At 58.5% G+C, this 52743-nt stretch carries 64 protein-coding genes, 1 tRNA gene and 3 pseudogenes (2 of these 68 only partly in view); 47 read left to right on the top strand and 21 right to left on the bottom strand.

All coding sequences use genetic code 11. The features are described from left to right. The 6 genes and pseudogenes from BLR16_RS29175 to BLR16_RS02745 form a co-directional block, all read left to right on the top strand. A pseudogene (locus BLR16_RS29175) lies at window positions 1-357 on the top strand (MCP four helix bundle domain-containing protein) (its annotated part extends 165 nt beyond the left edge of the window); the annotation flags it as partial. Further along, complete coding sequence (locus BLR16_RS02770; RefSeq protein ID WP_371123443.1) at window positions 331-1509, top strand: methyl-accepting chemotaxis protein; 1179 nt, start codon at window positions 331-333, stop codon at window positions 1507-1509. The pseudogene BLR16_RS29175 and the gene BLR16_RS02770, both read left to right, overlap by 27 nt. A gap of 243 nt (window positions 1510-1752) precedes the next feature. Further along, entirely contained in the window at window positions 1753-2757 is a 1005-nt protein-coding gene (locus BLR16_RS02760; protein ID WP_054080983.1) for a sugar ABC transporter substrate-binding protein, read from the top strand. Between the two features lie 15 nt (window positions 2758-2772). After that, window positions 2773-4344 carry a sugar ABC transporter ATP-binding protein gene (locus tag BLR16_RS02755; RefSeq protein ID WP_092194085.1) on the top strand — a complete coding sequence of 524 codons (1572 nt, stop codon included), beginning with the start codon at window positions 2773-2775 and terminating at the stop codon, window positions 4342-4344. After that, window positions 4331-5335, top strand: coding sequence for an ABC transporter permease (locus BLR16_RS02750; protein ID WP_044307984.1), 1005 nt, complete (start codon window positions 4331-4333; stop codon window positions 5333-5335). Before BLR16_RS02755 ends, BLR16_RS02750 begins: the two co-directional genes overlap by 14 nt. Next, window positions 5332-6318: an ABC transporter permease gene (locus BLR16_RS02745; protein ID WP_046719338.1), complete on the top strand. Its 987-nt coding sequence runs from the start codon at window positions 5332-5334 to the stop codon at window positions 6316-6318. The genes BLR16_RS02750 and BLR16_RS02745 overlap by 4 nt, the downstream gene beginning before the upstream one ends. A 7-nt stretch (window positions 6319-6325) precedes the next feature. Here BLR16_RS02745 and BLR16_RS02740 read toward each other — a convergent pair whose 3' ends face one another. Further along, window positions 6326-7564, bottom strand: a complete 1239-nt coding sequence (locus tag BLR16_RS02740; protein ID WP_074806216.1) for an acyl-CoA dehydrogenase family protein — start codon at window positions 7562-7564, stop codon at window positions 6326-6328. 425 nt (window positions 7565-7989) lie between these two features. Here BLR16_RS02740 and BLR16_RS02730 point away from each other — a divergent pair, with 425 nt between their 5' ends. The 3 genes from BLR16_RS02730 to BLR16_RS02720 are packed head-to-tail and all read left to right on the top strand — an operon-like array spanning window position 7990 to window position 11065. After that, a complete protein-coding gene (locus tag BLR16_RS02730) occupies window positions 7990-9204 on the top strand; it encodes an SfnB family sulfur acquisition oxidoreductase (protein WP_074806222.1) in 1215 nt (404 codons plus the stop codon). A gap of 15 nt (window positions 9205-9219) precedes the next feature. Next, the gene (locus BLR16_RS02725) at window positions 9220-9660 is read left to right on the top strand and encodes an acyl-CoA dehydrogenase (RefSeq protein WP_074806225.1); all 441 of its coding nucleotides are present in this window, start codon (window positions 9220-9222) and stop codon (window positions 9658-9660) included. Window positions 9661-9664: 4 nt separating this feature from the next. Then, window positions 9665-11065 carry an LLM class flavin-dependent oxidoreductase gene (locus tag BLR16_RS02720; RefSeq protein ID WP_074806228.1) on the top strand — a complete coding sequence of 467 codons (1401 nt, stop codon included), beginning with the start codon at window positions 9665-9667 and terminating at the stop codon, window positions 11063-11065. 134 nt (window positions 11066-11199) lie between these two features. Here BLR16_RS02720 and BLR16_RS02715 read toward each other — a convergent pair whose 3' ends face one another. Together BLR16_RS02715 and baeS are read right to left on the bottom strand one after the other, a co-directional pair. Next, window positions 11200-11883, bottom strand: a complete 684-nt coding sequence (locus BLR16_RS02715; protein WP_074806231.1) for a response regulator — start codon at window positions 11881-11883, stop codon at window positions 11200-11202. Further along, window positions 11880-13271: a sensor histidine kinase efflux regulator BaeS gene (gene baeS / locus BLR16_RS02710; RefSeq protein ID WP_074806234.1), complete on the bottom strand. Its 1392-nt coding sequence runs from the start codon at window positions 13269-13271 to the stop codon at window positions 11880-11882. Before baeS ends, BLR16_RS02715 begins: the two co-directional genes overlap by 4 nt. Before the next feature lie 144 nt (window positions 13272-13415). On the opposite strand from baeS, the gene BLR16_RS02705 reads away from it, so the two are divergent. The 5 genes from BLR16_RS02705 (at window position 13416) to BLR16_RS02685 (ending at window position 21304) form a co-directional block, all read left to right on the top strand. Further along, a complete protein-coding gene (locus BLR16_RS02705) occupies window positions 13416-14618 on the top strand; it encodes an efflux RND transporter periplasmic adaptor subunit (protein ID WP_003435486.1) in 1203 nt (400 codons plus the stop codon). Window positions 14619-14620: 2 nt separating this feature from the next. Continuing rightward, entirely contained in the window at window positions 14621-17767 is a 3147-nt protein-coding gene (locus BLR16_RS02700) for an efflux RND transporter permease subunit (protein ID WP_074806237.1), read from the top strand. After that, a complete protein-coding gene (locus BLR16_RS02695; RefSeq protein WP_074806240.1) occupies window positions 17767-19173 on the top strand; it encodes an efflux transporter outer membrane subunit in 1407 nt (468 codons plus the stop codon). Before BLR16_RS02700 ends, BLR16_RS02695 begins: the two co-directional genes overlap by 1 nt. 117 nt (window positions 19174-19290) lie before the next feature. After that, on the top strand, window positions 19291-21030 hold the full coding sequence (locus BLR16_RS02690) for a tannase/feruloyl esterase family alpha/beta hydrolase (protein WP_092194081.1): 1740 nt from the start codon (window positions 19291-19293) through the stop codon (window positions 21028-21030). Window positions 21031-21230: 200 nt separating this feature from the next. Beyond that, window positions 21231-21304: transfer RNA gene (locus tag BLR16_RS02685), tRNA-Cys, on the top strand. A 99-nt stretch (window positions 21305-21403) separates the two neighbouring features. Here BLR16_RS02685 and BLR16_RS02680 read toward each other — a convergent pair. Both BLR16_RS02680 and BLR16_RS02675 read right to left on the bottom strand, forming a co-directional pair. Then, window positions 21404-22453, bottom strand: coding sequence for a phage integrase (locus tag BLR16_RS02680; protein WP_046832837.1), 1050 nt, complete (start codon window positions 22451-22453; stop codon window positions 21404-21406). Window position 22454: 1 nt separating this feature from the next. Then, window positions 22455-22697, bottom strand: a complete 243-nt coding sequence (locus BLR16_RS02675; protein ID WP_046832836.1) for a DUF4224 domain-containing protein — start codon at window positions 22695-22697, stop codon at window positions 22455-22457. A 113-nt stretch (window positions 22698-22810) separates the two neighbouring features. On the opposite strand from BLR16_RS02675, the gene BLR16_RS02670 reads away from it, so the two are divergent. Further along, window positions 22811-23023 (top strand): hypothetical protein, encoded by a 213-nt coding sequence (locus BLR16_RS02670; protein WP_046832835.1) that lies wholly within the window; start codon window positions 22811-22813, stop codon window positions 23021-23023. A gap of 2 nt (window positions 23024-23025) precedes the next feature. Here BLR16_RS02670 and BLR16_RS02665 read toward each other — a convergent pair whose 3' ends face one another. The 4 genes from BLR16_RS02665 to BLR16_RS02650 all read right to left on the bottom strand — a co-directional run bounded on the left by BLR16_RS02665 (window position 23026) and on the right by BLR16_RS02650 (window position 26112). Then, entirely contained in the window at window positions 23026-23715 is a 690-nt protein-coding gene (locus BLR16_RS02665; protein WP_074806522.1) for a hypothetical protein, read from the bottom strand. Beyond that, window positions 23712-24026: a hypothetical protein gene (locus BLR16_RS02660; RefSeq protein WP_058401744.1), complete on the bottom strand. Its 315-nt coding sequence runs from the start codon at window positions 24024-24026 to the stop codon at window positions 23712-23714. Before BLR16_RS02660 ends, BLR16_RS02665 begins: the two co-directional genes overlap by 4 nt. 63 nt (window positions 24027-24089) lie before the next feature. Continuing rightward, window positions 24090-24872: a DUF2786 domain-containing protein gene (locus BLR16_RS02655; protein WP_092194079.1), complete on the bottom strand. Its 783-nt coding sequence runs from the start codon at window positions 24870-24872 to the stop codon at window positions 24090-24092. A 382-nt stretch (window positions 24873-25254) separates the two neighbouring features. Beyond that, window positions 25255-26112: a phosphoadenosine phosphosulfate reductase domain-containing protein gene (locus BLR16_RS02650; RefSeq protein WP_016980848.1), complete on the bottom strand. Its 858-nt coding sequence runs from the start codon at window positions 26110-26112 to the stop codon at window positions 25255-25257. Between the two features lie 284 nt (window positions 26113-26396). Here BLR16_RS02650 and BLR16_RS29170 point away from each other — a divergent pair. The 5 genes and pseudogenes from BLR16_RS29170 to BLR16_RS02630 all read left to right on the top strand — a co-directional run. After that, window positions 26397-27167, top strand: a pseudogene (locus BLR16_RS29170) (MCP four helix bundle domain-containing protein); the annotation flags it as partial. Continuing rightward, a complete protein-coding gene (locus BLR16_RS29165; RefSeq protein ID WP_371123441.1) occupies window positions 27144-28025 on the top strand; it encodes a methyl-accepting chemotaxis protein in 882 nt (293 codons plus the stop codon). The pseudogene BLR16_RS29170 and the gene BLR16_RS29165, both read left to right, overlap by 24 nt. A gap of 219 nt (window positions 28026-28244) precedes the next feature. Next, window positions 28245-28433: a hypothetical protein gene (locus BLR16_RS02640; protein WP_046832831.1), complete on the top strand. Its 189-nt coding sequence runs from the start codon at window positions 28245-28247 to the stop codon at window positions 28431-28433. Window positions 28434-28558: 125 nt separating this feature from the next. Continuing rightward, complete coding sequence (locus tag BLR16_RS02635; protein WP_054077494.1) at window positions 28559-28792, top strand: PLD nuclease N-terminal domain-containing protein; 234 nt, start codon at window positions 28559-28561, stop codon at window positions 28790-28792. Between the two features lie 250 nt (window positions 28793-29042). Beyond that, window positions 29043-29306 (top strand): DUF1652 domain-containing protein, encoded by a 264-nt coding sequence (locus tag BLR16_RS02630; RefSeq protein ID WP_057405239.1) that lies wholly within the window; start codon window positions 29043-29045, stop codon window positions 29304-29306. 51 nt (window positions 29307-29357) lie between these two features. On the opposite strand, the gene BLR16_RS02625 is transcribed toward BLR16_RS02630, so the two are convergent. Then, entirely contained in the window at window positions 29358-29528 is a 171-nt protein-coding gene (locus tag BLR16_RS02625) for a hypothetical protein (protein WP_332873186.1), read from the bottom strand. Between BLR16_RS02625 and BLR16_RS28515 the strand changes: the two genes are divergently transcribed. Beyond that, window positions 29527-29847 (top strand): hypothetical protein, encoded by a 321-nt coding sequence (locus BLR16_RS28515; protein WP_092194077.1) that lies wholly within the window; start codon window positions 29527-29529, stop codon window positions 29845-29847. The two genes, BLR16_RS02625 and BLR16_RS28515, sit on opposite strands and share 2 nt — an antisense overlap. 104 nt (window positions 29848-29951) lie before the next feature. Here the strand turns inward: BLR16_RS28515 and BLR16_RS02615 are convergent, their stop codons facing one another. The 5 genes from BLR16_RS02615 to BLR16_RS02595 all read right to left on the bottom strand — a co-directional run bounded on the left by BLR16_RS02615 (window position 29952) and on the right by BLR16_RS02595 (window position 33015). Next, window positions 29952-30764: a YfdQ family protein gene (locus BLR16_RS02615; protein WP_074806253.1), complete on the bottom strand. Its 813-nt coding sequence runs from the start codon at window positions 30762-30764 to the stop codon at window positions 29952-29954. A 40-nt stretch (window positions 30765-30804) separates the two neighbouring features. Beyond that, on the bottom strand, window positions 30805-31158 hold the full coding sequence (locus tag BLR16_RS02610; RefSeq protein WP_016567829.1) for a hypothetical protein: 354 nt from the start codon (window positions 31156-31158) through the stop codon (window positions 30805-30807). Between the two features lie 88 nt (window positions 31159-31246). Next, a complete protein-coding gene (locus tag BLR16_RS02605) occupies window positions 31247-31837 on the bottom strand; it encodes a hypothetical protein (protein ID WP_074806256.1) in 591 nt (196 codons plus the stop codon). After that, window positions 31837-32175: a hypothetical protein gene (locus BLR16_RS02600; protein WP_074806260.1), complete on the bottom strand. Its 339-nt coding sequence runs from the start codon at window positions 32173-32175 to the stop codon at window positions 31837-31839. The genes BLR16_RS02605 and BLR16_RS02600 overlap by 1 nt, the downstream gene beginning before the upstream one ends. Before the next feature lie 438 nt (window positions 32176-32613). After that, complete coding sequence (locus tag BLR16_RS02595) at window positions 32614-33015, bottom strand: response regulator transcription factor (RefSeq protein ID WP_072365966.1); 402 nt, start codon at window positions 33013-33015, stop codon at window positions 32614-32616. A gap of 346 nt (window positions 33016-33361) precedes the next feature. On the opposite strand from BLR16_RS02595, the gene BLR16_RS02590 reads away from it, so the two are divergent. Together BLR16_RS02590 and BLR16_RS02585 are read left to right on the top strand one after the other, a co-directional pair. Continuing rightward, window positions 33362-33970, top strand: a complete 609-nt coding sequence (locus tag BLR16_RS02590; protein ID WP_074806263.1) for a hypothetical protein — start codon at window positions 33362-33364, stop codon at window positions 33968-33970. A gap of 168 nt (window positions 33971-34138) precedes the next feature. Further along, a pseudogene (locus BLR16_RS02585) lies at window positions 34139-34380 on the top strand (DUF1652 domain-containing protein). A gap of 54 nt (window positions 34381-34434) precedes the next feature. Here the strand turns inward: BLR16_RS02585 and BLR16_RS02580 are convergent. The 3 genes from BLR16_RS02580 to BLR16_RS02570 form a co-directional block, all read right to left on the bottom strand. Then, window positions 34435-34944 (bottom strand): hypothetical protein, encoded by a 510-nt coding sequence (locus tag BLR16_RS02580; RefSeq protein WP_074806267.1) that lies wholly within the window; start codon window positions 34942-34944, stop codon window positions 34435-34437. Window positions 34945-34946: 2 nt separating this feature from the next. After that, a complete protein-coding gene (locus BLR16_RS02575) occupies window positions 34947-36140 on the bottom strand; it encodes an AAA family ATPase (protein WP_074806270.1) in 1194 nt (397 codons plus the stop codon). Window positions 36141-36292: 152 nt separating this feature from the next. Beyond that, complete coding sequence (locus BLR16_RS02570) at window positions 36293-37000, bottom strand: LexA family protein (RefSeq protein ID WP_074806272.1); 708 nt, start codon at window positions 36998-37000, stop codon at window positions 36293-36295. A gap of 83 nt (window positions 37001-37083) precedes the next feature. Between BLR16_RS02570 and BLR16_RS02565 the strand changes: the two genes are divergently transcribed. Continuing rightward, window positions 37084-37323: a helix-turn-helix domain-containing protein gene (locus BLR16_RS02565; protein ID WP_074806275.1), complete on the top strand. Its 240-nt coding sequence runs from the start codon at window positions 37084-37086 to the stop codon at window positions 37321-37323. 213 nt (window positions 37324-37536) lie between these two features. Here the strand turns inward: BLR16_RS02565 and BLR16_RS29160 are convergent, their stop codons facing one another. Then, the gene (locus BLR16_RS29160; protein WP_074806278.1) at window positions 37537-37782 is read right to left on the bottom strand and encodes a hypothetical protein; all 246 of its coding nucleotides are present in this window, start codon (window positions 37780-37782) and stop codon (window positions 37537-37539) included. Between the two features lie 202 nt (window positions 37783-37984). Here BLR16_RS29160 and BLR16_RS02555 point away from each other — a divergent pair, with 202 nt between their 5' ends. The 8 genes from BLR16_RS02555 to BLR16_RS02520 are packed head-to-tail and all read left to right on the top strand — an operon-like array spanning window position 37985 to window position 42359. After that, window positions 37985-38758 (top strand): helix-turn-helix domain-containing protein, encoded by a 774-nt coding sequence (locus BLR16_RS02555; protein WP_074806282.1) that lies wholly within the window; start codon window positions 37985-37987, stop codon window positions 38756-38758. Then, window positions 38755-39426, top strand: a complete 672-nt coding sequence (locus tag BLR16_RS02550; RefSeq protein ID WP_074806286.1) for a replication protein P — start codon at window positions 38755-38757, stop codon at window positions 39424-39426. Before BLR16_RS02555 ends, BLR16_RS02550 begins: the two co-directional genes overlap by 4 nt. Then, the gene (locus BLR16_RS02545) at window positions 39423-39719 is read left to right on the top strand and encodes a DUF1364 domain-containing protein (protein WP_074806288.1); all 297 of its coding nucleotides are present in this window, start codon (window positions 39423-39425) and stop codon (window positions 39717-39719) included. The genes BLR16_RS02550 and BLR16_RS02545 overlap by 4 nt, the downstream gene beginning before the upstream one ends. Continuing rightward, window positions 39716-40147, top strand: coding sequence for a VRR-NUC domain-containing protein (locus BLR16_RS02540; RefSeq protein WP_046719597.1), 432 nt, complete (start codon window positions 39716-39718; stop codon window positions 40145-40147). The genes BLR16_RS02545 and BLR16_RS02540 overlap by 4 nt, the downstream gene beginning before the upstream one ends. Further along, window positions 40144-41424 (top strand): tyrosine-type recombinase/integrase, encoded by a 1281-nt coding sequence (locus BLR16_RS02535; RefSeq protein WP_074806289.1) that lies wholly within the window; start codon window positions 40144-40146, stop codon window positions 41422-41424. Before BLR16_RS02540 ends, BLR16_RS02535 begins: the two co-directional genes overlap by 4 nt. 16 nt (window positions 41425-41440) lie before the next feature. Beyond that, the gene (locus BLR16_RS02530) at window positions 41441-41656 is read left to right on the top strand and encodes a hypothetical protein (protein WP_092194075.1); all 216 of its coding nucleotides are present in this window, start codon (window positions 41441-41443) and stop codon (window positions 41654-41656) included. Beyond that, window positions 41653-41973, top strand: a complete 321-nt coding sequence (locus BLR16_RS02525; protein ID WP_092194073.1) for a hypothetical protein — start codon at window positions 41653-41655, stop codon at window positions 41971-41973. The genes BLR16_RS02530 and BLR16_RS02525 overlap by 4 nt, the downstream gene beginning before the upstream one ends. Before the next feature lie 2 nt (window positions 41974-41975). Continuing rightward, entirely contained in the window at window positions 41976-42359 is a 384-nt protein-coding gene (locus BLR16_RS02520) for an antiterminator Q family protein (RefSeq protein ID WP_074806302.1), read from the top strand. Between the two features lie 44 nt (window positions 42360-42403). Here BLR16_RS02520 and BLR16_RS02515 read toward each other — a convergent pair whose 3' ends face one another. Then, entirely contained in the window at window positions 42404-43156 is a 753-nt protein-coding gene (locus tag BLR16_RS02515) for a hypothetical protein (protein WP_129402408.1), read from the bottom strand. 126 nt (window positions 43157-43282) lie between these two features. On the opposite strand from BLR16_RS02515, the gene BLR16_RS02510 reads away from it, so the two are divergent. From BLR16_RS02510 to BLR16_RS02485, 6 genes are all read left to right on the top strand, one after another. Next, window positions 43283-43654, top strand: a complete 372-nt coding sequence (locus BLR16_RS02510; RefSeq protein WP_032662027.1) for a DUF3450 domain-containing protein — start codon at window positions 43283-43285, stop codon at window positions 43652-43654. Continuing rightward, window positions 43654-44007 carry a hypothetical protein gene (locus tag BLR16_RS02505; RefSeq protein WP_074806308.1) on the top strand — a complete coding sequence of 118 codons (354 nt, stop codon included), beginning with the start codon at window positions 43654-43656 and terminating at the stop codon, window positions 44005-44007. The genes BLR16_RS02510 and BLR16_RS02505 overlap by 1 nt, the downstream gene beginning before the upstream one ends. Before the next feature lie 60 nt (window positions 44008-44067). Further along, a complete protein-coding gene (locus BLR16_RS02500; protein ID WP_074806313.1) occupies window positions 44068-44247 on the top strand; it encodes a hypothetical protein in 180 nt (59 codons plus the stop codon). Next, entirely contained in the window at window positions 44238-44633 is a 396-nt protein-coding gene (locus BLR16_RS02495) for an HNH endonuclease (RefSeq protein ID WP_074806317.1), read from the top strand. Before BLR16_RS02500 ends, BLR16_RS02495 begins: the two co-directional genes overlap by 10 nt. A 167-nt stretch (window positions 44634-44800) precedes the next feature. Beyond that, entirely contained in the window at window positions 44801-45286 is a 486-nt protein-coding gene (locus tag BLR16_RS02490; protein WP_074806320.1) for a phage terminase small subunit P27 family, read from the top strand. Beyond that, window positions 45287-47020 (top strand): terminase large subunit, encoded by a 1734-nt coding sequence (locus tag BLR16_RS02485; RefSeq protein ID WP_074806323.1) that lies wholly within the window; start codon window positions 45287-45289, stop codon window positions 47018-47020. Window positions 47021-47028: 8 nt separating this feature from the next. Here BLR16_RS02485 and BLR16_RS28765 read toward each other — a convergent pair whose 3' ends face one another. Further along, window positions 47029-47340, bottom strand: a complete 312-nt coding sequence (locus BLR16_RS28765; RefSeq protein ID WP_161437852.1) for a hypothetical protein — start codon at window positions 47338-47340, stop codon at window positions 47029-47031. On the opposite strand from BLR16_RS28765, the gene BLR16_RS02475 reads away from it, so the two are divergent. From BLR16_RS02475 to BLR16_RS02435, 9 genes are all read left to right on the top strand, one after another. Continuing rightward, the gene (locus BLR16_RS02475) at window positions 47339-48484 is read left to right on the top strand and encodes a phage portal protein (RefSeq protein WP_080348809.1); all 1146 of its coding nucleotides are present in this window, start codon (window positions 47339-47341) and stop codon (window positions 48482-48484) included. The genes BLR16_RS28765 and BLR16_RS02475 overlap by 2 nt on opposite strands. Before the next feature lie 3 nt (window positions 48485-48487). Beyond that, window positions 48488-49351 carry a head maturation protease, ClpP-related gene (locus BLR16_RS02470; protein ID WP_003370668.1) on the top strand — a complete coding sequence of 288 codons (864 nt, stop codon included), beginning with the start codon at window positions 48488-48490 and terminating at the stop codon, window positions 49349-49351. Next, complete coding sequence (locus tag BLR16_RS02465) at window positions 49348-50541, top strand: phage major capsid protein (protein ID WP_046719587.1); 1194 nt, start codon at window positions 49348-49350, stop codon at window positions 50539-50541. The genes BLR16_RS02470 and BLR16_RS02465 overlap by 4 nt, the downstream gene beginning before the upstream one ends. Before the next feature lie 50 nt (window positions 50542-50591). Further along, window positions 50592-51008: a hypothetical protein gene (locus tag BLR16_RS02460; RefSeq protein WP_074806326.1), complete on the top strand. Its 417-nt coding sequence runs from the start codon at window positions 50592-50594 to the stop codon at window positions 51006-51008. Between the two features lie 3 nt (window positions 51009-51011). After that, the gene (locus tag BLR16_RS02455; protein WP_074806330.1) at window positions 51012-51488 is read left to right on the top strand and encodes a head-tail connector protein; all 477 of its coding nucleotides are present in this window, start codon (window positions 51012-51014) and stop codon (window positions 51486-51488) included. After that, the gene (locus BLR16_RS02450) at window positions 51488-51826 is read left to right on the top strand and encodes a phage head closure protein (protein ID WP_046719584.1); all 339 of its coding nucleotides are present in this window, start codon (window positions 51488-51490) and stop codon (window positions 51824-51826) included. Before BLR16_RS02455 ends, BLR16_RS02450 begins: the two co-directional genes overlap by 1 nt. Further along, complete coding sequence (locus BLR16_RS02445; protein ID WP_074806333.1) at window positions 51819-52304, top strand: HK97-gp10 family putative phage morphogenesis protein; 486 nt, start codon at window positions 51819-51821, stop codon at window positions 52302-52304. The genes BLR16_RS02450 and BLR16_RS02445 overlap by 8 nt, the downstream gene beginning before the upstream one ends. After that, window positions 52304-52672 carry a DUF3168 domain-containing protein gene (locus BLR16_RS02440; protein ID WP_046832800.1) on the top strand — a complete coding sequence of 123 codons (369 nt, stop codon included), beginning with the start codon at window positions 52304-52306 and terminating at the stop codon, window positions 52670-52672. The genes BLR16_RS02445 and BLR16_RS02440 overlap by 1 nt, the downstream gene beginning before the upstream one ends. A gap of 63 nt (window positions 52673-52735) precedes the next feature. Next, a protein-coding gene (locus BLR16_RS02435; RefSeq protein ID WP_058417334.1) for a phage tail tube protein crosses the window boundary here: on the top strand, window positions 52736-52743 show its start. 493 nt of this gene lie beyond the right edge of the window; 8 of the gene's 501 nt are visible here — the first part of the coding sequence; it begins with the start codon at window positions 52736-52738; its stop codon lies beyond the right edge, outside the window.

Raw genomic sequence — 52743 nt, 5'->3', positions numbered from 1 at the left:
CTTGAAATCGAAAACGACGCGCTTCCAGGGATTGCGCTGGGTGACGATATTGCCCTGGCGGTCGAGAAAACCCGCACCACCGTGGCCAAAATGCTTGCCACGCATGATCTTGCGCAGGTGGCTCAGGCTCACAACGAGTTTCTTGAAAGGAAGGCCGGTTTCCAAAAGGCCGTAGAGGCCTACGACCCGCTGATCACCGATGATAACGAGCGCGCGCTCTTCGAGGGGCTGAAGAGCACTTATCAGGGCTACATCGAGCGTGCCGAGAAGGTCTATACGCTGATCAACGAGAATCAGGCAGAGGCCGGAAGGGGGCTCGTCTGGGGCGAGATGAAGGCCATGGCGGAAAGTATCGAAGCCGCCCTTGGCAAGCTGGAAAAGATCAATGATGACTCCGAAGCCGAATCCAGCGCTGCAGCGACGTCGGTGTATGAAAACGCCCTGATCGTCACTCAGGGGGTTATGTTTCTGACGGTGTTGCTGACCGTATTGCTCGCCTGGCGCCTGACCAAAAGTCTGGCAGTGCCGATCAGTCAGGCGCTGCACAGCTCGGAAACCATTGCTGCGGGCGACCTGCGTCCCAGCGCAATCAACCGTGAGGGCACTGATGAAGCGGCCCTGTTGCTGCAATCGATGGAGCGCATGCGCGGCAATCTGAGCCAGACCCTGAGTCAGGTGGGCGATGCCGCTCACCAACTGGCGTCGGCCACGGAAGAAATGAGCGCCCTGATGGTCAACAGCAACGCCGACCTGGTGGTGCAGAACAGCGAAATCGAAATGGCGGCCACCGCGGTCACCGAGATGAGCCAGGCGGTCGATGAAGTCGCGCGTAATGCGGTGGCCACCTCGGAAGAATCCAAAGCCTCTTCGGTGTCGGCCCGCGAAGGTCAGGAAGAGCTCAATCAAACCGTCCAGTCGATCCTTGAGCTGACCCGCAATGTCGGCACCGCGTCGGTCGAGGCGCAGGCGCTGGCAACCCGCACGCTGGATATCACCAAGGTGCTGGATGTCATTCGCGCGGTGTCCGAGCAAACCAACCTGTTGGCCCTTAACGCTGCCATTGAAGCGGCACGCGCGGGTGATGCCGGACGGGGTTTTGCCGTGGTCGCCGACGAGGTACGCGCTCTGGCACACCGCACCAGCGAATCGACTCGCGAGATCGAAACCATGGTCGGGCACATCCAGCAGGGCACCAAAAGTACCCTGGTTGCGCTTGAAGTCAGTACCGATCAGGCGCAGCGCACCAAACAACAGGCCGAGTCGGCCAATGCTGTGCTGGCCAGCATCGCCAGTTCGGTCATGGTCATCGATGAGCGCAACACGGTAATCGCCAGCGCCTCTGAAGAACAAGCGCTGGTCGCGCGGGAAGTGGACCGCAACCTGGTGCGCATCCGTGACTTGTCGGCACAATCGGCGGTGCGCACCGGCCAGACCGGCAGCGCCAGCCAGTCGCTGGCCGAGCTGGCGAGTGATCTGACGATCACGCTGGGGCAGTTCAAGCTCAGATAACACGCTCCTGTAGCAGGCACGCTCCCGCATCGATTCGCTGTTGTACGGGCAACAGCGAACCGACAATGTGTTCGGCGTTTGCGCCGGTAAAACCGGCTACTGCGCACCCACACCATCCAGCGCAATGGCGCGAAAGCGCCTGCCGCCGGGCCTCGCGCCATAGCCAGTCGCAGCGCACGGCTTTGGGCATGACCTGTGCACTGCCGATCAGGATTGTTTTCCTGAGCCAGCGGAGCCACCCGAATGCCTGATGCCGTCCCGACCTTCAAGACAAACCGCCTGCATGCAATAGGGCGCACACTGTTGATGACCCTGTTGGCCACCAGTCTCGTCGCAACTGCGTATGCCGAGGACAGCGACGTGCCTTCGCTGGCGGGCAAACGCATTGCGATCAGCATGACCGGCACCAGTCACTACTTCGATATCAAGGCCTTCCAGGCGCAGGTGGCTGAGGTCAAGCGCCTGGGCGGCACGCCCATCACGCTCGATGCCGGTCGCAACGACAAGAACTTGGTCAATCAATTGCAGACCGTGGTCACGCAAAAGCCGGATGCAGTGATCCAGACTCTCGGCACCCTCAGTGTTATCGACCCTTGGCTCAAGCGCATCAGCAAGGCGGGGATTCCGCTGTTCACCATTGATGCGCCATCGCAATACAGCCTCAACAACACCACGTCCGACAACGTGGCCACGGGCAAGGCACTGGCCGGGCAACTGATCAAGGACGCAGGTGGCCAGGGTAATGTGCTGGTGTTCAATGGCTTTTATGGCGTGCCGGTCTGCGCCATTCGTTATGACCAGCTCAAGTTGGTACTCAAGGATCATCCGCAGCTGAAAATCATCGAGCCCGAGTTGCGCGATGTCATTCCCAACACGGTTCAGGACGCCTACTCGCAAGTCTCGGCGTTGCTCAACAAGTACCCCAAAGGCACTGTCTCGGCGATCTGGGCCGCTTGGGACATCCCGCAACTGGGCGCCAGCAAGGCACTGATCGATGCCGGCAGAACCGAAATCAAGACCTACGGCGTCGACGGCACACCGGAAGTGCTCGAGCTGATGCGCCGTGACGATTCGCCGGTGGGCGCCGTAGTTGCCCAGCAGCCTGCACTGATCGGCAAGACTGCGGTGCAGAACGTCGCCCGCTACCTGGCCGGACAGCACGATCTGCCGAAGGAGACCCAGGTGCCAACCCTGCTGACGACGGCCGCCAACCTGCCTGACGTGCAAAAGCTCAGAGGCGATAACTGACGCGGGAGATCGATCATGGGATCAGCGATTGCAGACGTTGAAGTGGCGCCACCGGCCTTGCACTTGGCGGGTATCAGCAAGTGCTTTGGCGCCACCCAGGCGCTGGACGGCGTAAACCTTAAGGTCGAGGCCGGAACGATTCACGGGCTTGTGGGAGAAAACGGGGCGGGCAAGTCGACCCTGATCAAGATCCTCGCTGGTATTCATCGTGCCGATGCCGGCAGTTTGAGTATTCACGGCCAGCCGTTCGACAGTTTCACGCCGCGTCAGGTCGAAGCCGCAGGCGTGCATTTCATTCATCAGGAGCGACTGCTGCCGGGCAGCTTCAGCGTCGGCGAGGCACTGTTTTTCGGGCAGGAAATCAAGCGTGGCCCCTTCGTTGATCGCCGCGCCCAGGAGCGCGAAGCGGCAAGGCTTCTGGACGATTACTTTGCCATACGCCTGCCTGAGGGGGCTTTGGTACGTGACCTGGACAGCGCTCAGCGGCAGATACTGCAGATCACTCGTGCGTTGCTGGCCAGGCCGAAGGTGCTGGTGTTCGATGAGCCGAGTGTGTCACTGGTGAAGCAGGAGGTGGACCGCTTGCTGGGCATTGTCCGCCGCCTGCGCGATGAAGGGCTGACCATTGTCTACATTTCCCACTATTTGCAGGAGATCGAATCGCTGTGTGATCAGGTCACCGTGCTGCGTAACGGACGCGATGTGGCGGTGGTCGATCCGGCACTCACCAGCACCGCGCAGATCGCCCGGCTGATGGTCAATCGGGAGGTCGGCGAGCAATATTTTCGTGCCCGGACATTACCCGGCACGCCCGTGCTTCAACTGCGCGGGCTGGGGGCAGGGCGCTTCTACGACGGCGTTGACCTGAGCGTGCGGCGTGGCGAAGTGCTGGGCCTGACCGGGCTGGTCGGCTCGGGTGCCAAGGAGCTGCTCAAAAGCCTGTTCGGGCTGCTCAAGCCGGATCGCGGCGAACTGTTGTTGAACGGTCAGCCGTTGCAGCTGAAATCACCACGTGACGCGGTACGCAATGGCATCGCGCTGGTCCCCGAGGAGCGCCGCACGCATGGCGTGGCACCGGCGCTTTCGGTGCTGGAGAACATCACGCTGGCCAGCCTGGGGCGCTTCAGCCGCTGGGGATTGCTCGACGCTGCGGCGCAAGCCGGGGAAAGCCAACACCTGATCGATGAACTGGCAATCAAGACCTCAGGCCATGATGCGCCGGTGCACGCGCTCAGCGGTGGCAACCAGCAAAAGGTTGCGCTGGGCAAATGGCTGAGCCGCCATTCGACGTTATACCTGCTGGACGAGCCCAGCGTGGGTGTCGACATCGGCGCTAAGGTGGAGATCTACCGGTTGATTGCCCGGCTTGCGGAGGACGGTGCAGCGGTGCTGGTGCTGTCGTCGGACTTGCCGGAGCTGATTGGCATCACTCAGCGCATTGTAGTCCTGCACAGAGGACGCATTGCAGGCGAATTCGACTCATTGAGCATCGACAGCGACCAGTTGCTGGCCTGCGCCACGGGCGCCAGTGAAAGCGACCATGACAGCCAATCATGCCCTCCGGAGGCCCATTATGTCCGCGCTTGATCTATCAATCGCACAGGCTGGCGATCCAGCGCAACGCTGGCTCGTGCAACTGGCGCAGCGTGGGTCGTTGCTGGTGTTTCTGGCGATTCTGCTCGGCTTTGCCGTCAGTGCGCCTGACTTCCTCAGCCTCGGCAACATCAGCAACGTGTTCGCCCAGTCAGCAACGCTCGGCATACTCGCGCTGGGCCTGACCTGCGTGGTTATCGGTGGTGGTTCCAATGTGGTCAGCGGCGGCCTGGACCTGTCGCTGGCGGCCAATCTCGGTCTGTGTGCGGCCGTCTACAGCAGCCTGAACAATGCCGGGCTCGATGCCTGGCAAGCGATTGGCCTGACGCTCGGCTGCGGCCTGCTGGTCGGCGCGTTCAACGGTCTGGCGGTGGTGTTTTTACGCTTGCCGCCGTTACTGGCAACGCTGGCGAGCATGAACCTGATTGCCGGCCTGGAACTGGTGCTGACCCAGAACACTGTGCTCGCGACCGACTCGGCATTGCTGGACAGCCTGGCGTCCGGCGTCTGGCTGGGTGTTCCTGCGCTGGCCTGGGTGCTGCTGGGCGTCGCGGCGGTGTTGTGGCTGGTGATTCAGCACAGCGCGTTCGGCTTGCGTCTGTACGCCATCGGTGAATACCCGCAAGCAGCCGAGGCTGCCGGGTTGAATCTGCGGCGCTATGTGTTTGCCAGTTACCTGATTGCCGGAGGCTGCGCCGCGCTGGCTGCATTCTGCTCCGCAGCTTTTTTCAGTGGCAGCACGACCGGTTCCGGTGACATGTTGCTGTCAGTGGTGGCCATTGCCTTTCTCGGTGTGGTGTTCTCGCGGCGTCTGACCGCCAACATTCCCGGCACGCTGTTGGCGACGCTGCTGCTGGGCTTTTTGATCAACGGCTTTCAATTGCTGAACATTTCCAGCTTCTGGGTCAACGGCGTGCAAGGCGTGTTGATTCTGTTGGTGGTGGCATTTTCCGGAGCATTCGGCCGCCGGGAGGGTGAACAATGAATACGCTGACCCTGACGAACTCTTCGACGCTGATCAAGGTTCTGCCGCGCCTGTTGCCAGCGGTCCTGCCGCTGTTGGTGCTGATCATCCTGCTGTTTTTCGCGATCAATGCGCCGGGCTTTCTGAGTTGGGGCAACCTGTCGAGTCTGGTACTGAACAACTTCGTGTTGCTGGCCATCGTGGCAATCGGCATGACCTGGGCTGTTGCGGCTGGCGGTATCGATCTGTCGGTGGGAACGGCGCTGGACTTTGCCAGCCTCGGTTTTGTGGTCACGCTGAATGGCGGTCATGGTCTGGGGGCGGCCATTGCGGTCGCTATGCTGGCAGGTGGCATGGCCGGGGCGTTCAACGCGATGCTGATCGCCGGGCTGCGTATTTCGCCGTTTCTGGCGACGCTGGGTACGCTGTTTATCGGCACCAGCGTGCAGCAGTTGTTATCCGACGGTGGCCAGCCGATCTATATCGCTCAGGGCGTGTTACCGGGGATCAGCGCTGTGCTGATCCTCGGCGTGCCATTGCCGCTGCTGGTGGTCGGGTTGCTGGCAGGACTTTACGGGCTGGTCCTGGCGCGCGGGCGTCTGGGACGGGAAATCCTTGCGCTGGGCACGCAGCCGCAACTGGCGTATTACTCGGGCCTGCCCACGCGACGCATTGCCGTGCAGGTGTTTTTCGCCAGCGCGCTGGCCTGCGCAGTGGCGGGTATCCTGCTCAGCTCGACGGTCAACGCCTACGTGCCGATGTCAGGCAACGCCTACCTGATCAATGCCATCGGCGCCGTGTTCATCGGTACGACGCTCAGCCGTCAAGGGCGTCCGAATATTCCGGGCACACTTTTGGGCGTGCTGTTCATCAACGTGATCGCCAATGGCCTGTTGCTGATCGGCTGGAACTTCTATTGGCAGCAGGTTGCGACCGGGGCGCTGATCTTTCTGGTGCTGGCGTTCAGTTTTACCAGTCGCCACCTGCTGCGTAACGCGGCGTAATTACCCCTCAAGCGTTACCTTTACCGCTGCCGATCTGCCAGACAAACGGCGGCTCGGTGCCGTTGATGCACCAGTCACCGACAATGCGCGCCTTGTAGATCAGCGGATTGTGCGATGCCGCTGTGCGCGCATTACGCCAGTGGCGATCCAGCGCCTTGTTGACGCTGACACCTGAAGCGCCCAGTGCGTTGAACAGATCGCTGGCAGCGCGCAGTACCAGTTCCGAGACGATCACCTGTGCCTTGGCGGTCTCGATTTCGGCGGCGATATTGGCGTCTTTTTCCCGCTGTGGGTCATCTCCGAAGCGTGCCAGGTACGCACGCTGCAACGGCTCGGCGGAGCGCAGCGTTGCGGCCTCGGCGGCGTAAACCTGAGCGGCGACCTGACCGACCACTTGCTGCACTTGTGAGTCCTGGCTGACGCTCCCGGCGTTGCCATGGCTGAAGACGCGTTTGCGATCGCGCACTTCCTGAGCGATGTCGCGTTCGACAGCTCGACCAATCCCGGCCAGCACCGCCAGCAGCACCAATTGATAAAACGCCGTCTGGTATTTGAAGCGTTGCTCGAACGGTATGACGTGTGTGGCCGGCAGCGGTACGTTGTTGTAGACCGAGGTGCCGCTGCCGGTGGTGCGCTGGCCGAACCCGTCCCAGTCGTCACTGTGACGCACGCCGGCATGCCTGGCGTCGACGACCGCGATCACATCTGCGCCGGTATCGGAGCGCTGGGCGTAGACGTCTATCCAGTCGGCAAAGATGCTGCCGGTGCTGTAAAACTTGGTGCCGTTGAGCACGAAACCGTCGCCTTGCGGGCTGACTTTGGTAATCACGTCGCCGATTTTCACCGCACCGACTTCGGTCCAGCCGTTACCCACCAGATCCCCGGCCACAAAGCGCGCAAACCACTGGTCACGGTCCGCGCCGGGTGGTGCATTCAGGCGGTCTTCGACGAAAGCGAAGTGCGCGCGCAGGGCTTGCGGAATGTTCGAGTCGGCTTCGGCCAGCTCGATCAGCAGTTGAAACAGCTGGCTGATCGATGCACCCGCACCGCCATATTCGATAGGCACACGCACAGCGCCGAAACCGGCTTTCTGCAGCCAGGCAATCGGCTCATGGGGCAGGGCGCGAGCTTTTTCGCGTTCGACGCTGCCAGCGCCAATCTCACGGAAGATCGGGCGAAATCGGTTGGCCAGGGTTTCGTAATCGGTCCCCAGCGAGAGCGGGTTTGAGCCGGTTGTTTGAGTCATGCAGTACTCCTGAGCGCGAAGAGATCGGCACATGGGCCGGTGGAAGGTTCGCCAGGCTCTCTGCATGCTTTGTGCCTGAATGTAACTGATTGATTTTAATGATTTATTTATGATTCGCTGTTTTTCTTGTTGATCAGCCAACAGTGGCATGACCGCTGGCTGGCCAATCGCACAGCGTTGTCAGCCATGCCGGCAGCTCGTCGGCCTTGGAATACCTGTGCCTGCGCTGGATGTGCTGTGAGTGCGCCGCTGTTCGGCCAGCAACAGCGATCGAACATTTTGCTCTGCGGGGTGCCGTCATGCATGAGCTGATATATGCAAATTATTGATTTTAAATGAATTATTTTTCGGCATGGGCTGTGCAATGTTCAGGGTCAAGCGTGTTGAGTGTTTTCAACCTGTCGCCAACGAGCAGGAGCCTGTCCATGAGTTTTCCTTCCTCTCTTCCCACTGCCGCACCTCCCGCCGCGCACGTCATTGGTTCGGATGCCGAAGCCATCGAAGTGGCCAGGGCACTGGCCGGTCGCTTCGCTGAGGAAGCTTCAGCGCGTGATCGCGAACGGCGTCTGCCAGTCGCCGAGCTGGATGAGTTTTCCGCCAGTGGACTGTGGGCCATTACCGTACCCAAGGCCTACGGCGGTGCGGGCGTTTCCTATGTCACCGTCGCGGAAGTGATCAAGCTTATTTCTGCCGCCGACCCTTCACTCGGGCAAATCCCGCAGAACCACCTGGGCGTGCTCGATATCCTCTTGCAGACCGGCACCGAGGAGCAGAAACGCCACTACTTCGGCAAGGCGCTGGCCGGCTACCGCTTCGGCAATGCGTTCTCCGAGTCGAAAAGCAAGAACGCCGGCGCCTTTCAGACCCGGATTCGCTTCGAGGGCGAGCACGCGGTGCTGGACGGCGAAAAGTTCTACTGCACCGGCGCACTGTTCGCGCACCTCGTGCCGGTTTCAGGCGTCAACGAGCAGAATCAGGCGTTCATCGCCTTCGTCGAACGCGACAATCCGGGCCTGACCATCATCGATAACTGGGACGGTTTCGGGCAGCGCACCACGGCCAGCGGCGGGGCTGTTTTGAAAGCCGTTCGCGTACCGTCGAGTGCGGTGATCCCGGCGTATCGCGCTTTCGACGAACCGACGGCCAATGGGCCGATTTCGCAGATCATTCAGGCCGCGGTGGACACCGGCATTGCTCACGGCGCGTTCGAGGAAACCCTGAAGCACGCCCGGTTGGCGCGGCCATGGATAGACAGCAAGCAGGATTTCGGCTGGCAGGACCCGTTCAGCATTGCCGCCATCGGCGACTTGCAGTGGCGCCTGCACGGCACCGACGCGATCCTCGCTAAAGCCGGGCACGCCATCGATCACGCCCTGGCCGAACCCAGTGAAGCCAGCGTTGCACAGGCCTCGGTGATTGTCGCCCAGGCCAAGGTGCTGTCGGCGCAGATTGCCTTGCTCGCCGGCAGCCAGCTGTTCGAACTGGCCGGCACCCGCTCGGTGCTCGGCAAACTCAATCTCGACCGCTACTGGCGCAACGCGCGGACCCACACGCTGCATGACCCGGCGCGCTGGAAATATCACCTGATCGGCAATCAGGTGCTCAACAGCATTGCACCGCCACGCCACGCCTGGAACTGATCAAGGAGTATGCCCATGACGCATCCCGCTATTACCGCACAACTGGCGGTCGCCGCCGAAGACCTTGATCAGGCGCGCCAGGGCCTGCAAGACACCCTCGAGTACCTGCGTGAGCACGGTCGGCCGTGGTCGCTCAGTGGTCTGCAGCGCGTGGTCGATGACCCTTATGTGATCAGCAAGGTCGGGGACCTGCAGATTCGTCTGGACGTCGCCGCCGCGCTGCTGGAGCGCGCCGGGCGTCTGGACGCTTCTGCCGAGCAACACCTGATCGCCAGCAGCGAGGCGGTCATTGCCAGCGCCGAGGCTCTGCAGGCGGTGGGCAATATTCAGTACGAATTGACCGGGCAGCGCCCGTTATTGCCAGCCCCGGCCGGCCGTGAGCCGCTGCGCTGGCACTATCAGGTTATCGGCAATCAACGCCTCAACGGCGTGGTTCCGCCACAGCTTCAGGAGTAAGTGCATGCCTCGCCAAATCCGCCTTAATGCGTTTGACATGAACTGCGTCGGCCATCAATCGCCGGGCCTCTGGGCACATCCGCGTGACCGTTCCTGGCAGTACAAGGACCTCGAATACTGGACCGATCTGGCGAAAATTCTCGAACGCGGCAAGTTCGATGGTTTGTTCATTGCCGATGTGCTGGGCATTTACGACGTCTATCGCGGCAACGGTGAGGCGGCAATTCGCCAGGCTACTCAGGTGCCGGTCAACGACCCGTTGCAGCTCATCCCGCCCATGGCGCTGGTGACCGAACATCTGGGCTTCGGCCTGACCGCGTCGCTGTCGTTCGAACATCCCTATCCGTTTGCCCGTCGCCTGTCGACGCTGGATCACCTGACCAAGGGGCGTGCGGGCTGGAATATCGTCACCTCGTATCTGGAAAGCGGTGCGAAGAACCTGGGCCAGAAAACCCTGACCGAACATGACGCGCGCTACGACTACGCGGAGGAGTATCTGGAGGTTTGTTACAAACTCTGGGAAGGCAGCTGGGAAGACGGCGCGATTCTGCGTGACCGGGAGCGCCGCGTATTCAGTGATCCGAGCAAAATCCACGAGATTCGCCATGTCGGCAAACACTTCCAGGTGCCTGGCATCCATTTGTGCGAGCCGTCGCCGCAACGCACGCCTGTGCTCTATCAGGCCGGCGCTTCAAGTCGCGGCAAGCAGTTCGCCGCCGAGCACGCCGAATGCGTTTTCGTTGCAGCGCCCTCGAAAGTCCTGCTGAAAAAGACCGTGGCTGATATCCGCCGGCGCACCGTAGAGGCCGGTCGCGACCCGTCCAAGGTGCTGATTTTCAATTTACAGACGGTGATCCTTGGCGAGACGGATGCCAAGGCCAGGGCCAAATTCGAGGAATACAAAAGCTGGGTCAGTTATGAGGGCGCGATGGCCTTGATTTCCGGCTGGACCGGTATCGACTTCAGCCAGTTCAAGCCCGACGAACCCCTTCGTCACGTTCACACCAATGCCATTCAGTCGGCGGTCGAGACCTTTTCCAGCGCAGACCCGAACACGATATGGACGCCGCAGGCACTGGCCGATTGGGTCGGAATCGGTGGCTTCGGCCCGCTGTTTGTCGGCAGCCCGGAAACGGTGGCGGATCTGCTGCAGGAGTGGGTGGAAGAAACCGACGTTGACGGGTTCAACCTGGCGTACGCGCTGACCCATGAAACCTTCATCGATGCGGTCGAGCTGTTGGTGCCTGAGCTTCAGAAGCGCGGCGTCTACAAGACCGAATACGCCAAAGGCACGTTGCGCGAAAAGCTGTTTGGCGATGGGCCGCGTCTGGAAGCAAGTCATCCGGGCGCTGCCTTCCGTGACCTGGCTGCGCTGCAGAGGAACCGGCAGACGGAGAGTTCCTGAGGTGTGATGACTGTCGTTGCGCAGGCGGCGTGGCTCAGATTTGTGACGCGGAGCGTCACGACAGGCATTCCCACGCTGGAGCGTGAGGAACGATCGTCCTGTAACGATCGTACCCACGCTCCGCACAGGACCGGTCACAACTCCAGCTTGTAGCCCACCCCGTACAGCGACTGGATCGGGTCCTGACCCGGGCAGGCCTGCTCCAGTTTGCGGCGCAGGTTGCGGATGTGGCTGTCCACGGTGCGGTCGGTCACTACGCGGTGATCCGAGTAGAGCCTGTCCAGCAAGTGGTAACGGGAGAAGACCCGGCCCGGTGAGCGGGCGAAGGTCGCCAGCAGACGCAGTTCCACCGGGGTCAGGTCCAGGGTGACGCCGTTGAACGAGGCCTGGTAATGCGCTTCGTCCACCTGCAAACCCTTGGGCGTGTGCGGCTCGCTGGAAGCGCTCCGACGCAGGATGGCTTTGACGCGAGCGACCATCTCACGGGGGCTGAACGGTTTGCAGATGTAGTCGTCGGCACCGAGGTCCAGGCCGAGCAATCGGTCGATTTCCTCGACGCGTGCGGTGATCATCACAATGGGCACGTCGCTGAAGCTGCGCAGCTCCTTGCAAATGTCCATGCCATCACGCCCAGGCAGCATGATGTCGAGCAGAATCAGTTGTGGCGCGTTCGCTCTGACAGCGGGCACAACGTCCAGCCCGTTACTCAGGCAGTGGGTCGAATACCCGGCCGCGATCAGGTAGTCGCGCATCAGCGACGCCAGCTTGGGCTCGTCTTCGACAATGAGAATCGGTGTTTCGAGGCTTTTAGCGGTCATGGGCGCATGTGTCCGGGCAGGCACAGGGTCAGCCAGAGGCCGCCTGTGGGCGAATGGTCGGCGCTCAGGCTGCCGCCGTGGGCGAGGGCGATGCTGTGACAGATCGCCAACCCGAGACCCGCACCGCCGCTGGCGCGGTTACGTGAGGTTTCACCGCGATAGAAGCGTTCGAACAGTCTGGGCAGTTGCTGCGGGTCGACGCCGGGGCCGGAATCCATCACATCGACGCGCACCTCATCACCCAGCAGGGCAGCACGCACGTGCACTGTGCCACCGGCATCGGTGTAGCGCACCGAGTTTTCCAGAAGGTTGCTGATCAATTGCTGCAGGCGTCTCGGGTCTGCGTGCACCGGTAGAGCTCCGCCAGCAAGCTCCAGCTGCAAATGTAACTGACGGGCTGCGCAACGCTCTTCGAACATGTCAGTGATATTCGTCAGCAGCTCCGCCAGATCACAGTCGACCTTGCGGTAGGTCAGGGCGCCCACATCCGCCAGGGACAGCTCATACAGATCATCCACCAGCTTGCTGAGCATGCCGACTTCGCCCTGCAAAGACTTCATCGACGCCTGATCCAGTGTGCGCACGCCATCCTCAATGGCTTCCAGTTCGCCACGCAGGACCGACAGCGGGGTGCGCAGCTCATGGGACACGTCGGCCATGAATTCGCGGCGCATCTTCTCATTGCGCTCCAGGGTGTACGCCAGCTGGTTGAAGTCGCGCGCCAGTTGACCGACCTCGTCGTTCGAGGAAACCGCCACGCGGCTGGCGTATTCACCTGCGGCAAGGCGATGGGTTGCCGCGGCCACACGTTTGACCGGATCGAGCAGGGTGCGCGCGATCCACCAGGCAATCAGCACCGCCAGCAGCAGCGACAGCACACCCATCGCCAGGCTGGCGCGCAACTGGTACTGCTGAAAGCGCTCGCCACCGGCTTCGCTGACACTTTGAAAGGGCGTAACCGCCATCCAGCCGACGATTTTGCCGTCGACTTCCACCGGGCGCATGAACTCATCGTCATGGACCCCTGGAAAGCCCATCACCAGGTTCTTCTGCGCATCCAGCAGCGCGATCCGGAAGACCGCGCCGGTCAGGTCGGAGGTAGGCGGCGTCGCCAGCCCGGGGATGGCGAAATCCTGCGCCGGCTCCGGGCGCATCACTTCGAACCAGCGATCTTTGTTGTCACGCATGAATTCCCAACTGCCTTCGCGCGCATAGGCAGCGGCCAGCCGTGGCAGGACCGGCGACATGCGCTGCATGGCCTGTTCGTTGAGGTAACCCAGAAAGCCGCGGGCAAAACTCCAGTTCGCGGTCAGGCCCATGATCAGGATGACTGACAGCACGCTGGCCAATACCGCGACAAAGAGTTTGGTGGAGATGCTCGATTTCATGAAGGCTCGGGGTTTCCCTGAAGACGGCGTCCATTTAGGCCTTCGCGACGGCAAGTTTCAAGTCAACGCGGCAATCTTCAATTTTCCTGCACATTTGCCTCGCACTCTGACGTCAGGCTTTCGCCACAACGTCCTGAGGCAATCATGTCGAGCAAGATTTTCGCCAAATACCTGATGACTTTGACCTTTGTCATCTACGCAGCCCTTATCGGTCTTCTGAGCGGTTGTTCAGACGGCAATTCGCCGCCTGCTGCGGAGAAACCGAGCGTGTCGGTGGTCACCGTCAAACCGCGCAGCCAATCGCTGACCACCGAGCTGGCGGGGCGCACCAAAGCGTACATGGTTGCCGAGATACGGCCTCAGGTCAGTGGCATCGTGCAGCAGCGACTGTTCGTCGAAGGCGCCGAAATCAAGGCTGGTCAGCCGTTGTACCAACTCGACAGCGCGACCTATCAGGCGGCTCTGGCAGAGTCGCAGGCCACGCTCGCCAAGTCCCGGGCCACGCTCAAGTCCGCACAGGCCACCGCCAAACGCGATGTGCAACTGGCCAAGATCGATGCCATCAGCCAGCAGGATAAAGAAGACGCCGAGGCCAGCCTGCTGACTGCCGCCGCCGAGGTGAAAGTGGCGGAGGCCGATGTGCAGACCGCACGCATCAATCTGGCCTACACACGGATTACCGCACCTATCAGCGGCCGCATCGAGACCTCGACCGTGACCCCCGGTGCATTGGTGGTGGCCCAGCAGGACACTGCGCTGACCACAGTTCAGCAACTGGACCCGATTTACGTCGACGTCACCCAGTCCACCACCGAGTTGCTGCGTCTCAAGCGCGACCTGGCCAGCGGCAAGCTGCAAACCAACAGCGACGGGGAAGCCCGAATCACCCTCAAGCTGGATGACGGCAGCACCTACAGCCAGGAAGGCCGCCTGCAATTCAGCGGGGTCAGCGTCAATGAGGGCACCGGCACGGTGACGCTGCGTGCCAGCTTTGCCAATCCGGAGCGGCTTTTGCTGCCCGGCATGTACGTGGTGGCGGTGCTGGAGCAGGCGCAGGATCAGAATGCGATCCTGATTCCGCAGAAGGCCGTCACCCGCAGTGCCAGTGGCCAGACCACGGTGTTGCTGGTGGTTGACGGCAAGATCGAGCAGCGGGTGATCAGCGTCGACCGCACGGTGGGCAACCAGTGGTGGGTGAGCAGCGGGCTCAAGGCCAATGATCAAGTCGTGGTCGAAGGCGGACAGAAAACCCCGGTAGGCACCGAGGTTACTGTGCAGAGCGCTGACAACGCCGATTCGCCAGCGTCTGGTACTGCGGCCACTGCCGCTGCCGTGAAGGAGGGCTGAATATGGCTCGTTTCTTCATCGATCGGCCCATCTTCGCCTGGGTCATTGCCATCTGCATCATGTTTGCCGGTGGGCTGTCCATCAGCCAGCTGCCACTTGAGCAATACCCCAATATCGCGCCGCCGACGGTAAAGATCTCCGCCACTTACACTGGTGCATCGGCCAAGACCGTCGAAGACTCTGTCACACAGGTCATCGAGCAGCAGATGAAGGGGCTGGACCGGCTGACTTATATGTCCGCCTCCAGCAGCTCTGCGGGCAGTGCGAGCATCAGCCTGACCTTCGCCGCCGGCACCGACCCTGATGTGGCGCAGATGCAGGTGCAGAACAAGCTGCAGCAGGCTGAATCGCGCCTGCCGCAAAGCGTGCAGAGCGAAGGCTTGACGGTGACCAAGGGCAGTTCCGACTTCCTTATGCTGGTCGCCCTGGCCTCCGATAACGAAAGCGTCACCGGCACGCAGATCGGTGATTACATTTCCAGCACGCTGCTCGATCAACTGAGCCGTGTGGATGGCGTCGGCGACGTGCAGACCCTGGGGTCGGGGTACGCGATGCGGATCTGGCTGGACCCGGCGAAGATGGAAAAGTACTCACTGATGCCCTCCGACATCAGCTCGGCCCTGGAGGCGCAGAACACCGAGGTCTCGGCAGGCCAGTTGGGGGCCTTGCCGGCGGTGGAAGGTCAGCAACTGAATGCGACCATCAGTGCCCGCAGCAAGCTGCAGACGCCCGAGCAGTTCGAGAACGTGGTCGTCAAATCTTCCAGTGACGGCGCTGTTGTGCTCTTGCGCGATGTGGCGCGAGTGGAGTTGGGCAGCGAGAGCTATGACATCAACTCAGCGCTCAATGGCAGGCCTGCGGCGGCGATGGGTATTCAGCTGGCGTCAGGCGCAAACGCGCTGAGCGTTGGTGAAGCGATCAAGGCCAAACTCAAGGAACTCGAACCGTTCTACCCCGCGCAGATGCAACTGAAAACAGTCATTGCCTATGACACCACGCCATTCGTGAGCCTGTCGATCAAGGAGGTGGTGAAGTCGCTGGGTGAGGCGATCGTGCTGGTGGTGCTGATCATGTTTCTGTTCATGCAGAACCTGCGCGCCACGCTGATTCCGGCGATTACCGTGCCGGTGGTGCTGTTGGGTACGTTCGGCGTGCTGGCGCTGTTCGGCTATTCGATCAATACCCTGACCATGTTTGCGATGGTCCTGGCCATCGGCCTGCTGGTAGACGATGCCATTGTGGTGGTGGAAAACGTCGAGCGGGTGATGGGCGAAGAACACCTGAGCCCGCTGGAGGCGACCCGCAAATCCATGGATGAAATTACCAGCGCGCTGATCGGTATCGCGCTGGTGCTGAGCGCCGTGTTCATTCCGATGGCCTTTTTCAGTGGTTCCACCGGGATTATCTACCGGCAGTTTTCGGTGACCATCGTTTCGGCCATGCTGCTCTCGGTACTGGTTGCAATGACCCTGACGCCAGCGTTGTGCGCAACGATGCTCAAAGCCTCGGATGCGCAACTGCACGCACAGCGCGGTGGCTTTTTCGGCTGGTTCAACCGCACGTTCGACCGCAGCGCCGATCGCTATCAGCGAGGCGTGGGCGGAGTCATCGAACATCGCGGGCGGGGCCTGCTGGTGTATGTGCTGGTGCTGGTGGTCATGGCGGTGGGTTACGTCAGTCTGCCCACCTCGTTCCTGCCGGATGAAGACCAGGGCGCGCTGATGGCGCAGATCCAGCTGCCGGTGGGCGCTACCGACAGCCGTACGCAGGCGGTGATGCGGCAGTTCGAGGCTTACATGCTCAAACAGCCGGAAGTCGAGGCGTTGATCAGTATTTCCGGGCTGGGGATGGGCGGTAACAGTCAGAACACCGCCAGGGCGTTCATCAAGCTCAAGGACTGGAGCGAGCGTTCCGGCAAGGAGCAGGGCGCAGCGCAGGTGGCACAGCGCGCGACGCTGGCCCTGGCGAGCATCGGTGACGCCAGCGTGTTTGTCATGCAGCCGCCTGCGGTACGTGGCCTGGGGCAGAGTTCGGGGTTCGATGTGCAACTCAAGGACCTCGGCGGAGTGGGGCATGAGGCACTGGTGGCGGCACGCGAGCAGTTTATCGAGCTGGCGAGAAAGGACTCGAGCATGCTGGGCGTGCGCAGCAACGGCCTGGACGACACTCCGCAGCTGAAAGTGACCATCGACGACCGCAAGGCCGGTGCACTGAGTTTGTCCACCAGTGACATCAACTCGACCCTGTCCACTGCGCTGGGCGGCAGCTACATCAATGACTTCCTCAATCAGGGGCGAGTGAAGAAAGTCTACGTGCAGGGCGAGGCGGCTTCGCGTATGCAATCAGCCGATCTGGACCATTGGTTCGTGCGCAACAGCAATGACGAAATGGTCCCGTTTTCGTCGTTCGCCAGCAGCAGCTGGAGCTATGGTTCGCCGTTGCTGGAGCGTTACAACGGCAGCTCGTCACTTGAAGTGGTGGGCGATCCTGCGCCAGGTGTCAGCTCGGGTACCGCGATGGATGCGGTTGAGGCCATCATCAAGCAACTTCCCGAAGGCATCGGGTACGAGTGGACCGGGCAGTCCTATCAACTGCGCCTGTCCGGCTCCCAGGCGCCGATGCTCTATGCCATTTCAGTGTTGTTCGTGTTTCTCTGTCTGGCAGCCTTGTACGAGAGCTGGTCGGTGCCGTTCTCGGTCATGCTCGTGGTGCCGCTGGGTGTGGTCGGCGCGGTACTGGCGACGCGGATCAGTGGCTTGAGCAATGACGTGTACTTTCAGGTGGGCTTGCTGACCACCGTGGGCCTGGCGGCGAAAAACGCGATTCTGATCGTCGAGTTCGCCAAACATCTTCAGGAACAGGGCAAAAGCCTGCATGAAGCGACCCTTCTTGCCGCCCGGCAACGACTGCGTCCGATTCTGATGACTTCGCTGGCGTTCATGTTCGGTGTGCTGCCGCTGGCCCTCAGCAGCGGTGCAGGCTCGGCCGGGCGTAACGCGATCGGCACGGGCGTACTGGGCGGCATGTTCAGCGCCACCGTGCTGGGGATTTTTCTGGTGCCGCTGTTCTTCGTGGAAGTGCGTCGCCGCTTCAGTCGTTCGTCAGGCAATGCTCCTGCGGCTCAACCCACATCTACAGGTGAAGCATGATGCGTCTTTTCTGGCCTTCGCTGGCTGTCACGGCGCTGCTTGCGGGCTGCGTCAACCTGGCCCCGGATTACCAGCGGCCTGAAGCGCCGGTTTCAAGCCAATGGCTGCCAGCGACGGCTGCCCAACCGGCTGCGTCGGGCAGCGTGCCCACGGATATCGAATGGCAGAATTTTTTCATCGATAACCGCCTGGTGCGCCTGCAGAACCTGGCGCTGGTGAATAACCGCGACCTGCGCCTGGCCAGCCTCAATGTCGAGAAAGCGCAGGCGCAATATCGCATCGAGCGGGCGGCGAGCCTGCCGACCATTGATGCCAGTGGCAGCGGCACGCATACACGCACGCCGTCATCGACCTCGATGACCGGAAAGTCGTCGATCAGCCATGAGTACAGCGCGCAGCTGGGCTTGAGCAGCTATGAACTGGATGTGTTCGGGCGTATCCAGAACCTTCAGGACGAAGCGCTCGAGGATTACCTGGCCTTGACCGAAACCCGGCGCAGCACGCAAATCAGCCTGATCGCCGAAGTGGCGACCGGCTGGCTGACCCTGGCCGCCGACAACCAGCTTCTGAAACTTGCCGAAGACACGCTGGCCAGCCAGCAGAAAAGCTACGACCTGACCAAAAGCAGTCATGCGCTGGGCGGTTCTTCGGGGCTGGAAGTGGCCCAGGCGCAGACAACGGTCGAATCGGCGAGGGGCGATGTGGCGCAATATAAAAGCCAGATTCTTCAGGACCGCAACGCCTTGCGCCTGCTGGTCGGCAGCGATCTGCCGGAGGAGCTGCTGCCCGATGCCGACATGCAGTCGGTGGCGCAATTGGTGCAGGTGCCGGATGGCCTGCCTTCCAGCCTCCTGCAGCGTCGCCCGGACGTGCTGAGTGCCGAACACACACTCAAAGCCGCGAACATTGATATCGGTGCAGCGCGTGCGGCGTTCTTTCCCAGTATCACCCTGACTGCCAGTGCAGGCTCTTCCAGCACCAGCCTGTCAGGTCTGTTCAAATCCGGAACCAGCGCGTGGAGCTTTGCGCCAAGTATCAGCGTGCCGATTTTCGACGGCGGCGCCAATCGGGCCACGCTTGACTCGGCCAAGGTCGAGAACCAGATCCAGATTCAGACCTATCAGCAGACGATCCAGACCGCATTCAAGGAAGTGGCCGATGCCTTGGCGGTGCGCAGCACGCTGGATGAGCGGCTTGCCGCGCAGCAGGCCTACACCGATGCCAGCCGCAGAAGCTACGAACTGGCCGACGCCCTATACCGCGGCGGATCGCAGAGTTATCTGGAGGCGCTCGAGTCGCAACGCTCGCTGTACAGTGCCGAGCAGGACCTGATTTCCCTGCGCCTGACAGAGCAGAGCAACCGCGTCACGCTCTACAAGGTCATGGGCGGCGGATGGAATCGGTGATGGTTTTTTCCACTAGCCTTTGAATAATCGCCAGGCTTGAACGTTTTACCCTTGCCCACAGTGCGGCCATTTGCAGGTTCGCACTGTGGTTTTGATCCTTCATGAACAGGAGTTCTCATGAAACCCTCCCAGCCGAAGTACGCCCACGCCTTGTTGCTGCTGGTCACTTCACTCAGCATTCAGACGCCGGCTCTGGCCCGTATGGCATCCGCGGCGACCGCCGACAATACAGCCCGGCTTGCAGTGGTCAAACCGGTCAGCAGCTGTGCTGCACTGAGCAGCTTGGAACTCAGTGACATCGGCGGGCAGGGCAGTCGTGTGCTGGCGGCCAGTGAATCGACGCGTGACGGTGTTGCGGTGTGTGCGGTGGAAGGCCAACTGGCGCCGGAGATCAATTTCAGGCTTGAGCTGCCAACCGGGACCTGGGAGCAGCGCTACCTGCAAGTCGGCTGCGGCGGATTGTGTGGCAACGTCAACTCGACCGCGCGCGCGGCTGATGGCTGCACATCTCTGAGTGCCGGCGCCTTTGCGGTGGCCTCCACCGACATGGGCCATCGGGCGGCAGACGAGCATTTTGGTGATGACCCGGAAAAACGCGCCGATTTCGCCCATCGTGGTGTGCACCTCACTGCGCTGGCCTCGAAGAAACTGATCGCCGCGTTCTATGGTCGCAAAGCAGAATACGCCTACTTCAGTGGCTGCTCGGACGGCGGTCGCGAGGCGTTGATCGAAGCACAGCGTTACCCGGACGATTTCGACGGCATCATTGCCGGAGCCCCGGCGCTCAACTTTCAAGTGCAGAAAACCCTGTATCACGGCTGGATGGCGCGCTCCAACCGAGGGTCAGACGGCAAGCCTATCCTGCTCGCCTCACGACTGCCATTGCTGCACAACGCCGTACTTGACCAATGCGATGTGCTGGACGGACAGATTGACGGCCTGATAGCGGATCCGCGTATCTGCCACTTCGATCCCGCCGCGCTGCAATGCAAGGCGTCGGCCGACCCCGCCACGTGCCTGAGCGCAGAGGAGGTGGCCACGGTCAGACGCTTTTACGAAGGCCCGAAGGACGCTGCCAGTGGTGAGCGACTTACCCTGGGCGGCCCGCAGCCGGGTTCGGAATTGGCTTGGGCCGGCGTGTTCGTGCCGGTTAGCGCCGATCAGACGGTATACAGTGAAAAGGCCGCGCTGGAGGCCATTCGCAACGTCGTGTTCGAGAAGAACCCACCGGCAAGTTTCGATTTGAATGCGCTGAACTTCGACGAGAAAACCTTTGATCAACTGCGCCCGTTGCATGCGCTGTACGACGCCACCAACCCCGATCTCTCGCCATTCGCCAGCCACGGCGGCAAGCTGATCCTGTGGCACGGCTGGGCCGACCCGAACGTCTCACCGCTCAACACCCTGGCGTACCACGAGGCGCTTGAAGCACAGATGGGCAAGAGCCGCACCGAGGCATTCTCGAGGCTGTACATGCTGCCCGGCGTTTATCACTGCGGCGGCGGGGAAGGGCCAAGCCTGGTCGATCTGCTGACGCCGATCATGGCCTGGGTCGAAAAAAGCCGGGCCCCGGACGCCATCGTTGTCCGACAGGCAGGCCCCGACAAGGCCGGCAACAGGCAGAGGCCGCTGGCACAGTCGCTGCCGGCGTCCATGGTCAAGGAAAACGTGGGCAATCGCGGACGTACCCGCAAGGTGTTCCCGTACCCGTTCATGGCCGAGTACGACCACAAGGGCTACGCGAAAAACGCAAACAGCTACCAGCGCGCCCAGCCGCTGACCACGGAAAAAACACCGCAATGGATGGGCAGCGGGTTCTTCAAACCGTATACGCCTCTGGAACGCCAGGCGCAGTAGCGGTTGCACTGGTACAGCGTGGGCGAATTATTTTCTCCTCGTTCTTGACATGGCATGCGAACCAGTACAGAATTGCGTCCATTCCTGAGCGAGGAATTGAAAAAAACCCTTTAGATTCAATGGGTTGGAAGCCAAAGAAATACAGGTTTCCCGCGAAATCAAAACACGTTTGATGTTCAAGTGAAGCATCTTTCGTTTGAGGCCGAGTAGCAAAATGGTTATGCAGCGGATTGCAAATCCGCCTACGCCGGTTCGATTCCGACCTCGGCCTCCACTATTCAAAGCCCCGCAGATTAACGTCTGCGGGGTTTTTTATTGGGCGCAGGAAAGTGAGGAGTTCCGAAACTTTAAGGGGTGGAGTTCCGAAACTTTCTCACTTTGAGGGCTGCGCGACAGCGCCGATCCGGCGGTAAACGCGCTTCGTTATCTCCTGTTTGGAGTGGCCCAGCAACAGGCTGGCGTCTGCGATATCGGTGATCTCGGACGCGGCTTTCGGCCTGATATCCTTGAACTGGAATTGCCGTATTTTCTCTGCGTCGTCAGCCCTGCCATTGGCAATGGCAGAAAGGCGTGCCGCTTCCCGAGCTTCATCCCATCGGTTACGCAGCATCTGCTGAGAAACGCGCATGCCGGTCCTGCTCAAAATAAAGTGATGGGATATGTGCTTCGCGTTTCTGAGCATTATTGCGCCTATCAGCCGGCCCAAGCTGTTTGGAACGCCACTGTTCTGCATCTGGATGCGCAGACGCTTCCCGGTCTTTCCTTGCTGGACATTGAGGTAGTCGCCCTCAATATCGCCTCGGTTCATCGCGATAACGTCAGCTGGGCGCTGACCGGTTAGGTAAGCCAGGTCCATCGCATCCTTGAGCTCCTGCGGGGCTTGCCCGTACACAGCAGCCCAGACCATGTCGTTCGCATAATAATCGCGGACCTTTTCCTTGTTCTTGCGCACCCCGGCGCAGGGGTTCTCGCGATCTGTGAATCCCCATTCACGCGCCATGTTGTAAACATGAGATAGCAGCGCAATTTCTCGGTTTGCTCTGGTCTTGGCCGTCCGCGCGTCTCGATACTGGGCGACCATTGACGGGGTGATCGCGTCAATCGGCGCACTCTCGAAACCCTTACGCAGGTGTTTCAATTCAGCCTTGTTGTCTTTCTGCGTTCGCGCAGCTTTCTTCGGGATTATGTCCCGCTCGTACCGGTCAAAAATCCCCTTCATGATCTTCAAGTCATCTGGCTTTGCCTTTGCTTCCAGCTCAGCCCATTTGAGTCTCGCCTTATCCAAGTCTCCGCCCAACGGAAGCTCTTTGCCGTTCGCGTCCCGATAGTAATACCCCACCCAGACAGTTCCGTTTTTGCGGGGGCGCTTGCGCCGTACCATCCCTGGCGGCAAATCCCTGTTCTCAGTATTCCGGGGGCGCATTTCAGTTCACTCTGGAAAAGTCCGGTGTCCAAGCTGGGCGCGCCGGGGGAGGGTTGTGGTCACCGGCGGGCGCCGGTGTCATGCCGAGTTTCATGCGTGCGAACATCCGACCTACCAGAGGTCGCCCGCCACGGCTTTCTACAAAAATCCAATTGCGGTCGTTGAGCCATTTTCGCTGATGCGCTCTGTGTTTGTAGCCGGTCAGATCGGCCAACTCTTGGTCTGTAAGTATTTCTGTTTCCATGGTGAAGGCTCCAGGCCGCACTGGGCGGCGGAAGGGTTTATCAGGCGGGTTTTGTAGTTCACTGCTATGGTCCACGCAGCCAGCAGGAGCTGGTGCAGCACCAAGGAGAGGTCATGGAATGCACCACAGCCACGAACGAGGTTTACGGGCCGTATAACGCCAAGCTGGGTAGGCGCGGCGCTGACGGCAACATATGGTCGGGCAGGACCGTCATTTTCAGAATCATCGATGACCGGGTCTACTCAATGCACGAGCAGTACCTGGGCCGGTTCAAGTACGGCATGGCGATGACTGACAGGGGAGAGCTGATTTTCATGGTGCGGTAGGCTCAGGTCCTCACGCGCTTGAACTCGACTACCCAGACCCACGGGTTTGCGTTCCAGTCGCCACCGACGGATGTCCAGAGAAGCTCGAACGATTTGCGCGGGTCAGCGCTGTAGGTTTCGATCCCATCGACGTGCCACCACTCACCGAGCTCGGCATGATCGGTGTAAAGCCTTATGCCTTCGGCCTTGGCCTGATCCTCGCTGATATCCTGCAACCGCTCGACGCGCACGTCTGTAATTTCCAACAGGATGCGGCTGGCCCAGCGCGGGATATGGATGGATGGGCGCCAACGGCCTTCTTTGCCGCCGAGCAAATCTTCTGACCAGCAGGCAAATTGGTAGGGCTTCGAGCGCGGATCGTCGTAGTTGAATGCGCCGTCCTCATTGAGGAAGCTGGCATCTTCCATCAAGTCGCGCACGTCGCCGTCTGCTCGATACGCGATGCCTGGTGCGCCCTGCAAGTTCACGTCTGACCACGTCTCTCGCAGCCATAGCCGGTCGCCGGCCCTGCCGTATGGAGATAGGTCAGCGTTGCCAGGCAGTGCCAGAAAGGCAGGCTCGAAACCGGCAGCCAGACAATCCAGCGCGGCTGGCTTCTTCACCTCGCGCCGTGTGACCGTCTTCCGGCCTTCCAGGATGGCACGCACCATCGGCGCACTGAACAGGATCGGTCTTTCCTTGGCCTGGGTCATGGCGTCACCACCCGCCGCGCCCACTGCACGTATGGGCCATCCTCGGTATCGAAAATCGACAAAAGAAACCATTCCGACCCTGGCGCTTCCGGTTCCCAGCCTCGGCAATGCGCTTCGCCATCCCAATAAGGGTGCCACTCAAGATCGTTTTCAAGCGAGTTGGACTTCACTTCCAGGCCCTGCACCCGAAGCCAGGTCCGGTACGGTTCAGGATCTTCGCCACCATCAAAGCTTGGAATTCCCGGGTGATGCCAGTAGCCGTTCTCGTCGCGAGTGACTTCGACGGGGCCTATCAACTTTTCTTCGGGCATGACTTCGTCCTTGCCGCACACGCGGCTGATATTGAATTGATTGAGGCGGGCGGGTTTGGAGTCTTAGGCGCGCGCGGACAGAGCTGGTGCGTGTTCGGCACCGCTGGCCAAGCCTGCATGCAAGTCGACCTTGGTGCGGGCCAGCATCCCGGCGATCTGCGCGTTGAGGTCGAGCTCTGCCTCTCTGACCTTCCTGGCTTTGCCGATCTGCTTGTCTGCGAGGTAGCTATCGATCAGCGCTTGGTGCTGGGCTTCTACTGCTACCAGCCCCTGTCCTGCGCTTTGGTGTTCTGGCGTTGTCGGGTCTTCGCCACGCGGCACAAGCTCTTGCAACTTGCTCTCAACCGCGAACACCCAGGCTATGGCGAAGTGATCGCCGGCAGTGGGGGCGGAATAGCAGCTCCGGTACTTGCCGGCACGCACCCCGGAAACGTATGCGTTCCGAGCCCGCGTCAGCTTCGCAAGAAGAGTTTCGTAGGCGTAGAGAGCGATGTGCTGGGCAGGGCTCACCCCCACAAACTTTGCACGCTCGACGCGATTCTTTTTGGTCTCGCACCAATGGGTGTAACGCAGGGCCTTGACGTTGAACACCTTGGCCACAACGGCGCTCAGTTGTTGGTCCCATAACGGGCGGCGCGCAGCGCGCGACATCGAGGATTGAGCCTCGCCAACGTCGCTGACCTTCACGTCCGTTTCGCTGAGGTGGTACTCACGCATCAGCGCCTGCGCCTGGCGCATCGCTGTGGCCGCTTCGTTCTCGTTCGAGCTTTGCGAAAGTGCCAAGCAATGCTTGATCTTGCGGATAGCCCGCTCGAGCTTTTTCGGGTCAATGGTTTTATCGGACATAGTTCATCCTCGCCGGGGTGGCGTGATTCGTTGAAGTGGATGGGCTGTTGCTTTACTGGACTAGTGCGTGAGAGTAGAGTGCGTGCACCCTGGCGCTCCCTATAGACAGAGCTAAAGTCATCCGTGCTGGTCATATCTGCATGGTGGACCGATGATCGTATGTACTAGATCAACGTCGCGGGCCGAACGTGATCACGTCATGTTCGAACCCATCCCCTGTCTCGTCATACGGAGGTTCTCATGCAAATCGAGATCGTTATCAGGCTAGACCTGACAGCGCTGATCATGCTGCTTAAAGCTGCATTCTTAGGCCTGTAAGTGTCGCCCCGGGCAGGAGAGACCCTCCCGGGTTCTATTTAATCAAGATCTGTTTCGAGCCAAGTTAGTCACCGCAAAAGCATGCTATGGCTTCGTCGTGGTCGGCGAACATATCGAACTGGGTGTCGGAGTAGTCGAGCATCTGCTGATAGCTTGGCCGGTCGAAGCGGAACAGGGCGCCGTCTGTTGTGGCGGCGCTGCTCTGGGTGGCGGTGCGTTCCATACGAGCCCACCAGTCGGCCTTGCTCCGGTCGCTGGCAATGATCGAGTAGACCTGCTTTGCACCTTTGAGAAAGCACAGGTCGCAGTTGCCCTCCAGAGTGCGGCCATTGATCGTCGGTAGTTCCAGATCAAACGGCTGCACCTTCCAGAACTCTCCGATCTGCTGCACGCCGACGCCTGCATCTGCCAGCGGCATCACCATCGTGGCGTGTTTGCTCTCTGTAGTGGTCTTGCGATGCCGTATCTTGGCGACCCGGCGCGGTTCATCAGCTCGGATGCCGGTCATCATGTCGACCGGTGTTTCCTCTGTGGAGCATCCAACCATCCGCAGGTACTTGTGGATCACCCTGATTTTTAGGTCAATGGTGCAGAACCGTGTGACCGGGTTGGGTAGATAGCTTCGCTTGCGGATCAGCGCTTCGAACGGCTCGCCGTCGCGGCTGGCGGTTTCGTAGGTGACGATGGCGAAGCCTCGATCATCATCGCGGTACTCCAGCCAGACAATGGGCACCTGCCAGCGCCGCGCGCATTCGTTCACAAAGTCGAGGGTGGCGGGGTGCTCCTTGCCAGTGTTGGCAAACGTGACGATCAGATCGTCCAGATCATCGTTGGCGTCCAGCACCTGGCGCAGCATGTACGCGCTGGTCCGGCCACCGGAAAAGCTGACGACCGTCGTCCCGGACATTTTGTAGGGGGACATGGGGATTCCTCGCCGGGGTGGCGTGAGTCGTGGAAGTAGGGTTCGGATGGAGTTGACTCGCTGTCTCTCAGACCAAAACACCTTTGCTCAATTGACGTAATGGTGCGGAGCGTGGGATGAATCGATGAATTTAGGGCCTTTTGATTAGGGGACACATACAGTTACAACAGCCTTGCCTCTTTAAACCCTTTGTTTGCAGGGCTTTCCGTCTGCACCCGACGAACGGCGGTCGTGGTGAACGTCAGGTTTGACGACATAGGGGAACATGACCTGGAGTTCTCGATATGATGCTGCGTAAACTTAATCTTGCCCCCCGATCCGCTGTCTGTTTTGGATTGTTCTGTCTGATGATTCTTGCATTGGGAATTATCTCGCTTAGGCAGGTATCAAGCTTGAATGCTTCAGAGAAGTTTGTTGAAACGAATGTGGTACCAAGCATCTCGCTCGTGGGGTCGATGGACCGTGAGTTCGTGAGTATCAGAGGTAGCAATTCTAGACTGCGCAATCCTATTGAACCTGCTGATCGCAAAGCCGCTGCATTGGAAGACGTCAAAAAATCAAAACAGGCAGTACAGGATTTAATTTCTAAACTGCAACCACTAATAGTGACACCAAAGGGCAAGCAAATTTTCGGCGAACTATCCCAAGCCTATTCTGAATACCAAGTCCTTCAAGACCAATATTTGGTCCTGATCGCTGCAGCAAATGTTGACGAAGCCGTTAAGCTATCCAGCGGGGCAATGAAGCAGTCTGCTGATGCCGTAGAACGCCTCATGAAGAGCCTAATTGAGCTGAACAACGCTAAAGCGAAAAAGGCTGGCGAGGAAGCTACGGCAATTTATGCGGATACGAAGCTGATTGTTGGAGGTTTCATCGCAGCGAGCACGCTTGCAGCAATCGTTCTTGCTCTGATGTACACGCGCAGCATCACACACCCAATTAGCCAGTCGTTGACCATCGCCGAACGCATTGCCAAAAATGATTTGACCGAAGTCATTGAGCCTCAAGGACATGATGAAGTCGCTCGGCTCATGATGGCTTTGCAAGCGATGCAAGGCGGGCTGCGTAACACGCTTTCCTCCATCTCCGATTCTTCCAATCAGCTCGCTTCAACGGCTGAAGAAATGCATGCGGTTACAGAGGACGCAAATAAAGGAATGCTGCGGCAGAACAATGAAGTCGAGATGGCCGCAACGGCTGTAACCGAAATGAGCGCTGCCGTTGAAGAAGTCGCTCGAAATGCTTCGGCAGCATCTGAGGCTGCTACTCGTTCAAACTCTTCAGCAGTGTCTGGGCGCGCACGTGTAGATCAAACCGTCGAGGCTATCAGTTTGATGGTTGGTAGCGTCGAAGACGCTACCAAGGAAGTGCAAGGGCTCGCCGTTATGGCTACTGATATCAGTAAGGTCCTGGACGTTATTCGCGCAATCGCTGAACAGACCAATCTCCTTGCACTCAACGCCGCAATCGAAGCTGCTCGAGCCGGTGAGGCTGGTCGGGGATTCGCGGTGGTGGCGGACGAGGTGAGAGCGTTGGCCCATCGTACCCAGCAGTCGACGAGCGAGATTGAACAGATGATCAGCTCGATACAGAAGGGTACTGGAGCTGCTGTGTCCGCGATGAGCCACACGAACGCCCAAGCTCAAAAAACCCTCGATACTGCCCATGGTGCCGGATCTGCGTTGGTCGAAATCACCGAGTCGATCGACAACATCACAGAGCGGAATGTTCTGATTGCAACGGCCTCGGAGGAGCAGGCCCAAGTTGCCAGAGAGGTGGATCGCAGCTTGGTAAGCATTCGCGACCTCTCTAACCAGGCATCCGACGGGTCAAGTCAGACAGCAATCGCGACATCTGAATTGACCAAGCTTGCTGTCGAACTGAATAGGCTTGTCAGCCAGTTCCGCATGTAGGTCTGAGTTCGAACCAAACCACTCGGCTGCGCTAGCTCGCAGTGATGAGTGAGCCGTTGACACATCTGTGCACCCTGTCGTCTGGCAGCGTGCACATCATGTCGATGCAGTCGCCTACCAGTATCTGGTGGAGCTGGCTCATAAGCTATTCCAAAGGGTGGCGTGAGTCGTTGAAGTGGGGTATGAAAGGTTTTCCAGATAGACAGGCAGGGCGTTGATATGACTTTGAACAGTGATATAGAAGCGCTTGAGGCAATAGCGGAAGAGGCTGAGGAGCTGTTAACCAGGCTGGAGCTATTGGAAGGTCATCAAAAGTCGGAGCTACTCGCCGGCATTCGGCAAATAATCGCGATGGCGCGCTACCGCAAAGCGCCGGGCAGGGCAGAAGGCGTTCATCCCGACATGTGAGGATGGAGAAGAGTACAAAAGCGTTCAAAAAAACTTTGATTCGTCTCTGGACCCTCTATCACTTCAACTGAACCCTCACGGCCAGCGGCTGCCAACCATGAACATCAATATTTGGAGCACATGTCATGGAAGCCATAATCAGCCTACTCTGGTTGCCGTTCTCACTACTCATCCTGTTCGCGAACATTGTCGTGATCATCGGCATTTGTAGGAGCCAGAGAAGTGTGGGAGAGAAGGCGGCTTGGAGCATAGGCATCATGCTATTCCCAGTTCTGGGTCTGATTGTCTGGGGTGTAGCAGGGCCGCGCGGTATAAAGCCGGGCACCGGGCCATCTTCGGATCAGCACAGCAAAGGGTAAAAGGAACTGCAGACATCACACCGTCACTTGCTCGCCGGTTTACGTCGTTGAGGGCGTCACGGCGTACGCTCGTGCGGTGCTGAAATTCCCGCCGCTGCTATCACGGCTCATGTCTTTTTGGTCTTGGTCCCCGGACCGGTGTGGGTCACATGAAGCTTGCTGCGTTGCAGGGATCAAATTTTGGGAACTAGTGATAATCGATCTGACCTAAACTTTACGGTGCCTTAATACCGGAAAAGGAGGTGGAGGTATGGTTTCTAGTCTGGAATTACGGCATATCATTGAATCGGCTTTTCTGCCCATGAAGTGCGTCTGTACGATTGAGCCGGACGGTTCAATTTTCATTCAGATCTTCGACCAAAGCACAGGTAAGGAGGAGTTGACGGTTACGGGAATTGCCCCGTCATGTCTTGGCTCGAGCCGCGCGATTGCGTCTTTGGTCACGGAGCTAAAAGAAGATATGCGCCGTCGTAGCCTTGCACCCGAGCGCTGGAATAAAGCGCACAAGGCTTAGAAAACTGAAGCCCGCGTTTTGGCTCGCGCGCCTCAGTATGGGGTGGCGTGCTTACCCGGTACGCGGCGCAGTCTTCGACGTTCTGACCGCCCAGCTTTTGCCCCTTAAGCGAATGCCGTAGGGCGGGTCAGTGACAACGCTGTCTACGGAATCGACGGGCAGGCTGCGCATCACCTCCAGGCAGTCGCCCAGGTGCAGTTCATATTCCGTGGGTGGCTCCATGCATGCGCCGCCCTCCGTGTGCGGTGGTGGCAAATTGGTTGGGGATGCGGTATTACGGGTGACCGGCATGGAGCCGGATCAAAAGGAGTTGCAGGTGTCGAATGAAAACAAGCGAGAAGTCGCTCTAGAGCAGGCAACAGTTGCGCTACTTAGCGAGATGGCTAAGCATGGAATCGACCTATCTCGATTAGGAGGCTTGGCAAAATCCGGGATTATGGGAAACGCGATGTACACATGGGTATCCGATACTGAGATCAAATCCCAAGCGTGCGAAGCTATCGACTATCTGATAGGGCGAGTCGAAATAAAGCAGGGCTGATAACTTCATTCCCCGGATATTGCCGAATCATCAGCAAACTTTTGCGTCGCAACTCCAGTGCCACGATTAGGATACGGTTTTCGTGGCGCTGGGGGATTCATCTTTTAGGCTGAAAAGCTACCCAGCGCCAGCTGCGCAGCATCGCCCACCTTCGCTTCCAGCACAGACTTGAACTCTTGCGCAATCTCTTCGCGCTGCACGTCCTCGCCGACCCAGCGCAGCTTCAGCACCGGCTGTGCGCCGCTGGTGATGACCGAGATTCGCAGGATGATTTCTCGCAGTTGCAGGCCTTCAAACGGAATAGCCGAGAAGATCAGCGACGTGGGTAAGGTTTCCTTGCTGATCGCCTCGATGGCATCCATTGCGCTGCGGCTGGCGCGTGTCTCGCTGACGGTGTGATCGCTTTCCGACGATGCCTTGACCGTGATCGTGCGCACGGCGGCGATGGCTTTGGCCAGCGGGATGTTCTGCAGTTCATCGCCGACCGCCGACAGGGTGCTGTGCCAGTCTTCAATCCAGTCGCTCATATCCTTCTGCGACATGGACCGGCCACTGATCGCCTGCACGGCCTGATAGGCAGCGGTGGGCTTGAGCTTCAGCACAGCGCGATCATCTGCGTGGCCTGGCACTTCTTCGTTGCCCAGGTTGAACAGCACCGAACAGGTCATTTCGTCCTGATTGATGAAGCCCTTTGCGTCGGCGACTGCGCGGTCGGAAACGTATTTGGCGAAGTCCGCCAGGGCGTTGGTGGAGAACGTGCCCCGGAAGCGACTTCGGCCTGCGCCGAATTGCTCAAGGTTCACGACCTTCGCGCCTTCCGGCAGCACGATGGTTGGCGTGACGGTGTTCAGCTCTTTGCCTTCCGCGATCAGCGCGGTATCAGTGATCAGTTGAATTGCTTCTTTCGTGAGGGACATTTGTCAGCTCTCTTTTGGGAGGAAGGGTGGTTGCGATTGATCAGGTGCGAGGCTTGACCGGTGCTTGGTCGCGCTCGAATAGCTGGCCAGGGTGCGGAGCCTCAGCGAACAGCGTTACCTGGCCGCCGGTGCCGACGTTCATCGGGGTATCCAGCGCGGTGTTCTCGCTACGGGTGCCGCGCTTGGTCGGCACCTTGTAGTCGAGCTTGTGTTTGATTTTCACCATGTGGGAATCGCCGATCTGGCTCATGTCTAGGGTGATGACCAGCTTCCCGGCCTTGCCGTGCTCAACAACGCCCGAGGCGACTTCGGAAATTGCGTAACCGATCTGGCTGGCGAACGCGCCGCCATTCAGCTCGTTCAGGAATTCGGTTGTATCGGTAGGCGTAGACATTGGAGTTTCTCCGGGGGCTTGATTCCACTGGGTGGGATGTTGAGTTGAAGAGGGCGGCGGCGATGGTTGGCGCGGGACTGCATGCGCTTCACTTGCGATAGATCCTGTTCACCGGGTAATCGATGTTGAAGTCTGCGATGAGTCGTTCCATCAGCGTGCTGCTGATGCCGATCAGGTTCTTGGCGGCGTACCGAGACAGCCCGCGGTCCCTCGCTTCCTTGATGCGCAGAACGTTCAACGCATCCGCGACGGGGTCTATGCGCTGGACCTTCACACGCGAAAGGTGTGGGCTTGGATCGAAGCGCTTGTACTCGAACCGGTGCTCGGCGGCGATCTTACGCAGCATGTGGTGGCTGACCCCGGTGGTACGGCTCACGTCGGTGACGGTGGTTGTCTGTGCCATGTGGCGGATCTGCGCGACCACCTCATCGCTGACGTGGCCCCGTGGGAGATTCGTCTTAGGGGGCGGTGGAGTTGCTGCGCGCATCGCTTCCTTGGTCCGGCGGCGAGGTGCTGGCTTTGCTGCTGGCCCCATGCGTCCGTATGGCCTGGGCTTGTATGCGAAACCCTGCAGCGTGGCGATCACGCCGCCGCTCTTCAGGAACTCAGCCACTTCGGCCTCAAGGACGGCGGACCGCTCTTTGTTGCGCTGAATCGTGCTCAGCTCTGGACTGATCATCAGCTTGCACCGTACAGCGCGAACAGCGCCAAGCCGGTGGTGATCGCAGCAGTCCAGCGCAGCATGTGAGTGGCGAACGACAGCTGACGTACAGGCTGGGCTTCCAGTTGCTCAGCGATTTTGCACGCCGCGCAGTGGCCGCGATGAACGCCGCGCACAGTACCGGTTGAACGCTCGACGATGCCGAACTCGTTATTGCCATTTGGCACGACCGTGAAGCGCGGCAGAGCTGCCGGGTTCTTGCGGCCGACCTTGTCGTAAAACTCGGCAGTGGAAAGGGTGCAGCGCTGACGCAGGCCTTCGAGGATCGCACGACGCTGGCTGATTGTCTGATGCATATGAGGCTCCTTGACCGCATTGGCCAGATGCCAGGCGCGGGTGACCAAACCCAGCCGTGAGACTGGCCTGGCACCTGCCGATGCGGTCGTAACGATTTGGGGGAGGGTGATGCAGGGGGCCGATTTAACGGTTTGAACTCATCCGCATCGGAGATTGATCGGAACACCAGGGCGCTACCCCTGCTTGATTCCCGCCGCGTTTCAGGTATTGGCCGACAGATTCGGCTCAGGACTTTTCCGGGGCTTTGCGATCCTAGCGCTGCAGCCCGCTTGGGCACGCTCCGATCAATCTCCGATGCGGACTGGTCTGCGTTGAAGCGTTCCAGGCGATCGGGAAGGTCTCCAACCTTCAGACGGGGACTCTGATTATTTACATTGCCGTAGGCCCGTGAAGCGGCAATTTCTGTCTGGCTTTCGCCATGTTCCTTGGTGCTGCTATCAGCAGATCGCCGCCACTGGCCTCAGCTTGTCCGAGCCCTTACGGCTGATCTTCTGTTCGTACCCGCCCCGGCGTGACTCAGGGGCTCTGCGCTCGCGCCTCATCGATTCATCGCCCAGCACCGCGTGCAGAACGATGATCGACATGAACAACAGGCAGAGCGGGGAAATGATCTGTCGGCGCATGGCCTCGGCGATCATCGCTGTCTGGCGATTCACGCCGAGTTTGAACATTGCGACCGACAGCCGCTTCACAACCGTGCCCGGCGCGATGCCGAACGTGCGGGCGATTTCCTTGGCTGTGCAGCCCTGGGCGGCTGACAACAAATACTGCAACTCTCGCGGCGCAAGACCACGGCCGAGGTGGCCTCTCCATGCCCCGCATACGATGGTGGTATCCATTACGTCTACTCGGTGGTTGTCATCCCAAAGCACCCGGCAAGCCAGGTGCTTCAGTGATGCTGTCCAACAGGTGATTCCGTTCTCTGTAAAGAGCTTCGTCCAGTCGGTCCCGTTATCCGGGGCTGGGAGATCACTTCGCTGATCCCGTGCTATCTGGCGGCTTCACCAGTCTTGTGTCGCTGCGGTTAATCGCTGCGATAGGTAGAATATGAACCACAAGTTCATATGTGGTCAAGTACCAAAAGTACATAATTTTCATGTGGGTGCAAAAAAACCGCTTGGTGGTGGGCCCTGAGAATTTATCGCTCTCTGTTACAATCTACCCACTCAAATTTTGGAGCTGGAGATGAAAAGGATTATCGCCTTGTCTGTGTTCGCTTTTGCCCTTGGCGGATGCGCCTCTGGGGCTGTATGGAAAGCCACTGGCAGCACTGACGAATTCACAGACAAGACCACCATGATGGTGACAACCGGGGACTTTTCTGCAGGTAGCAGCATCATTACAAGCACTCTGAAATTCTATCCGGTCGTGCGAAAAGAGGGCGGGCAGGTTTATGTAGGTGTCATGTCTGGCGGCAGGTTCAAGATCCCGGTAGGCACAGTGCAGATGCGGATAGATCAAAACGAAGCATGGACTATCACGCCCCAGGAAACGCCAGTTAGCCTAATGCCTGCTGCACCGCAGTACATTCTGAACCTGCCCCCTGAACAGGCTGCCATCGTCAAAAACGCACAAGAGCAGGCCATGATCAATGCCACAAAGATGATGAGCCCATATACCATCTCGGGCGGCGATAAGGCCAAGAAGATTCTCAAGCAGATGCTTGCTGGGAAGGTTCTCAAGTACCGAACTGTAGGAATTAATCAGGCGGCGTCGACCACTGGCGAGGTCGCGCTCGATCCTTCTCTGGCCGAATCGCTAAGGCTGGCAGGGATAGACGCAGCGTCGCTATAGTTGTGGCAGCAAAGTCCGCTCAGTGGCGAGCCAGGTCAGATCAGGAAGGGGGGTCACGCGGTGCCGGGAGTGTGTTGGGCATAACGCCAGCACTATCCAATATCTCGGCCATAATCGGCCCAACTTAGGCCTCAGGAATTCAGTTGGCTTGCAACCAGGATGGACCTAATGAATTCCCAAATGGACCTGAGGCGTTGCATAGAGGCAGCGTTTTTGCCAATGAAGTGCGTAGGCGTGATTGCGCCCGACGCGTCTATGACGATCCGGATATTCAACACGTACACAGGGGCAGAAGAGTTCCCAGTAACTTGCATTGATACTCAGGCACTGGTGACAATCTGGGACATAGTCCGGCTCGTACTTGAGGTAAAGGAGGGATGAGACTGAGAAGGCTTGCGTCTACTGGCTAGGATAGGGGGAGCAGTGTAGGCCTAAAAAGCCCTACACCGGAGCTGCCTGACGATTTAAGATTTGCGAGTTATGAAAATTATTAGGTCGTTCAGGCATGAGGCCGACATGCGGCCGCGCTCAATGACTGCCTCTGGAAAATGCTTTCCATAGAACGATTCATCAGTCGCATCTCCGGAAAGGGTCGCAGTAAGCAGGTCCTTGCATTCCTTTGTAGTCCTGCCTGGCTTGCATGCCTTCACGGCGAGAAGGGTTGCTTCAATTGAAGGAGTGGATACAAATGTAGCGACTCTATTGGTCTTCAGCCACCTTTCAACCTCAACCGATATTGGTACGTCACCGTCGAAAACCGCGCCTATCAAATTATAATCACCCGTTCTTGTCGCAGACTTTATCGCGGCGACAATTCCATCTGGTCCTTTACCTTTGGCGTTTTTGACTGTCATCGATACGAAAGAGTCTCGGCCACAATATATCTGCTTCAAGTGCCTAAGGAACGCCTCTTCGGTATATCCCTCGACCGCTATTAGAATAGTATTGTTAGTGCGTCGAATAGGCTTTTTCATGATTAAATATTCGGCACCGCACCGTAAGTGCCAGACATGTACTTGGCGTAGAAGTTATCATCACTCCGCACTCCACTCATGTCACATAGCCTCCAAGCCTCACTAATGCCGTCATTTTTTTCGACTAATAGGATCTGGCATTTTTGTAGATCATTCAAAATTTCCACTGAGTGAGTTGTGAAAATAATTTGTGCGTTGTTTGGATTGGTCTTTGGATTGAAAAACAGGTCAAGGACGCTATCTAACATGTGTGGGTGAAGGTCTGATTCCAGCTCATCATAAATCATTACTCCACCCTCCTTTAACACGGGAAGAAGTCGGCTAAGGAGCACGTAGGCAGACTGCGTACCGCTTGACTCGGCCAGCAGTGGCATTTCATACGTTTCGTCGCCGAATGCATGGACGCCGAAAGGCATCGTCATTTCAAACTCTTCACCTTTTTCGTTTACATGCTTAAGCTTCGTAAGCTTGACATCTGCCAGGCCTAGATCCCAAGCGCGGAGTCGTGAAACCATAAGTTGCCGATAAACTTCATGATTTTCGTAAAATTCGGTGCCATCCAATAAAGACTGGTAGTCATTCTTTATTGCTCTTCCAGAGGCATTAATATTGGTATGGAACTTTGAGAAATAATCGACTAGCATTACTGCTAGATTATGATCTTGCTGAGCGGCGAAAGAAATGATCGAAGAATTTCGCTTCGCCTTGGAAGCTGTCCGCTTGTCGAAGCCAAAACCTTTAAGGTTGTAGGTATAATCCTTATTGCCGCTATTTAAGGTTCGTGAGAATACATTGCTCCATTGCCTACTTGTTTTCTCGTAAAGATGCTCTTCAAAAATTTGTTTCGAGTTTACTACTAAGTTGTATCTGAAAAGACGTTCGTGAGTTTCAAAAACTAACTGAAACGTACTTGGCTCGCTCATTTTTAAAAAATGCTGGCGAGTGTAGGTGCCTGCGTCTGGCTTCAGGCCAACGGACTTTGAGATAAACCAGGCGATGAAAGCGAACGGCTTGATTGCGTTAGTTTTGCCTGCGCCGTTTGCGCCGACCACTGCGAGAATTTTGCTCGTTCTACCACCTGCTGCCGTCGAGACGCAGCTTTTCTCGTTCTCTGCTGCCCGACCGTCCATGGCGAACGAAATCTCAACCTCATCCAAGAATGAGTAGAAATTAGAAAATGTGAGGGAATGCAGCATCTTTATATCGCTCGACCATATTCAACAAAATTTTGTTGAATATGGGCTCAGTTCGCTAGCCTGTCAACTGCCGAGTTTCTACGCTGCTGCCAGAAAGCCGGATGCGGTAGGCTCGTTACAGGTTTGCCCTGAAGCAGAAGATGCTGTGATCTTTATGTGAATTTCGTAAGCGACCTGACCACTATTCCAATGATCCTGCAGTCTTCAGTGCACTGCACGGTTGGGTAGGCTGAGTTCAGAGGCTTCAGGTATCTGACGCCGCCGTCCTCTACCAGCTTCTTGAACGTCGCCTCGTTGCTACCAGCCAGCTTCGCGATCACCAGCTTGCCTGGGCGCACGTCTGCGCGGGTGTCCACAAGGATCTGCGAGCCCTCTGGAATCGAAGGGGCAGTAGGAGCCGTCATAGAGTCCCCTTTAACCTCCAGCCAGAAGGCTGGGCCCTTGGCCTGGTAGTCAGACACGTCATATTCATCAGCAGCACCTGGCGCGTAAGGCTCAACCGCTTCCGACCATCCGCCGGCAGCGACCCAGCTCACTACGGGGTAGCGGTACATTTGCGCAGGCTGATGAATCATGGCGACGTTTGATGGCTCGCTGGCACCTGCTTTGCGATCGACTGAAGCCTCATCAGTACCGTTTTGAAGCCAGCCAAGGGGCGTATTCAATCCCTCTGACAGCGCCCTCATCTTTGCAGGGCCTGGAATTGCCTCTCCGTTCAGCCATTTACTGGCCGCTTTAGGCGTGACCCCTGTCATTTTTGACAGGCGAACACCAGCGCCCCATGTTTCGACGTGGTTATCTGCCAGCGCTTTCTTTAAGCGAGCCGCAAAAGCAGCTCTTAATTCTTCTATCTGAACCATAGGTTCAGTTTTGCACGCGCTTGCATGTACTTTCAGTTCCGACATAATATGTACTGCAAGTTCATATTTGACCCGGAGGCCACATGAGCCCGCTAAAGAAATCGATTGATGACGCCGGCGGCGTTCCGTTGGTGGCCTTGGCTTGCGGGAAGACCCCGCGTGCCGTTTACAAATGGCTCACCGCCGAATGCCTGCCCCGTACCGAGTACACCGGCGAAACGCGTTATGCCGAGCGAATCTCAGCGCTCGCAACGGCTAGGGGTAAGCCTTTTGAGGCCGCTTGGCTTCTCGCCGAAGCGCATCCGAACAAGTCAGCGGCGTGACGGCAATTATCCGCTCAGGCGGGAAGGGCTGTTAGTACAGCGGATGGGCTGTTGATTCATCCAGTACCAAATTCAGCAACGTTCATGGTCGAGAACAGGCCAGGAGAAGGGGTATGAGCAGCAACGAATATTTGGCGGAGGGAGGTCCAGCAGTGGAAGTAGATGCGGGCGCAGCGCCGGAAGCCCTACAGCCAGCCGGCGCGCCGCTGTTCGTTAGTGTCTCGGACCTGGGGGAGACGTTATCCCAGCACGCTCTACCGCATCCACTGATCTTTGAAGTACATCGATCAGCGCTTTCGTCTGCGGAAGCGTCAGCGCATAGATCGGACTCTTCTGAGCCTCCGTCGCCCTCTGAAACGGAGTCGAAATGAAGCCCAGCTCTAACAGGACGAGCTGCATTGCTTCGACAGTCCTTACATCCCATCCAGCTACAGGGTTTAACACCAAATCATCTGACATGCCCGGTCTCCATGACCTTTTTGTGTGGAAGAAGAAAGCTTTTGCGGATGCGCTAGACACCCATAGAGCCTGAATTTCAGGCAAAAAAAAGCCGGTGGCTAGACCGGCTTCTTCACAACTTTGCGAGACAGATTATGCACATCAGACCTGAGCAAGGCAACACAGGCAGAACGATTGGAGTAGCACTGTGAGCGTTCAAGCAATGTCGTGGGCGCTACAGATCCCGCGCGTGACCCTTTCCGATTCCAGCGCCCGTCACGTCCTGCTGTGCCTGGCCAACTATGCCGGTACTGACGGACGCGGAGCGTTCCCTTCGGCCACCACCCTGAGCGAAGACACTGGCCTTTCCGAGCGCACAGTGCGTTCCAAACTTGAGCTGTTGAGGGCGTCTGAACTGATCGTTCCAGGCAATCAGGCGCTGGCCGCTGTGTACATCGAGCGTCATGACCGCAGGCCGGTGGTATATGACCTTCCTATAAAGCGGGGTGCAAATCCTGCACCCCGGACTGAACGGGGTGCAGATGACGGCACGGGGTGCAAATCACAGCAGAACGGGGTGCAGAATTCGACCGAACGGGGTGCGAAATCTGCACCCAATACGTCACTTAACCATCAACTAACCGAACAGCAGCAGCCGCGCGAGATTTCGGACGTTATCGATGAGCAGGATAAGCAGGCCCTTGAGTCAACCGACGATCGCCAGCGCTTCGCAATGTTCGCCGACTGGGCACCGGATAGCCGTTACCTGATCGCCCAGGCTCAGATTGCTGGAGTCAAGCCTGCCGATATCCCTGACGCGCTGATCCGCAGTTTCATCGGCTGGTTTGTGGCCAAGCAGAACACCGTAGACACATCCGCCGGCTGGTGTAACCGCTTGGTGGGTTGGTACGTGAAAGAGCGTGCCAAAGGCTCACTGTCAGCCGACGAAGAATCGGCAGTCGGCGGCGACTGGGCTTCAAAGGGGGTGATCCTGTGAATGGGCCTGTTCGAGCTGGTTATCTGGTCCAGAATCGGAGAACCGATCCGATCTACACCCCACCGCCTGCGGTCTCTGTCGAGATCGACCCGGCCACCCGCCAGGTAATCGACGAATTGTTTCTGCGGCTGCGTGGAGCTTGCGGCGCATGGAGACAGTCTTGGCCGACCGAGGAGGTGATGAACGCCGCAAAACTGGAGTGGCTGGCGGAATTCATGCGCTCCGGGATCAACTCAATGGATCAACTGCGCCACGGTATGCGCATGGTCAGCGCGAGCAAATCAGCATTCGTGCCCGCGCCTGGCGTGTTCGTGAGCTGGTGTTTTGCTCCAGAGGGCCTTGGCCTACCCAGCGTCGAGGTCGCGTATTCCCAAGCTCTGCGTAACTCGCACCCAGGCATGGAAGGACGCGGTAAGTGGTTTCACCCGGCGATCTACCACGCCACTGCGGCCTCCGGCTTTCTCAGCCTGCAAACGCTTCCCCGCGACCTGGGTATGACCCGCTTTGAGCAGAAATACCTCGAGCAGTGCCGCAAGATTTGGCGTGGTGAAGAGTTGCCGCCCGTGCCTGTGGCGCAGCTCGCCGCGCCCGGCAAATCAATCACTCCCGAAGTGGGTAACAAGGCGTTGGCCGCGCTCCGTGCCAAGCGCAGCGGAGACGTGCAATGAGCAAACTCACCGACGAAGCGCGTGACCGCGAGTGCCAGATTCGTTACCCAGGATGCTCGAGCGAATCCTCGACCACCGTTCTCGCCCATTACCGACTGGCTGGTACTTGCGGCATGGGCATCAAGCCAAACGACTTGCAGGCCGCTTGGTCGTGTGCTTACTGCCACGACATCGCCGATGGCCGCCTGCGCGCCCCGGCGGTGCTGAGTCGTAACGAAGTCCGCCTGTTCCACGCCGAGGGTGTCATGCGTACCCAGGACGCCCTGATTCGCGAAGGGAAGGTGTCACCGTGAAGCCCGCCGAAATGACGTTGTTCAAACCGAAGCGTACCCGCGCCAAGTCCGTCGACCGTGAAGGTCTGGAGCAGGCCGCATTGCTGCGCGAGCTCAAGCTGCGCATGCCGCTGGTGGCGGCGTTGATCTACCACGTTCCCAACGGTGGCCACCGGCTCAAGCAAGTGGCGGTCAAGTTGAAAGAGCAGGGCGTGCGCGCTGGTGTTCCCGATCTGGTGCTGCCGATGGCCCGTGGTGGGTACTTCGGCCTGTACATCGAATTCAAAGCCACGCCACCGAACGATGCCGCCGTCTCTGGCAGCCAGTACGAGTGGATACGTCAGCTCAACCTGCAAGGCTATCTGGCGATCGTCTGCCGTGGTCACTTCGACGCGATGGAGCAGATCCGCGCATACCTCCGACTTCCTAAGACTGTGGTGGCCGCATGAGCCAGACCCTGCTTACTTCGTTCTCTGATGCGGAAATCCGTCGTCAGGCAGCGAATTCAGACGTGCGCGACCTGCGCGATGCTCGTTACCCGGGAGTGTACTTTCGCTTTCACCAGAATCGTGAGCGCGGCACTTGGCACCTGGTCGTGGGCAAGAAGTGGGAGAAGATCGCCGGTTTCCCAGAGCTGCCGGTGAAAGGGCTGATCAACGCTCTGCCGAAAATCCGGGAGCGCCTTGCGACTGACCCTAAGGCTTCTGCCGCAGCTGGCACGCTGCAGACCGTTGGCCAGTTGCTGGAGTGGTTCATGGTTCGGCAGTCCACCGAGCGCAGCCTGTCGGCAAAGCGCCGCGCCACCAACACCTCAATCATCACCTGCCACCTCAAGCCGCGCCTGTCTGAACTGCTCATTGCCGATGTGGACCGGTCCACCTTGGACAAGCTGGTCATGTGGCCCATGCAGGCCGAAATGTCGCTCTCCTACGTCCGGTTGATGTGGGGCGTGCTGGTGGTCGCGTTCCGACAGGCCGAAAAGCTGCGTCTGATCGCCCAGAACCCAGTCGCCGGTTTCAAGTTCACCGACTTCACCAAGGCCCGCATCCTGCCGAAACCATCGCGGCTGCGTGCTGTTCAGCTGGAAGAGGTGCTTGGTGACCTTGCTGCCGGGTTCGACCAGCACCCGCAAGACTGCATGCTCGCTTTGATGATGCTGTGTCACGGCACGCGTGCTGGCGAGACAAGGCAGGCCCGGTGGTCGCACCTCACGCTGGGTGAGCAGGGCGAGTGGTTCATACCTGCCGAGAACACCAAGACCCGCTGTGAGCATCGCTTACCGCTGACCCATCAAGCCTGTGCGTTGCTGGAGCGGTATCGGGACTGGCAGTCGTCGAAGGGCTACAAGGGTGCCTACATGTTCCCGGCTCGCAACCGTGGGCCGATCAGCGACAGCCAGGCATGTGCCGTATTCGCTCGCCTGGGCAAGGGTGAGTGGACGAGCCACGACCTGCGCAAAGTGGCCCGGACCGGCTGGACTGATCTGGGTGTCGACTTCCTGATCGGCGAGATGCTGGTGAACCACACGCTGACCCGCAACGTGCAGACCTATATCCACACCTCGGCTGAACTGCTCAAGCGTGACGCGCTGATCAAGTGGCACGAATGGTTAGACGGGAAAGGCTTTAGCCGCATTCACCGCTCGACCCTGACTAGAAACGAAAATTCGCAGAATGCAGTCGAGGCCAATAACGGCGCGGCTTCCAGCGCGATCACGAATCCATAAAAGGCGAGGTTTAAAAATGGCCGAATTAATCGCGAACGTGTTGTTTACAGGCCAAGTTGCCACGCTGATTGAGGGTGAGATCGCCGACGACGGGAGCCCGATCTATAAATGCAGCGGCCGCCGTTATTCGGCCCCCTTGCGGATTGGCATTATGGATAAGCACGGCAAACCGGTTCACGGCGAAAACCTTTGGGTGGCATTGAGGGCTATAGCGCCGGAGGCTGATAAGTGAGGAAGAGTCACGGCCCAGCGTTCCGCGCCGCTCAACTTGACCTAGCCCAGTGCTCGGCCTGCCGGGGCCGCGCAGTGATCAAGGGTGTTTTCCATGAAATGGCGTGCACGCAGTGCAATGCCTCGGGCTGGGTCGCTGCCGAGACAGGTGAAGCGCTGCAGCTGGAAGTGCTGGTGACGCAGTTGAGCATGCGCCTGCAGGCTGCTGACCGACAGATCGAACAATTGAAGCGCCCAGCGCAGATGTCTGGCCTGGCTGCCCACTACGAACAGAACAACCGCCGCGGTACCGGTGGATCGAATTACACAGGGGATTAACAATGAACACTCGCAAGCCGCTGCATCGCCCGCTGGGCGACACCGAGCACATGCTCGAACAATGGGGATTCTGGCGCATGAATGGGATGGGGGTTCCCAGCTATGTCTCGCCTATGTGGGCAATCATGCGCGACTTGACACCTTCGAAATCGAATGGCTTCGCCATAACTGATGACTTGGCGCTCGCAGTGGATAGGGCCGTAGCGCGGCTGTCTATTAGAGACAAGCAGATGGGCGACATTATTTGGCTTTACTACGGTGCGAAATGGCCAATGGTCCGAGTCGGAAAGAATTTCGGAATCAGTGAGGGAAAAGCAAGGGAGCTTGCCAGATCTGCGTCCGCTTGGATCGACTGCGCACTGACAAGCTTTTTGAATGCAGCTTAAAGAGGGGGGGGAGGCTGAGGAAGCACACATGCTTCCTCGGTGTCTCAAGATCTTTCGCCCTTGGACCGCAGCGTTAATTGATCAACCCTTTGCGCGATCATCAAGTATACGTTTGTCGCAAACATGCCTACCGCGATTGCAACCAAGGCCAAGGTATAGAAATCGCTTTGGCCTGTTATAATGTTTTCTTTTGAAAGGTTAGCTCTTTCGATGTGCGGAGCCAGCAAGGCTACCAATACACCGCTTTTGATGCTAACCCATGAAAAAACTGCCATCAGGCCAGACGACACAATCAAGGCGGTCTTATGCTGAGGATTTATGTCGGAAATCAATATTCTTGCAGCAGCGCCTATTGTTCCTAGAACAAAAGGCACCGTCAGCAGAATGATTGCGTTTATGGCTTGGTTGACAATTCTCAGTGTCTCCGGATCCACGTCGTAGATTTCGGGGTTGCGCAGAGATAAGAAGTTAAAAACGATGAAGACGAATCCAGCAGCAGCGACGATGACGAGCCTGTTCATGAACGTCTTCTTACGCTGAACTTCATCCGCCTCGTATTGCTCACGGCGGAGCTTCATTTCGAGTCGAAAGCGCGCCTCCTCGACCGCGTCCAGCTCAGGCGTAGCGGGTTTCGGCTGGCCCTCCTTCTCGCCATTCTGCTCTCGGCCTGGAAAGTCCGCGACGTTGTCTTCTGCAATGGGTCCGTTGTTATTCATCATCGTCCAAGATAAATGTTCATCCATATGTGAAGGATGAGTGCGGTAGGAATGTAAACGCATTATCCGCAATAAAGACATTTTCGAAAAGTGCTTTTCCGCACGGAATGATTATGTTTTTATGCCACGGTGTTCAGCTGTTTCAGCGCCACACACGCAAACTTAAGCCTCGCCATCGTGCGGGGTTTTTTATTTTCTGGAGTAGTGATGGACCCAATTGACCTCGGCCCAGGTACAGCCACCTGGCTTGGTGGGACAGGTACTGTTCTGCTCGCGGGCTTCTTGTGGTTGCGGAAATTTCTTTCGAGGGATGCGGCAGATCGGGCGATGGACAACGCCGATATCGGTACCGTCCGCAGGCTGAACGAACTGCTCGACTCGGAACGCAAGGCCCGGAAAGAGGCCGAGGCCCGAGCCGACCAGTTCGCCAAAGAGCGTAACGAGCTGGCCGCCGCTGTTGGCCGTATGGAAGGCAAGATTGAAGCCCTAACCGGCCAGGTTGCCCAGCTAACTGACAAGGTAACCAGTCAAAGCGCTGAGATAGCCCGTCTGCGTTCCCAGCTTGGAGGTATCAACTGATGGAAAGATGCGTGAGAGACTTCATCGCCCGGCGGTGGTGGCGTCGCCTTGAAGTGTGGGTGATTGCCTCGCTGCTGGTAACTGGCTCGTTCGCTCTGGGCTTCGGTGCTTCGCAATGGTCGCTTGCCGGCTGGTATAGCGCCCAGGTCGCCGAAGTGCGCCGTGGTTATGACGAGGCCACGGTGCAGCGCGACATGCGCCTGAACAAGCTGGCCAAGACCGCTACCGATGCCGCCGTAAAGGTTGAAGGTGCAGCCGGTAAGGCCACCGAGGCGGCAGAGGTGGCCAGTAAGGCTGCCGACAAGGTCAACGAGGCGGTAGAGCGACAAGGCCCTGCTGAGAGTGGCAACTGATGTCATGTAGCGGATGTGATGCCCGTCGAGAGTGGATCAAAAAGTGGAGCAAGGTTGCATATGAACGAGCACAGCAACTCATTGCTAAGCCAGATCCTGGCCGAGCAGTTGAAGCAGACCCAACTGCTACAGCGGATGGCAGAGCAACAGACGCTGCTGATCGACGCACTGAGTGAAGACGAACCGGAAGACCCCGATACCCAGCCCCGCACCTACCTGGACGGCACACCATGCCGTTGAGGCCGCAGAAGCCGTGCAATGCCCAGGGCTGCAACACACTGACCCGTAACTCTAGGTACTGTGACGCCCATAAGGATGTAGGCAAGCAGTTCGAAGTGAAGCAGCGTGAGAAGCAACGCGAGACCAGCAGCCAGCGCGGCTACAGCTACAAGTGGCAACAGGCCCGCAAAGGCTTCTTGGCTAAGCACCCGCTCTGCGTAGAGTGCGAGCGCGTTGGACGTGTCACAGCTTCGACAGACGTTGATCACATCGTGCCACACAAGGGTGACATGGACCTGTTCTGGGATCGATCCAACTGGCAGGCCATGTGTCATCCATGCCACAGCACGAAGACGGCGGCAGAGGACGGCGGATGGGGCAACACCCAGGCTGCCCGGCCTCGCTGACCGAAACGAGAACGACTATCGTCATTTATCACGGAAATGCACCGATATGGTGCGAGCACCAGTCTGGTGCGATGGGGGAGGGTCAAAAGTCTGGTCCCTTTGGCTTCTAGACCGCGCCCTCAGTCGTTTTTTTACACCCGCGAAATTAAAAATTCTGGAGTTGCGCGATGGGAGGTACCGCCACGGTCGCCGGCCGTGGTCGCAAACCCAAGCCGACCGCCAAGAAAGCACTAGCCGGAAATCCCGGCAAACGCGCGCTGAATAAGGCCGAGCCCGCTTTTTCGAAAATCACAAATGTTGATCCGCCCGAATGGCTCAGCGACCGCGCTTCGCAGATGTGGAAGATGATTGTTCCCGAGCTTCTGCGTGAAAACGTGGTCGCGATAACTGATTTACACAACGTCGAAGCGTTCTGCGTTGCGTACGACAACTGGCGAATGGCGCAGGAGTCAGTCCAGGCCCACGGCATCGTGGTTACTGGTGCCACCGGTGGCCCGATGAAAAACCCGGCACTGACCGCCGCGAACGAAACGATGCGGCAAATGGTGACGTTCGGGGCGATGCTCGGCCTTGACCCGGCCAACCGCACACGTTTGATCGGAGGAAACAAGGAAAAAGAGACCAACGAATTCGCCGAACTATTGAGATCCTGAATGGCCAAGTCTGCCCACCCCAACGTTGATAAAGCGATGGTATGGGGTAGGTCTCTGCTACGCGGGAAGGTGCCAGCTTGTCGCTACATCCATCAGGCAGTGCAGCGCCATTTCGACGACATGGCAGCCAGCCGCAAGCGCGGGTTCAGATTCAAGTTCGATCCGGCGAAGGCTGAGAAAAAACTCAAGCTGATTCAGCTGTTGCCGCATACCAAGGGTGAATGGGCGTTCAAGCGTCAGCGAATCAGCCTTGAGCCATGGCAGCTTTTCGGTCTCGCCGTCACCTTCGGGTGGGTCAAGAAGAAGGGCGGGTACCGCCGGTTTCGTGAGAGCTATTGGGAGATTCCCCGCAAGAACGGAAAGTCGGTAGTTGCGGCCGGTGTCGGCATCAGCATGTTCGTTGCGGATGGTGAGTACGGCGCCGAGGTGTACGCAGGTGCTACCACTGAGAAGCAGGCTTGGGAGGTTTTCCGCCCTGCGAAACTGATGGTGGCCAAGTCACCCATGTTGGTCCAAGCGGCGGGCATTGAGGTCAACGCCTCGAACATGAATATTCCGTCTGACTTCAGTCGCTTCGAGCCACTTATTGGTGACCCTGGTGACGGCGCATCACCCAGTTGCGCGATCGTGGACGAATATCATGAGCACCGCACCTCGGCTCAGTACGACACCATGCTCACCGGTATGGGCGCCCGCCGGCAACCGCTGATGTTCATCATCACCACTTCCGGCGCCGATATCGAGGGGCCCTGCTACGACAAGCGTCGCCAGGTCATTGAGATGCTGGAGGGTACTGTCCCAGACGATGAACTGTTCGGCTGGATCTGGACGCTTGATGAGGGCGACGATTGGACCGATCCCAAGATGTTGGCCAAGGCCAACCCCAACCACGGTGTGTCAGTGTTCCAGGAGTATCTGGAAAGCCAGCAGGCGCGGGCGATCCGCTCGGCTCGGTTCACCAACACCTTCAAAACGAAGCACCTCAACCTTTGGGTGAGCGCCAAGTCTGGCTTCTTCAACATGCAGGACTGGAAGTCCTGCGAGGACACCTCCCTTACGCTCGATCAATTCGAGGGGCAAGAGTGGATCGCCGGTTTCGACCTTGCGCGAAAGCTGGACATGAACTCGAGGGCGCGCCTGTTTTGGAAGGTGATCGACGGAAAGACTCACTACTACAGCGTGGCTCCCAAGTTTTGGGTGCCATACGACACCGCTTATGACAGCGACAACAAGCGGATGTCCGAGCGCTTCCAGGCCTGGCTGAACTCGAAACACCTTGAGGTCACCGATGGTGCCGAGATCGATTACCGCGAAATTCTAGAAGACACCAAAGAGGCGAACAAACACGCACCGCTGCGCGAGTCGCCGATTGACCCACACGGTGCTACTGGGTTGAGCCATGACCTCGACGACGAGGGGTTCAACCCGATCACCATCACCCAGAACTACACCAACATGTCTGACGCCATGAAAGAGCTGGAAGCGGCTATCACCGCTGGAAGGTTCCACCATGACGGCAATCCGATAATGACCTGGTGTATCGGCAACGTGATCGGCAAAAACATGCCCGGTAACAACGACGTAGTACGGCCCATCAAACAGGGCGATGACAACAAGATCGATGGCGCTGTTGCACTGATCATGTCGGTCGGGCGGGCGATGATGCAAGTCGTTGCCGGCGATGGCGGCGTGGACCGATTCATGGATTCAATCCGGGACCCAATATTCGAATGAACACAGCATCAATCATTTACCTGCTGACTGCAGTGCTGGGCTTTGCCCTTGCGGTGGCAGGCGTTTACGTACTGCTTGGCGTGGGTTGGGCGCTTCTTGCCGCTGCTTCGTCGTGCTTCGTAGCGGCAGCATTCATTCGAAGGGGACTGACCGGTGGCTAAGTCTTTCAAATCCGTTTTGAGCGGTGCAATCAACGCGCCTCGGTCATCAATAATCGATTGGGTGGGCAGGTCGCTGTCCGGCAGCGCTTCCGGAATTTGGGCGCAAACCGTGGGCAGCACATCCGCCAATGGCAAAACCGTGACGATCAACAAAGCCATGCGCCTGGCCGCTTGCTGGTCTTGCGTGCGCCTCATCTCCGAAACGATCGCAACGCTGCCGCTCGGCCTATACCGGCGCATGCCTGATGGCGGTCGTGAGGTGGCCGGTGACAATGACCTGCATTGGATTCTTAACACCAACCCGAACAGCCGCATGACTGCTGTGCAGTTTTGGGAGGCCGTAGTGGCTTCGATGCTGCTTCGGGGTAACGCTTTTGTCGAGATCATCCGTATAAGCGGCCGGATCGTAGCGCTTGAATTCCTGTTGCCCAACCGCATGGATTTGGATGTCGCGGACAACGGCGAGATTCTTTACCGATACCGGGAAAAAAACGGCCAGCTCCGCGATATTGCTGGCAGCAACATGATGCATATCCCTGCGTTCTCTCTGGACGGGCAAATCGGGCTATCACCCATCGCCTACGGCGCAGACGTATTCGGCGCGGCAATGTCGGCAGAGGACGTTGCGAGCTCAACGTTCAAAAACGGCATGCACCAAACCGTGGCCTTTGAGGTTGATGCAACGCTGAACAAGCAGCAGCGCGACGATTTTCGCGACTATGTTCAACGCATCAGCGGGGCGATGAATGCCGGTAAATCACCGGTGCTGGAAAAGGGCGTTTCCGCCAAGGTGATTGGTATCAATCCGGTGGACGCTCAGCTGTTGGAATCTCGAGAGTACAGCGCCGAAGAGATCTGTCGCTTTTACATGGTGGACCCGACGCTGGTCGGTTACAGCGATAAGGCATCGAATTGGGGGACCGGCCTTGAGCAGAAGTTGCTTCGATTCCTGACCTTCACGCTGCGCAGCTACATGCGCCGCATCGAGGAAGGCATCAGTCGCAGTTTGCTGGCTCCTGCGCAGCGCCGTCAGATTTACCCCGAGTTTTCCATTGAAGGCTTGATGCGTGCTGATAGCGCCGCACGGGCAACGCTGTATTCGGGCATGGTGCAAAACGGCATCTACACGCGCGACGAATGCCGCATGAAAGAAAACCTGCCCAAAATGGGCGGCAATGCCGGTGTGCTAACTGTGCAAACAAACCTTTCGCCGATCGACAAACTGGGTCAGGGCGATGACGGGCAAGCCGCAAGGGCAGCTCTACAGAACTGGCTGGATCAGCCGGCAAACTCGAAGGAATAAATCATGCAACCAAAATCCAAGGCTGGCAGTTTTAACTGCGAGCTGAGCCCGCGCGCGCTCGACAGATGGAATCCCGCCATCAAAGCGGCCGTGGAGTCCACCAGCGACACCATCACCATCTACGGCGTTATTGGCCAGGACTGGTACGGGGAAGGCGTTACCGTCTCGCGTATCGACGCGGCCCTTCGCTCAATCGGCGACAAGCCCGCCACTGTGTACATCAATTCGCCAGGTGGCGACATGTTCGAGGGCCTGGCCATCTACAACCGGCTGCGCGAGCACAGCCAGCCGATCACAACCAAGGTCCTGGGCCTGGCCGCATCGGCTGCTTCGGTGATCTACATGGCCGGCGCAAAGCGCGAAGTGGCCAGCAGTGGCTTTCTCATGATCCACAACTGCTGGACGCTTGCCGTCGGCAACCGCCATGACTTGCGCGATGTTGCGAACACGATGGAAGAGTTCGACGCTGCGATGGCAGACCTTTACGCGGAAGGCAGCGGTCAGGCCGTTGCTGACATTGCCGAGATGATGGATGACGAGACGTTCATACGCGGCCGACGAGCAGTTGAGCTCGGCTTTGCAACGGCCGTTCTCTCTTCTGATGAAATCACCGAGCGTGAAGACGAGCAGGCCCAGCAGAGTAACGCGCTGAAAGCCATGGACATTGCTCTGGCAAAGGCCGGAATGGCCCGCAGCGAACGCCGCGAACTCTTCGCCAATTTCAAGTCCAGCACGCCGCGCGCTGCTGGCGGGGGTACGCAATACGCTGCCTCGTCCGATAAGCCACGCGCTGTCGCGCCAGACCTCACCGCCTCCCTGAGCGCGGCATCCGACATCCTCAAATCTTTCCAAGGACCATCGCAATGAGCGACTTCGAAAAGCAATACACCGAGCTGAATGCCAGCCTTAAGACCATTGGCGACCAGATCAAATCCCAGGCGGAGACCAGCAACAAGGAAATCGCCCGTCACGGTGAGATGAACGCCGAGACTCGTGCCAAGGTTGACGAGTTGCTGATGAAACAGGGCGAACTGCAGGCTCGCGTTCTGGAAGCTGAGCAAAAGCTTGTCAATGCCAACCGTGACACTCAGCGCATCGAGAGCCCGAAGTCCGCTGGCGAGTTGATTGTTACCAGCGAACACATGGAAGGCGTCAATTCTTCTTTCCGTGGCTCCCGTCGCGTTTCCGTACCCCGCGCCGCTATCACCACCACATCCGCCGGTGGCTTGGCGGCCACGGAGCGCCTGGACACTGTCGCGCTGCCGGGCATGCGTCGGGCCACCATTCGCGATCTGATTGCACCCGGCGAGACTGAGGCGGGCTCGCTTGAGTATGTCCGCGAAACAGGCTTTACAAACAATGCCGCGACCGTAGCGGAGGGCTCTGCAAAACCGTATTCCGAAATTGAGACCGCCTTGGTCACGGCTTCGGTTCGTACCATCGCTCATCTGTTCAAAGCCTCGCGTCAGATTTTGGATGACGCAAAGGCTTTGCAGAGCTACATCGACGCGCGCGCTCGTTATGGGTTGCTGCTCGCTGAAGAGGCCCAGTTGCTGTACGGCAGCGGAGCAGGTGCAAATCTGCAAGGGCTCGTTCCGGTTGCAAACCAATACGCGTCTCCAGCTGGCTGGACCGTAACCGGCGAACAGCGCATCGACCGGATTCGTCTGGCCCTTCTTCAATCCGAGCTGGCAGAGTTCCCTTCGGATGGCATCGTGCTCAACCCAACTGACTGGGCGCTGATCGAGTTGATCAAAGACAGCCAGGGCCGCTATCTGATCGGTCAGCCGCAGGAAGGCACTGCGGCTCGTCTGTGGAATCGCCCGGTAGTCGCGACCCAAGCCATGAAGCCAAACGACTTCCTGGTGGGAGCCTTCAAACTTGGTGCGCAGATATTCGACCGGATGGAAGTTGAAGTTTTGATTTCTACCGAGAACGACAAGGACTTCGAAAACAACATGGTCACGCTTCGCGCCGAAGAGCGTCTGGCGTTTTCCATCTACCGTACCGAAGCCTTCGTCACTGGCAAGCTCACGGCTCCCGCCGCTGCGGCTTAAGCTGCCCAACCCCTAAAGTGGCCGGCACCGCCGGCCCACCGAGGTGAGACATGTCAGATGTATTGATCAAGCCGCTGCGGGCTTACGAGGACCGCGGCATCATCCGTGATACCGACAACGAGCCTTATGCCGCGCCTGTATGGCTGGCCAAGGAACTGGAGCAACTCAAGCTTTGCAAGATCGTAGGCGAGGCTGGCGCAGCGCTGACCAACAATTCCAGTGACCACTCGGCGCTAACGATAGCGAAGAAGGGGCAGCGCTGGATTGTTGTCGATGCTGAGGGCGCTCAGGTCGGTGACTTTATCGGCAAGAAAGAAGAGGCCGAAAGCGAGTTGGCCAAACTTTTGACCGCCACCACATCGGATCCCGCCGGCAATCCTGAAGCTGATGTTCCTAGCGAAGGACCGCCGGTTCAGGGTGAGAATCCGCCTCCGCAAACCGAGCAGCACCAACCGCCTCAGGAGTGACACATGCCCGTCATCAGTATAGAAACGGCCATGCATCACCTGCACGCAGAATCCGAGGATCAGCCGCTCGTGGAGGAATTTCTGGGCGCGGCTGAGGAAGCTGTTATGCAGTTTTTGCAGCGCCGGTTCTATGCCGATCAGGCTGATGTGGATAAGGCGAAGGCTGACATCATTCAGCGAACTCAAGCCGCGAGAGCTGCATACCGGGCTGCGCTGGAGTTGGCCGACGACCCAGAAAACTCTGATATTCGCTGCCGTCTTCGCGAGCGTGCTCGCCAATCATTGTCTGAAAGCTTTGAGCAGATCGATATGGACGACTTCGGCATCGTGATCAACAAGGCCATACAGGCAGCATGCCTGCTCAAGCTGGGCAACCTCTTCGCCAACCGCGAGGAAGTGGTGATCGGCACGATTGCCGCGGAGCTGCCGCTGGCCTCCAAGTCGCTGCTTATGCCATACCGCATCGGGATGGGCGTGTAATGCGTGCCGGTCGACTTCGTCATCGCATCACGTTCCAGGCGTTGGGCAGACTGCAGGACCCTAAAACCGGTGAAGAGCTGGAGAGCTGGCAAACGGTTTGGGACAAGGTGCCCGCAGCGGTCGAGCCGCTGAGCGCCAGGGATTTTATTGCTGCGCAGGCCAGCCAGTCAGAGGCGACCGCGAGGATGGTTATCCGCTACCGAGTTGGCGTGCTGCCAACGATGCGAATCCTTTACCGGGGTGATGTCTACGACATAAAAGGCCCGCCGCTGCCCGATCCCGATTCAGGTCTGGACTATCTCACCATCTTGGTGGCCAAGGGGGTCAACGATGGCTGACTCAGTGGATTTCCAACTGGAGGGTATTGACTCTCTCGTTGGGAAACTCGAATCGATCACTCAGGACATGAAGCGTAAAGGCGGTCGGTCGGCGCTACGTAAGGCTGCCCAGCTGGTGGCCAACAAGATGAAAGAAGGCGCGCAGCGGATAGACGACCCTGAAACAGGCCGATCTATCGCGGACAACGTCGCGCTTCGCTGGAACGGGAAATTGTTCAAGTCGAGCGGGGACCTGGGTTTCCGGGTTGGCGTTCTGCAAGGCGCTGTCCTCAAGAAGGGCGGCGACAAATCTGCGAACGCTGCGACGCCTCATTGGCGCCTCATCGAATTCGGTACTTCCAAAATGCGTGCAGATCCATTCGCGCGAAAGGCGCTGGCCGACAACATAACCGAGGCAACCAATACATTCATCACTGAATACGAGAAGGCCATTGACCGCGCGATTAAACGAGCGGTCAAGGCTTCAGGGGGGGCGTGATGTCATATGCACCCATATTCGCCGTATGCGCTGCTGACGCCGGGGTAACGGCACTACTGGGCGTCAGCCCCACCAGGCTTTATCCGTTCGATGATGCGCCCGAAGGCGTGGCGAAGCCGTATGCAGTCTGGCAACTCATCACCGGCAGTCCAGAAAACTACCTCGCCGGCCGTCCTGATGCTGACAGCTTCACGCTGCAGGTCGACGTGTATGCCGCTACAGGCGCGCAGGCAAGGGCAGTGACTGACGCAATCAGTCACGCCATTGAGCTGCAAGCTTATGTGGTCCGCTGGGGTGGCGAGAGCAAAGACGCCGAAACAAAGTTGTACCGGTCGAGTTTCGATGTCGACTGGATAGTGCTCCGGTAGTCCCAACCAACTTTACAGCCCGCCATGAGCGGGTTTTTTTATGCCCGACATTTGGAGAACACAATGGCGAT

The organism is Pseudomonas sp. BS3767 (assembly GCF_900099665.1).
Classification (GTDB): domain Bacteria; phylum Pseudomonadota; class Gammaproteobacteria; order Pseudomonadales; family Pseudomonadaceae; genus Aquipseudomonas; species Aquipseudomonas cerasi.
Note: the sequence above shows the minus strand (reverse complement) of the source record. Positions and strands in the feature narration are given on the sequence as shown.

What these genes read in the sequence shown, in the direction of transcription:
- BLR16_RS02520 (WP_074806302.1), top strand. Translation starts at nt 41,976, where the DNA reads ATGAACACTCGCAAGCCGCTGCATCGCCCGCTGGGCGACACCGAGCAC.
- baeS (WP_074806234.1), bottom strand. Translation starts at nt 13,271, where the DNA reads ATGAAATCGAGCATCTCCACCAAACTCTTTGTCGCGGTATTGGCCAGC.
- BLR16_RS02745 (WP_046719338.1), top strand. Translation starts at nt 5,332, where the DNA reads ATGAATACGCTGACCCTGACGAACTCTTCGACGCTGATCAAGGTTCTG.
- BLR16_RS02465 (WP_046719587.1), top strand. Translation starts at nt 49,348, where the DNA reads ATGAGCGACTTCGAAAAGCAATACACCGAGCTGAATGCCAGCCTTAAG.
- BLR16_RS02680 (WP_046832837.1), bottom strand. Translation starts at nt 22,453, where the DNA reads ATGCGCCCCCGGAATACTGAGAACAGGGATTTGCCGCCAGGGATGGTA.
- BLR16_RS02445 (WP_074806333.1), top strand. Translation starts at nt 51,819, where the DNA reads ATGGCTGACTCAGTGGATTTCCAACTGGAGGGTATTGACTCTCTCGTT.
- BLR16_RS02590 (WP_074806263.1), top strand. Translation starts at nt 33,362, where the DNA reads ATGAAAAGGATTATCGCCTTGTCTGTGTTCGCTTTTGCCCTTGGCGGA.
- BLR16_RS02455 (WP_074806330.1), top strand. Translation starts at nt 51,012, where the DNA reads ATGCCCGTCATCAGTATAGAAACGGCCATGCATCACCTGCACGCAGAA.
- BLR16_RS02740 (WP_074806216.1), bottom strand. Translation starts at nt 7,564, where the DNA reads ATGACTCAAACAACCGGCTCAAACCCGCTCTCGCTGGGGACCGATTAC.
- BLR16_RS02575 (WP_074806270.1), bottom strand. Translation starts at nt 36,140, where the DNA reads ATGCTGCATTCCCTCACATTTTCTAATTTCTACTCATTCTTGGATGAG.
- BLR16_RS02640 (WP_046832831.1), top strand. Translation starts at nt 28,245, where the DNA reads ATGACTTTGAACAGTGATATAGAAGCGCTTGAGGCAATAGCGGAAGAG.
- BLR16_RS02535 (WP_074806289.1), top strand. Translation starts at nt 40,144, where the DNA reads ATGAGCCAGACCCTGCTTACTTCGTTCTCTGATGCGGAAATCCGTCGT.
- BLR16_RS02760 (WP_054080983.1), top strand. Translation starts at nt 1,753, where the DNA reads ATGCCTGATGCCGTCCCGACCTTCAAGACAAACCGCCTGCATGCAATA.
- BLR16_RS02495 (WP_074806317.1), top strand. Translation starts at nt 44,238, where the DNA reads ATGCCGTTGAGGCCGCAGAAGCCGTGCAATGCCCAGGGCTGCAACACA.
- BLR16_RS02615 (WP_074806253.1), bottom strand. Translation starts at nt 30,764, where the DNA reads ATGTCCCTCACGAAAGAAGCAATTCAACTGATCACTGATACCGCGCTG.
- BLR16_RS02725 (WP_074806225.1), top strand. Translation starts at nt 9,220, where the DNA reads ATGACGCATCCCGCTATTACCGCACAACTGGCGGTCGCCGCCGAAGAC.
- BLR16_RS29160 (WP_074806278.1), bottom strand. Translation starts at nt 37,782, where the DNA reads ATGTCAGATGATTTGGTGTTAAACCCTGTAGCTGGATGGGATGTAAGG.
- BLR16_RS02715 (WP_074806231.1), bottom strand. Translation starts at nt 11,883, where the DNA reads ATGACCGCTAAAAGCCTCGAAACACCGATTCTCATTGTCGAAGACGAG.
- BLR16_RS02545 (WP_074806288.1), top strand. Translation starts at nt 39,423, where the DNA reads ATGAGCAAACTCACCGACGAAGCGCGTGACCGCGAGTGCCAGATTCGT.
- BLR16_RS02570 (WP_074806272.1), bottom strand. Translation starts at nt 37,000, where the DNA reads ATGGTTCAGATAGAAGAATTAAGAGCTGCTTTTGCGGCTCGCTTAAAG.
- BLR16_RS02750 (WP_044307984.1), top strand. Translation starts at nt 4,331, where the DNA reads ATGTCCGCGCTTGATCTATCAATCGCACAGGCTGGCGATCCAGCGCAA.
- BLR16_RS02515 (WP_129402408.1), bottom strand. Translation starts at nt 43,156, where the DNA reads ATGTCTTTATTGCGGATAATGCGTTTACATTCCTACCGCACTCATCCT.
- BLR16_RS02610 (WP_016567829.1), bottom strand. Translation starts at nt 31,158, where the DNA reads ATGTCTACGCCTACCGATACAACCGAATTCCTGAACGAGCTGAATGGC.
- BLR16_RS02475 (WP_080348809.1), top strand. Translation starts at nt 47,339, where the DNA reads ATGCGCCTGGCCGCTTGCTGGTCTTGCGTGCGCCTCATCTCCGAAACG.
- BLR16_RS02730 (WP_074806222.1), top strand. Translation starts at nt 7,990, where the DNA reads ATGAGTTTTCCTTCCTCTCTTCCCACTGCCGCACCTCCCGCCGCGCAC.
- BLR16_RS02605 (WP_074806256.1), bottom strand. Translation starts at nt 31,837, where the DNA reads ATGATCAGTCCAGAGCTGAGCACGATTCAGCGCAACAAAGAGCGGTCC.
- BLR16_RS02625 (WP_332873186.1), bottom strand. Translation starts at nt 29,528, where the DNA reads ATGGAGCCACCCACGGAATATGAACTGCACCTGGGCGACTGCCTGGAG.
- BLR16_RS02670 (WP_046832835.1), top strand. Translation starts at nt 22,811, where the DNA reads ATGGAATGCACCACAGCCACGAACGAGGTTTACGGGCCGTATAACGCC.
- BLR16_RS02720 (WP_074806228.1), top strand. Translation starts at nt 9,665, where the DNA reads ATGCCTCGCCAAATCCGCCTTAATGCGTTTGACATGAACTGCGTCGGC.
- BLR16_RS02705 (WP_003435486.1), top strand. Translation starts at nt 13,416, where the DNA reads ATGTCGAGCAAGATTTTCGCCAAATACCTGATGACTTTGACCTTTGTC.
- BLR16_RS02690 (WP_092194081.1), top strand. Translation starts at nt 19,291, where the DNA reads ATGAAACCCTCCCAGCCGAAGTACGCCCACGCCTTGTTGCTGCTGGTC.
- BLR16_RS02500 (WP_074806313.1), top strand. Translation starts at nt 44,068, where the DNA reads ATGAACGAGCACAGCAACTCATTGCTAAGCCAGATCCTGGCCGAGCAG.
- BLR16_RS02665 (WP_074806522.1), bottom strand. Translation starts at nt 23,715, where the DNA reads ATGACCCAGGCCAAGGAAAGACCGATCCTGTTCAGTGCGCCGATGGTG.
- BLR16_RS02530 (WP_092194075.1), top strand. Translation starts at nt 41,441, where the DNA reads ATGGCCGAATTAATCGCGAACGTGTTGTTTACAGGCCAAGTTGCCACG.
- BLR16_RS02630 (WP_057405239.1), top strand. Translation starts at nt 29,043, where the DNA reads ATGGTTTCTAGTCTGGAATTACGGCATATCATTGAATCGGCTTTTCTG.
- BLR16_RS02580 (WP_074806267.1), bottom strand. Translation starts at nt 34,944, where the DNA reads ATGAAAAAGCCTATTCGACGCACTAACAATACTATTCTAATAGCGGTC.
- BLR16_RS02460 (WP_074806326.1), top strand. Translation starts at nt 50,592, where the DNA reads ATGTCAGATGTATTGATCAAGCCGCTGCGGGCTTACGAGGACCGCGGC.
- BLR16_RS02700 (WP_074806237.1), top strand. Translation starts at nt 14,621, where the DNA reads ATGGCTCGTTTCTTCATCGATCGGCCCATCTTCGCCTGGGTCATTGCC.
- BLR16_RS02595 (WP_072365966.1), bottom strand. Translation starts at nt 33,015, where the DNA reads ATGGATACCACCATCGTATGCGGGGCATGGAGAGGCCACCTCGGCCGT.
- BLR16_RS02440 (WP_046832800.1), top strand. Translation starts at nt 52,304, where the DNA reads ATGTCATATGCACCCATATTCGCCGTATGCGCTGCTGACGCCGGGGTA.
- BLR16_RS02485 (WP_074806323.1), top strand. Translation starts at nt 45,287, where the DNA reads ATGGCCAAGTCTGCCCACCCCAACGTTGATAAAGCGATGGTATGGGGT.
- BLR16_RS29165 (WP_371123441.1), top strand. Translation starts at nt 27,144, where the DNA reads ATGATGGCTTTGCAAGCGATGCAAGGCGGGCTGCGTAACACGCTTTCC.
- BLR16_RS02505 (WP_074806308.1), top strand. Translation starts at nt 43,654, where the DNA reads ATGGAAAGATGCGTGAGAGACTTCATCGCCCGGCGGTGGTGGCGTCGC.
- BLR16_RS02470 (WP_003370668.1), top strand. Translation starts at nt 48,488, where the DNA reads ATGCAACCAAAATCCAAGGCTGGCAGTTTTAACTGCGAGCTGAGCCCG.
- BLR16_RS02650 (WP_016980848.1), bottom strand. Translation starts at nt 26,112, where the DNA reads ATGTCCCCCTACAAAATGTCCGGGACGACGGTCGTCAGCTTTTCCGGT.
- BLR16_RS28765 (WP_161437852.1), bottom strand. Translation starts at nt 47,340, where the DNA reads ATGGCTTTGTTGATCGTCACGGTTTTGCCATTGGCGGATGTGCTGCCC.
- BLR16_RS02770 (WP_371123443.1), top strand. Translation starts at nt 331, where the DNA reads ATGAAGGCCATGGCGGAAAGTATCGAAGCCGCCCTTGGCAAGCTGGAA.
- BLR16_RS02635 (WP_054077494.1), top strand. Translation starts at nt 28,559, where the DNA reads ATGGAAGCCATAATCAGCCTACTCTGGTTGCCGTTCTCACTACTCATC.
- BLR16_RS02660 (WP_058401744.1), bottom strand. Translation starts at nt 24,026, where the DNA reads ATGCCCGAAGAAAAGTTGATAGGCCCCGTCGAAGTCACTCGCGACGAG.
- BLR16_RS02490 (WP_074806320.1), top strand. Translation starts at nt 44,801, where the DNA reads ATGGGAGGTACCGCCACGGTCGCCGGCCGTGGTCGCAAACCCAAGCCG.
- BLR16_RS02565 (WP_074806275.1), top strand. Translation starts at nt 37,084, where the DNA reads ATGAGCCCGCTAAAGAAATCGATTGATGACGCCGGCGGCGTTCCGTTG.
- BLR16_RS02600 (WP_074806260.1), bottom strand. Translation starts at nt 32,175, where the DNA reads ATGCATCAGACAATCAGCCAGCGTCGTGCGATCCTCGAAGGCCTGCGT.
- BLR16_RS02695 (WP_074806240.1), top strand. Translation starts at nt 17,767, where the DNA reads ATGCGTCTTTTCTGGCCTTCGCTGGCTGTCACGGCGCTGCTTGCGGGC.
- BLR16_RS02510 (WP_032662027.1), top strand. Translation starts at nt 43,283, where the DNA reads ATGGACCCAATTGACCTCGGCCCAGGTACAGCCACCTGGCTTGGTGGG.
- BLR16_RS02755 (WP_092194085.1), top strand. Translation starts at nt 2,773, where the DNA reads ATGGGATCAGCGATTGCAGACGTTGAAGTGGCGCCACCGGCCTTGCAC.
- BLR16_RS02555 (WP_074806282.1), top strand. Translation starts at nt 37,985, where the DNA reads ATGTCGTGGGCGCTACAGATCCCGCGCGTGACCCTTTCCGATTCCAGC.
- BLR16_RS02675 (WP_046832836.1), bottom strand. Translation starts at nt 22,697, where the DNA reads ATGGAAACAGAAATACTTACAGACCAAGAGTTGGCCGATCTGACCGGC.
- BLR16_RS28515 (WP_092194077.1), top strand. Translation starts at nt 29,527, where the DNA reads ATGCATGCGCCGCCCTCCGTGTGCGGTGGTGGCAAATTGGTTGGGGAT.
- BLR16_RS02450 (WP_046719584.1), top strand. Translation starts at nt 51,488, where the DNA reads ATGCGTGCCGGTCGACTTCGTCATCGCATCACGTTCCAGGCGTTGGGC.
- BLR16_RS02655 (WP_092194079.1), bottom strand. Translation starts at nt 24,872, where the DNA reads ATGTCCGATAAAACCATTGACCCGAAAAAGCTCGAGCGGGCTATCCGC.